Source organism: Collinsella sp. AF36-3AT (genome assembly GCF_003475205.1).
GTDB lineage: Bacteria > Actinomycetota > Coriobacteriia > Coriobacteriales > Coriobacteriaceae > Collinsella > Collinsella aerofaciens_AF.
Genome location: NZ_QROZ01000012.1, coordinates 1 through 44,227, shown reverse-complemented (window position 1 = coordinate 44,227; position 44,227 = coordinate 1). Strand labels below are relative to the sequence as shown.

Annotated in this window: 35 protein-coding genes and 2 tRNA genes; 26 read left to right on the top strand and 11 right to left on the bottom strand. The window is 57.7% G+C overall.

What is annotated here, in order from left to right; translation table 11 throughout:
• Nucleotides 1-162: 162 nt before the first annotated feature.
• The 7 genes from gyrA to DW003_RS09245 form a co-directional block, all read right to left on the bottom strand.
• Entirely contained in the window at nucleotides 163-2,871 is a 2,709-nt protein-coding gene (gyrA, locus tag DW003_RS09275) for a DNA gyrase subunit A (protein ID WP_118388790.1), read from the bottom strand.
• 185 nt (nucleotides 2,872-3,056) lie between these two features.
• Entirely contained in the window at nucleotides 3,057-5,087 is a 2,031-nt protein-coding gene (gene gyrB / locus DW003_RS09270) for a DNA topoisomerase (ATP-hydrolyzing) subunit B (RefSeq protein ID WP_118388788.1), read from the bottom strand.
• 105 nt (nucleotides 5,088-5,192) lie between these two features.
• The gene (locus DW003_RS09265) at nucleotides 5,193-5,756 is read right to left on the bottom strand and encodes a DciA family protein (protein WP_118388786.1); all 564 of its coding nucleotides are present in this window, start codon (nucleotides 5,754-5,756) and stop codon (nucleotides 5,193-5,195) included.
• Nucleotides 5,743-6,849 carry a DNA replication/repair protein RecF gene (locus tag DW003_RS09260; protein WP_118388784.1) on the bottom strand — a complete coding sequence of 369 codons (1,107 nt, stop codon included), beginning with the start codon at nucleotides 6,847-6,849 and terminating at the stop codon, nucleotides 5,743-5,745. Before DW003_RS09260 ends, DW003_RS09265 begins: the two co-directional genes overlap by 14 nt.
• A gap of 9 nt (nucleotides 6,850-6,858) precedes the next feature.
• Nucleotides 6,859-7,962: a DNA polymerase III subunit beta gene (dnaN, locus tag DW003_RS09255; RefSeq protein WP_118388782.1), complete on the bottom strand. Its 1,104-nt coding sequence runs from the start codon at nucleotides 7,960-7,962 to the stop codon at nucleotides 6,859-6,861.
• A gap of 238 nt (nucleotides 7,963-8,200) precedes the next feature.
• A complete protein-coding gene (locus DW003_RS09250; protein WP_118388780.1) occupies nucleotides 8,201-9,907 on the bottom strand; it encodes a DnaA ATPase domain-containing protein in 1,707 nt (568 codons plus the stop codon).
• A 15-nt stretch (nucleotides 9,908-9,922) separates the two neighbouring features.
• Nucleotides 9,923-11,275 carry an ATP-binding protein gene (locus DW003_RS09245; RefSeq protein WP_118256742.1) on the bottom strand — a complete coding sequence of 451 codons (1,353 nt, stop codon included), beginning with the start codon at nucleotides 11,273-11,275 and terminating at the stop codon, nucleotides 9,923-9,925.
• A gap of 345 nt (nucleotides 11,276-11,620) precedes the next feature.
• On the opposite strand from DW003_RS09245, the gene rpmH reads away from it, so the two are divergent.
• The 9 genes from rpmH to DW003_RS09200 all read left to right on the top strand — a co-directional run bounded on the left by rpmH (nucleotide 11,621) and on the right by DW003_RS09200 (nucleotide 16,660).
• Complete coding sequence (gene rpmH, locus DW003_RS09240; RefSeq protein ID WP_019127408.1) at nucleotides 11,621-11,755, top strand: 50S ribosomal protein L34; 135 nt, start codon at nucleotides 11,621-11,623, stop codon at nucleotides 11,753-11,755.
• 20 nt (nucleotides 11,756-11,775) lie between these two features.
• On the top strand, nucleotides 11,776-12,114 hold the full coding sequence (rnpA, locus tag DW003_RS09235) for a ribonuclease P protein component (protein ID WP_082435526.1): 339 nt from the start codon (nucleotides 11,776-11,778) through the stop codon (nucleotides 12,112-12,114).
• Nucleotides 12,111-12,335: a membrane protein insertion efficiency factor YidD gene (gene yidD / locus DW003_RS09230; RefSeq protein WP_022093804.1), complete on the top strand. Its 225-nt coding sequence runs from the start codon at nucleotides 12,111-12,113 to the stop codon at nucleotides 12,333-12,335. The genes rnpA and yidD overlap by 4 nt, the downstream gene beginning before the upstream one ends.
• Nucleotides 12,336-12,364: 29 nt before the next feature.
• The gene (locus tag DW003_RS09225; protein WP_055251326.1) at nucleotides 12,365-13,135 is read left to right on the top strand and encodes a YidC/Oxa1 family membrane protein insertase; all 771 of its coding nucleotides are present in this window, start codon (nucleotides 12,365-12,367) and stop codon (nucleotides 13,133-13,135) included.
• A 44-nt stretch (nucleotides 13,136-13,179) separates the two neighbouring features.
• On the top strand, nucleotides 13,180-13,749 hold the full coding sequence (locus DW003_RS09220) for a R3H domain-containing nucleic acid-binding protein (RefSeq protein WP_022093802.1): 570 nt from the start codon (nucleotides 13,180-13,182) through the stop codon (nucleotides 13,747-13,749).
• 168 nt (nucleotides 13,750-13,917) lie between these two features.
• A complete protein-coding gene (gene rsmG / locus DW003_RS09215; protein WP_233545564.1) occupies nucleotides 13,918-14,583 on the top strand; it encodes a 16S rRNA (guanine(527)-N(7))-methyltransferase RsmG in 666 nt (221 codons plus the stop codon).
• Between the two features lie 134 nt (nucleotides 14,584-14,717).
• Nucleotides 14,718-15,518: a ParA family protein gene (locus DW003_RS09210; protein ID WP_118388776.1), complete on the top strand. Its 801-nt coding sequence runs from the start codon at nucleotides 14,718-14,720 to the stop codon at nucleotides 15,516-15,518.
• Nucleotides 15,511-16,416 (top strand): ParB/RepB/Spo0J family partition protein, encoded by a 906-nt coding sequence (locus DW003_RS09205; protein ID WP_187361924.1) that lies wholly within the window; start codon nucleotides 15,511-15,513, stop codon nucleotides 16,414-16,416. Before DW003_RS09210 ends, DW003_RS09205 begins: the two co-directional genes overlap by 8 nt.
• Nucleotides 16,406-16,660: a hypothetical protein gene (locus DW003_RS09200; RefSeq protein WP_022093798.1), complete on the top strand. Its 255-nt coding sequence runs from the start codon at nucleotides 16,406-16,408 to the stop codon at nucleotides 16,658-16,660. The genes DW003_RS09205 and DW003_RS09200 overlap by 11 nt, the downstream gene beginning before the upstream one ends.
• Nucleotides 16,661-16,859: 199 nt before the next feature.
• Here DW003_RS09200 and rlmN read toward each other — a convergent pair whose 3' ends face one another.
• Nucleotides 16,860-17,912, bottom strand: a complete 1,053-nt coding sequence (gene rlmN, locus DW003_RS09195) for a 23S rRNA (adenine(2503)-C(2))-methyltransferase RlmN (protein WP_118388774.1) — start codon at nucleotides 17,910-17,912, stop codon at nucleotides 16,860-16,862.
• Between the two features lie 85 nt (nucleotides 17,913-17,997).
• Here rlmN and DW003_RS09190 point away from each other — a divergent pair, with 85 nt between their 5' ends.
• The gene (locus tag DW003_RS09190; protein ID WP_118205892.1) at nucleotides 17,998-18,963 is read left to right on the top strand and encodes a D-alanine--D-alanine ligase; all 966 of its coding nucleotides are present in this window, start codon (nucleotides 17,998-18,000) and stop codon (nucleotides 18,961-18,963) included.
• Nucleotides 18,957-21,851, top strand: a complete 2,895-nt coding sequence (locus tag DW003_RS09185; RefSeq protein WP_118388772.1) for a helicase C-terminal domain-containing protein — start codon at nucleotides 18,957-18,959, stop codon at nucleotides 21,849-21,851. The genes DW003_RS09190 and DW003_RS09185 overlap by 7 nt, the downstream gene beginning before the upstream one ends.
• On the opposite strand, the gene DW003_RS09180 is transcribed toward DW003_RS09185, so the two are convergent.
• Nucleotides 21,848-22,765 carry a YafY family protein gene (locus tag DW003_RS09180; protein WP_118388770.1) on the bottom strand — a complete coding sequence of 306 codons (918 nt, stop codon included), beginning with the start codon at nucleotides 22,763-22,765 and terminating at the stop codon, nucleotides 21,848-21,850. The two genes, DW003_RS09185 and DW003_RS09180, sit on opposite strands and share 4 nt — an antisense overlap.
• Complete coding sequence (locus DW003_RS09175; RefSeq protein ID WP_117647825.1) at nucleotides 22,752-23,774, bottom strand: YafY family protein; 1,023 nt, start codon at nucleotides 23,772-23,774, stop codon at nucleotides 22,752-22,754. Before DW003_RS09175 ends, DW003_RS09180 begins: the two co-directional genes overlap by 14 nt.
• 198 nt (nucleotides 23,775-23,972) lie before the next feature.
• On the opposite strand from DW003_RS09175, the gene DW003_RS09170 reads away from it, so the two are divergent.
• Both DW003_RS09170 and DW003_RS09165 read left to right on the top strand, forming a co-directional pair.
• Entirely contained in the window at nucleotides 23,973-27,170 is a 3,198-nt protein-coding gene (locus tag DW003_RS09170; protein WP_118388768.1) for a hypothetical protein, read from the top strand.
• A gap of 21 nt (nucleotides 27,171-27,191) precedes the next feature.
• Complete coding sequence (locus tag DW003_RS09165; RefSeq protein ID WP_022094153.1) at nucleotides 27,192-27,410, top strand: hypothetical protein; 219 nt, start codon at nucleotides 27,192-27,194, stop codon at nucleotides 27,408-27,410.
• 65 nt (nucleotides 27,411-27,475) lie between these two features.
• Here DW003_RS09165 and DW003_RS09160 read toward each other — a convergent pair whose 3' ends face one another.
• On the bottom strand, nucleotides 27,476-30,907 hold the full coding sequence (locus tag DW003_RS09160) for a SpaA isopeptide-forming pilin-related protein (protein WP_118388766.1): 3,432 nt from the start codon (nucleotides 30,905-30,907) through the stop codon (nucleotides 27,476-27,478).
• A gap of 297 nt (nucleotides 30,908-31,204) precedes the next feature.
• Between DW003_RS09160 and DW003_RS09155 the strand changes: the two genes are divergently transcribed.
• The 13 genes from DW003_RS09155 to DW003_RS09095 all read left to right on the top strand — a co-directional run bounded on the left by DW003_RS09155 (nucleotide 31,205) and on the right by DW003_RS09095 (nucleotide 43,751).
• Nucleotides 31,205-31,279 (top strand) — tRNA-Gly (locus tag DW003_RS09155).
• 293 nt (nucleotides 31,280-31,572) lie between these two features.
• Nucleotides 31,573-32,919, top strand: coding sequence for an adenylosuccinate lyase (gene purB / locus DW003_RS09150; protein ID WP_022093797.1), 1,347 nt, complete (start codon nucleotides 31,573-31,575; stop codon nucleotides 32,917-32,919).
• A 141-nt stretch (nucleotides 32,920-33,060) separates the two neighbouring features.
• On the top strand, nucleotides 33,061-33,897 hold the full coding sequence (locus DW003_RS09145) for an ABC transporter substrate-binding protein (RefSeq protein WP_158551316.1): 837 nt from the start codon (nucleotides 33,061-33,063) through the stop codon (nucleotides 33,895-33,897).
• The gene (locus DW003_RS09140) at nucleotides 33,894-35,672 is read left to right on the top strand and encodes a GGDEF domain-containing protein (RefSeq protein WP_118388764.1); all 1,779 of its coding nucleotides are present in this window, start codon (nucleotides 33,894-33,896) and stop codon (nucleotides 35,670-35,672) included. Before DW003_RS09145 ends, DW003_RS09140 begins: the two co-directional genes overlap by 4 nt.
• Nucleotides 35,673-35,785: 113 nt before the next feature.
• A complete protein-coding gene (locus tag DW003_RS09135; RefSeq protein ID WP_089572560.1) occupies nucleotides 35,786-36,049 on the top strand; it encodes a TIGR03905 family TSCPD domain-containing protein in 264 nt (87 codons plus the stop codon).
• Nucleotides 36,049-37,260, top strand: a complete 1,212-nt coding sequence (locus DW003_RS09130; RefSeq protein WP_118388762.1) for a twin-arginine translocation signal domain-containing protein — start codon at nucleotides 36,049-36,051, stop codon at nucleotides 37,258-37,260. Before DW003_RS09135 ends, DW003_RS09130 begins: the two co-directional genes overlap by 1 nt.
• A 153-nt stretch (nucleotides 37,261-37,413) precedes the next feature.
• A complete protein-coding gene (locus DW003_RS09125; RefSeq protein ID WP_118388760.1) occupies nucleotides 37,414-38,136 on the top strand; it encodes a response regulator transcription factor in 723 nt (240 codons plus the stop codon).
• A 131-nt stretch (nucleotides 38,137-38,267) separates the two neighbouring features.
• Nucleotides 38,268-39,713, top strand: coding sequence for a sensor histidine kinase (locus DW003_RS09120; RefSeq protein WP_370448119.1), 1,446 nt, complete (start codon nucleotides 38,268-38,270; stop codon nucleotides 39,711-39,713).
• A gap of 118 nt (nucleotides 39,714-39,831) precedes the next feature.
• On the top strand, nucleotides 39,832-40,710 hold the full coding sequence (locus tag DW003_RS09115; protein WP_117563999.1) for a phosphoribosylaminoimidazolesuccinocarboxamide synthase: 879 nt from the start codon (nucleotides 39,832-39,834) through the stop codon (nucleotides 40,708-40,710).
• Entirely contained in the window at nucleotides 40,711-41,286 is a 576-nt protein-coding gene (locus tag DW003_RS09110) for a hypothetical protein (protein ID WP_118388758.1), read from the top strand.
• Nucleotides 41,287-41,375: 89 nt separating this feature from the next.
• Entirely contained in the window at nucleotides 41,376-42,656 is a 1,281-nt protein-coding gene (locus DW003_RS09105; protein WP_118388756.1) for an aminopeptidase, read from the top strand.
• 28 nt (nucleotides 42,657-42,684) lie between these two features.
• Nucleotides 42,685-42,760: transfer RNA gene (locus tag DW003_RS09100), tRNA-Lys, on the top strand.
• 193 nt (nucleotides 42,761-42,953) lie between these two features.
• Nucleotides 42,954-43,751, top strand: coding sequence for a TraX family protein (locus DW003_RS09095; protein ID WP_117563997.1), 798 nt, complete (start codon nucleotides 42,954-42,956; stop codon nucleotides 43,749-43,751).
• Nucleotides 43,752-44,227: the final 476 nt, after the last annotated feature.

Here is a 44,227-nt window from a genome sequence, read left to right as displayed (position 1 = left end):
ACATTAAGTGCTCTCCGGCTCGTGCGGAACTCGCGATCGACTTCGCATGCCGCCGGGCAGCCGGGGCCGACGTGGGGTTCAAAGATTTTCAAAAAGCGGTCGGCGCGCAGTGCGCCGACCGCCGATATATGGGGCCTGATATTTTCTACCAGCTAGGGCCTCTTACTCGTCCAGGAGATCCTCTGGTATGTCGTTGCCGTCGCCTAGGTCGACTGGGGCCTCTTCGGCGTCGGTTGCGGCCTCGGCGCCTTCGTCTTCGGGCTTCTCCTTGGCGGCCGTCATGCGGGCTACGGCGCAGATGCGGTCGTTGTCGTCGACGGCCATCATCTTGACGCCCTGGGTGGCGCGGCCGGTCTGGCTGATCTCGTCGGTCTTGACACGAATGACCGTCGCGCCCTCTGTCACGATGAACAGCTCGTGCTGCGGGCCCACCGTCTTCATGGCCGCGAGGTTACCCTTACGCTCGGTCATTTGGATGGTGTAGACACCCTGGCCGCCGCGATTCTGCTCCGGGTAGTCCGCAACCGGCGTGCGCTTGCCGTAGCCGCGCTCGGTGATGACGAACAGATCGCCGTTGCCGTTAGTGACTTCCATGCCCAGAACGCTCACGCCGTCCTTCATACCGATACCGCGAACGCCGCTGGTATCGCGGCCGGTGGCGCGCACCTGCTCCTCGGAGAACATGATCGCCTTGCCCGCGGTGGTGGCCAGGATAATCTTGTCGCCCTCGCGCACGCGGCGCACGTTCAGCAGCGCGTCGCCGTCACGCAGGTTGATAGCGATCAGGCCGTCGCGACGGCTGCGGTCATATGCGCTCATCACGGTCTTCTTGACCATGCCGCTCTTGGTGGCAAACATCAGGTACTCGTCAGCAGGGAACTCGCGGCAGCTGATGACGCTCGCGATCTTCTCGCCCTCCTCGAAGGGCAGCAGGTTGACGATCGCGGTACCGCGCGCCTGGCGCGTACCCACCGGCAGCTCGTGCACCTTCAGGCGATAGACCTTGCCCTTGCTCGAGAAGAACAGCACGTACTCGTGCGTGGACGCGATGAACATCTCGTCGATGACATCGTCCTCTTTGAGGTTGACGCCCGACACGCCCTTGCCGCCGCGTTTCTGGGCGCGGTAGGCGGCCACCGGGATGCGCTTGACATAGCCGGTGTGGGTGATGGTCACGACCATGTCCTCGTCGGCAATGAGGTCCTCGACGTCCAGGTCCTTCTCGACCTGGCTGATCTCGGTGCGGCGCTTATCGCCAAACTTCTTGGAGATCTCGCGCATCTCTTCCTTAATGACGCCCAGGATCTTCTCCTCGTGCGCCAGCAGGTCCTCGTAGTAGGCGATGGCGCGGCGCAGGCCGTCCAGCTCTTCCTGGATCTTGTCGCGCTCCAGGCCGGTCAGGCGGCGCAGCTTCATCTCGAGGATGGCCGTGGTCTGCTCGGGTGTAAAGCCAAAGCGCTCGATCAGGCGGCTGCTGGCCTCGGAATCGGTCTGCGAGGAACGGATGATGCTGATGACCTCGTCGATATGGTCAAGGGCCATCAGGTAACCCTCGAGGATATGCGCGCGGGCCTGAGCCTTCTTAAGGTCGAAGCGGGTGCGGCGAGTGACGACGTCGACCTGGTGGTCGATGTAGTGTTGCAGCATCTCGCGCAGGCTCAGGCATTTGGGAACGCCGTTGACGAGCGCCAGGTTGTTGGCGCCGAAGGTCGTCTGCAGCGAGGTGTACTTATACAGGTTGTTGAGCACGACCTGCGGAATGACGCCCTTCTTGAGCTCGATGACCAGACGAATGCCCTTCTGGTTGGACTCATCGCGCATATCCGAGATGCCCTCGATGCGCTTGTCGTTGACGAGCTGGGCGATTTTCTCCTGCAGGGTGCCCTTGTTGACCATGTAGGGAATCTCGGTAAAGACCAGGCGGCTGCGGCCGGTCTTGGTGGACTCCACGTGAGCCTTGGCGCGCACGGTAATGGAGCCGCGGCCGGTCTCGTAGCTCTGCTTAATACCGGCACTGCCCATGATGATGGCGCCGGTGGGGAAGTCCGGACCGGGCATGATCTGCATGAGCTCGTCGACAGTGGCGTCGGGATTATCGATCAGGTAGCAGGTTGCCTCGATCGCCTCGGTGAGGTTGTGCGGGGCGATATTGGTGGCCATGCCGACGGCGATGCCCTGGCTGCCGTTGACCAGCAGGTTGGGGAAGCGCGCAGGCAGTGCCACGGGCTCGGCGAGCGATTCGTCGTAGTTGGGCTGCCAGTCGACGGTATCCTTCTGCAGGTCACGCAGCAGCTCCATGGCGGGCTTTGCCAGGCGGCTCTCGGTGTAACGCATGGCCGCCGCGCCGTCGCCGTCGATGTTGCCGAAGTTGCCGTGGCCGTCGATGAGCGGCGTGCGCATGGAGAACCACTGCGCCAGGCGGACCATGGCCTCATAGACCGCGAAGTCGCCATGCGGGTGGTACTTACCGATAACTTCGCCGACCGTCCAGGCCGACTTCTTATGTGGGCGGTTGGGGTAGATGCCGCTCTCGTTCATCGCATACAGGATACGGCGGTGTACCGGCTTTAAGCCGTCGCGCACGTCCGGCAGGGCACGCGCCGTGATAACCGACATCGAATACTCGATAAACGACTGCTTCATCTCGCGACCGAACTCCGAAATCTGGAGCTGGCCGCCGTTGATATCCTCGCCGGCCGAGGCGCCACGGTCGACTTCGCCAAAGCTCTCCTCGAGCTCGGCGTCGTCTTCTTCTTCCTCATCATCGGCATCGGGGTTATAGGCGTCAGGATCGCCGTCCTCGCCCTGCTCAGCACGGGCAAGCAGGCGTTTCAGATCATCGGGCATACCAGCGTCCCCGGCCTCGTCCATGCCCTCGTTGTTGTTGATATCGTCTGCCACGTTACCTCCTCATGGTTTGCGTGGTCCATTAGTTCCCTGCCACGGAGACGGCTTTTCCAGGTGCCGCAGATTCGCTCGAAAGAGGAGGGAAGCGTACTTGGGTACGCGACCGACGATTGAGGGCGAAGGTGCGGTGGCTGGGAAAGCCGAACAGGTTAGGCGTCTAAGAAGCGCGCGTCGTGCGCGTGCTTCTCGATGTACTCGCGGCGATAGCCGACCTCGGAACCCATGAGCTCGCGCACGGCGCGGTCCGCCACCACGGCGTCCTCGATCGACACGCGCTGCAGAATGCGGGTCTTGGGGTCCATCGTCGTCGAGGCAAGCTGTTTGGGGTCCATCTCGCCCAGGCCCTTGTAGCGCTGAACGGTGTAACCCTTGCGCTTCTTGGTGATCTTGCCGTCCTTGGCCTTGCCGTCCTCGTCGTTGTCATCGGGATTCAGCCCCAGGCTCTGGATGGTATCGCGCAAGATCTCGTCTTCGGGCTGGCGACCATTGGGATACACGTAGTGGATCTTGTTGCGCACTTTGATACCAAAGATGGGCGGGCACGCGACGTACACGTAGCCGGCGTCAATCAGCGGGCGCATGTACTTGTAGAAGAACGTCAGCAGCAGGATACGGATATGCGCGCCGTCGACATCTGCATCGGTCATGATGATGATCTTGTGGTAGCGGGCCTTGGTGATATCAAAGTCGCCGCCGTCACCGGCGCTCGTCGTGACGCCGCAGCCTATCGCGGTAATGAGCGACTGGATGGTGTCACTCGAAAACGCGCGGTGGTCGCCCACGCGCTCGACGTTCAGAATCTTGCCGCGCAGGGGCAGAATCGCCTGGATGTCTCGGCGGCGGCCGTCCTTGGCCGAGCCGCCTGCCGAGTCGCCCTCTACGATGAAGAGCTCGGTCAGCTCGGCATCGCGCACCGAGCAGTCGGCGAGCTTACCGGGCAGGGACGCCGTCTCGAGCAGGCTCTTGCGGCGGGTCGCCTCGCGCGCCTTGCGGGCGGCGTTGCGCGCTTTGCAGGCCTGTTGCGCCTTCTTGACGATCTCACGAGCGGGCTTGGGATGCTCCTCGAGGTAATCGGTAAGGCCGTCGGTCACGATCTTGAGCGTGAGCGCGCGCATATAGGAGCTGCCGAGCTTGGCCTTGGTCTGGCCCTCAAACTGCGGATCGGGCAGCTTGACCGAGATAACGGCCGAAAGGCCCTCGCGCACATCGTCGCCGGTCAGGTTGGCGTCTTTTTCCTTGAGCAGGTTCTGCTTGCGCGCGTAATCGTTGATCACACGGGTGAGCGCGGTGCGGAAGCCCTCAAGGTGCATGCCGCCCTCGGGAGTGTAGATGTCGTTGGCAAACGACATGACGTTCTCGCCGTAGCCGCTATTCCACTGCAGGGAAACCTCGACCTCGCCCATCTTGGCCACAGGCGCGTCCGGGTCCGACTTGCCCTCGATGTAGATGGGCTCCTTAAAGGCCTCGGGGACGTCCTTGCCCTCGTTGAGGAACTTGACGAAGTCGATGATGCCACCCTCGTAGCAAAACTCCTCCACGTGGGGAGTCGCCTCGCGCTCGTCGGTCAGCACGATTTTGAGGTTCTTATTGAGGAACGCCGTCTCCTGCAGACGGTTGTGCAGCGTATCGAAATCGTAGATGCAGGTCTCGAAGATCTCGTCGTCGGGCCAGAAGGTGACGGTGGTGCCCGTCGAATCCGAGGTGCCTACGACCTCCATCTTCTTGACGGTCTTGCCGCGCGAGAACTCCATCTCGTAGGTGTTGCCATCGCGACGAACCTGAACGACCACGCGCTTGGACAGTGCGTTGACGACGGAGATGCCCACGCCGTGCAGGCCGCCCGAGACCTTATAGGCCGAGTTATCGAACTTACCGCCGGCGTGCAGGATCGTCATGACGACCTCGAGCGTCGGGATCTTTTTAACAGGGTGCTCGTCGACGGGGATGCCGCGCCCGTTGTCGACGACCGTGATGGAGTTGTCGGCGTGGACCGTCACCTGGATCTCGGTGCAGAAACCGGCCATGGCCTCGTCGACGGAGTTGTCAACGATCTCCCACACCAGGTGATGCAGACCGCTGGCGCTCGTCGAGCCGATATACATGCCCGGGCGCTTACGAACGGCCTCGAGACCTTCGAGAATCTTAATCTCGCCGCCATCGTAATCGTTTTCGTTTGCCACACGTCCTCCTTCAGTCAAGAAAATGTGTACAGCCTTACTAGTTTATCGTAAAAAAATACCCTCGGGACCGAGGGTATTTGGCTCTACAAGGCCACCAGATGCGATTTAAGGCTCTTTTTTGCTTTGCACGCCCTTGGCCCACTCGGCACTGGCTCTCATGGCATTCTCGAGGGCCTCGCGCAGTTTTTGGTCTTCGATGGGCGCCACCTGGCGCTCGATCTCGGTGCACTCGGCCTCACTTAGTTCGGCGTGCGGGGCCGGCGGGCGCTCGGTCGTCGCCGGGCGCAGGCGCTCCTTGGCGGCGGGCGGCGTGTGACCGGGCGCGGTGGTTTTGAACACCAGGCCGTCCACATGCGCACCGGCGCGCTCCATGCGCACGCGGATGATCTCGCGCAACAACGTCATTTCCTGCGTCCACGAGGGCGAGTCGAGATACACCAGCAGCTCATTGGACTCGGGCAGGTAGCGCAGTCCCGTCACATGCCGCCCCTCGCGCGTGCCCGAGCACACCGCGTTCCATGCGCGATAGACCGTGCGCGACTCCTCGGCGGCCTCCATCTGCGCACGGCGCTTAGGCGTTGCAGCCGCCAGGATGCGCTGGCGCTCTGCGTTCAAAAACCCGCTGAAGGCGACTGTCTCGCTCTCGCGCTCGTAATTAGCACGTCTCACCCATGCTCACCACCTTGGCTCGATCAAGCAGGTCATCGGTAAAGTACCCCAGGTTGGTCGTAGTTATGACCGTCTGGATATCATCGCCGATCAGCCGCAGGAAAGCGCCGCGACGCTCGCCGTCGAGCTCGCTCATCACGTCGTCCAAAAGCAGCAGTGGGGCGGTGCCCAGGACATCGCGAGCCACGGCAACCTCGGCCACCTTCCAGGACAGCACCAGCGTGCGCTGCTGTCCTTGGCTGGCAAATGAACGGGCGGAGCGACCCGCCACGGTAAACTCAATCTCGTCGCGATGCGGTCCCACCAACGTCACGCCGCGGCGAATTTCCTCGTCGGCATGCTCGTCAAGGGCGGCCAGCATGCGCTCGTACGCCCAACCCTTCAGCTCTTCGCGATCCTCGACCTGGGGCAAAGCCCCCAGCGTGGACGCATAGGTCACGTTGGCGGCCTCACCTGACGCTACTTGCCCGTAGGCAGTGTGCACATGGCCCGCCAGCCGGTCGAGCAGAGCCAACCGGTGCACGAGCAGGGCCGAGCCCGCGCGGGCAATCGAATCGTTCCACGCGCCGAGCATCTCGCGGCAGCACCAGGTCTCCTTGAGCAAGGCGTTACGCTGGGTCACGCAGCGCCCATAGGTGCTCGCAAGATCGGCATAGCGTGCGCTCAGTTGCATGCCAAAGTCATCAAGGGCGGCGCGGCGCACACTGGCGCCACGCTTAACCATGTCCAGATGGTCGGGGCAAAACAGCACGCTCGGAAGAACCCCGCGCACACCGGCGGCAGAGCATCTCTTGCCGTTGCGGCTAAACGAGCGCTTACCGTCCTCCGCGCTCAATCCCATATCAAGCACGCGGCCGTCGCCCTCGAGCCTCAGCTCGATCTTGCACGAGCCCACGCCGTCATGGACGAGCTCGGCTGCGGTCGGATGCCTAAACGAGGCGCCGCTCGTCAGCAGCTGCAGCGCCTCTATGAGATTGGTCTTTCCCGCCGCGTTGGGTCCCGCAAGTATCGTCACGCCCTCGTCCAGGGCAAGGCGATAGCTATCGAAGCTGCGGTAGTGCGCGACGGAAAGATCGCGGGCGAACATGGTCATGGCGCAGCGCTAGATGCGGACCGGCATGACCAGGTACAGGTAGTTGATCTTGTCGTAGGACTTAAAGATGCCCGCCTGCGAGTAGCTCTTGAGCTCCAGCGTGATCTCCTTCTCCTTGGACAGGGCATTGAGGCAGCCGAAGATGTAGTGGTAGTTGAAGGCGATGGTACCCGACTCGCCCTCGGCCGCGACATCGATCGTCTCCTGCGCAAGGTCCTGGTCATTGGAAATGGAGGACAGGCCCATCTGCCCGTTCTCGACATCGATCTCGAACTTGACGGCGGGGTTGGCGCTCGCGATAACGGCCACGCGCTTGAGGGCGGCGTTAAAGGCGGCGACGTCGATCTTGACGCTCGTCACGCACGAATCGGGGATGAGCTGCTTGTAGTTGGGGTACACGCCCTCGATGCGACGCGACACGTAGGTGGTGTTGCCGGCCTCGAAGACGACCTGGGTGTCGGTAGCCCCGATCATGATGGTCGCTTGGCTGGCCATGATGTTCAGCGCATCGTTAAAGGCGTCAGCCGGAACGTTGAGCTCAAAGGAGCCCTCGAGGGTCGAGGTCTCGACCTGCGTATCGCACACGGCCAAGCGGAAGGAATCGGTCGCTACCAGGCGTACGGTGTTGTTCTCGACCTTCATGTGCACGCCGCCCAGGATGGGGCGAGCCTTGTCGGTCGAGGTGACGCGCCACACGCGGCCGACCATTTCGGACAAGACATCGGTCGGCAGCTCCACGGCACTCTCGATGGCATAGGCCGGAAACTCGGGGAAGTCATTGGCATCGAGCGTGTTCAGGCGGAAAGAGCTCTTCTCGCAACCAATCAGCACCTGGCGCTCGGACAGCTCAAAGGTAACCGGGGCATCGGGGAGGGTCTTGGTGATATTGGAGAGCATCTTACAGGGGATAACCATCTCGCCCTCTTCTTCGACATGCGCCGCGATGCGATGACGGATCGAGATAGTGTAGTTAGAGGTCTGGAATTCCAAGATGCCGTCTTGGGCCTTAACGAGCACGCCCGACAGGATGGGAAGGGTGGATGCCGAAGCGACACCCTTCATAACGACGCCGATGGCTTGTGTAAGCGAGCTCTGGCTGACGGTGAACTTCATCTTTTAATACCTTTCTATAGATATAAATATCTTAATAATAGTAATAGCACTGACGAAACTGTTGATTACTCCCAAAGACGCAGGTCAGACCAAGAAAGAGAATCGACAGCAACCTGTGTGCAACAGGGGTGGTTTTCCACGTTCAAAACCTGCGCAAAACTTTTCATCACCGCGGGTTGGGTTTTAGACACCTTATGCCCGTGGTTTCGACAAGTTTTCAACAGGTGTCTCTATTTCCCTACGAGCGCAGTGTAATTTTATCGCGCAGCGACTTGAGGTCTTCGGTGACGGTGCGGTCTTCCTGGATCATCTTCTGGACCTTTTTGTAACTCGTGCTGACGGTCGAGTGGTTGCGGTTGCCAAATTCGGCGCCCACCGCCGTGGTCGTCATCTCGCACATCTCGATGGCCAGGTAGATAGCGATATGGCGTGCTTTGGCGATATTGGCGTTGCGACGCGGGCCGATGAGCTCCTCGTGCGTCACGCCGTACTGCTCTTCGATGACGGACTGAACCGTCTGGACGTTGATCTTTTTGGCCGATGTGTCAAAGTACTGGCTGGCGATGGCGTCGATATCGTCAAAGGTGAGCTCCCCGCCCTCGCGCTCGCGGTCGCCCGCCTCGCCGGCGCAGCGCTCGCAAAAGCTCTCGAGTTCGCGGATGTTGGTGCCCGAGACCTCGGCCATGTGTTTAAAGTGCTCGTCGGTTAGGTGCCCGCCGTCGCCCCCATAGGCCGCCAGCAGCGAGTCGTCGCCTGCCTCGGGAGCGGCGACGATGGTGCTCTCGTAATAGCGCTGCAAGATCTTGTATTTCATTTCGTAGCTGGGCTCTGCGACCAGGCAGAGCATGCCGGCGTTGAAGCGGCTGGTTAGACGCTCGTCCATGCTCAGGTCCTTGGGGGCGCGGTCTGCCGCGATGACGACCTTCTTGTTGTTGCGGATGAACTCGTCCATGAGCTGGAAAAAGTAGTCCACGCTCGCGCGCTTGCCGATGATGTTTTGGATGTCGTCGATGATGAGCACGTCCACGCCGTGGTACGCCTGCATGATGGGGGCGTTGCTCTTCTTTTGGCGGTCGAACTCGGTCATCAGGTCGTCCAGATATGCCTGGGAGTTGGCATACTTGACCTTGATCTCGGGCGACTTTTCGGCGAGCTCGTTTTTGATGGCAAGCAGCAGGTGCGTCTTGCCCAGGCCCGATTTGCCGTAGATGAACAGTGATGTGCACGTGCCCCGCTCGTCCGCGAGGGCGGCAAACTTGAGTGCCGAGCGATAGGCATGGCTGTTCTCGGGGCCGTAGACAAAGTTCTCAAAGGTAAATTTTGAGTTCGCGGCGAGTGGGGCTCCATCCGTATTCTGCTCGGCCGGTACGGTCGGTGCTGGCATGGGTGAAGCGGGGGTCGCAGCTTGCGCGGATTTAGTTGGCGCTCCGCCCTTCATCTGGTTCATCATGCGACGAAAATCATCGGCCGAGAGCGTGTTCTTGATTGCAATGCCCGAATCCGCGCCCGTCGTTGCGTCGTGAGCGATGGGCATGTGCGTGACGGGTGCGTTCGTTGACGTCGCCGCCGCGGTCGGCAACGGTGCCATGGTTTCACGGGAAACATCGCTGTGCTGGTGCTCGATTGTCGGCACGTCGCCTGCGGAGGCCGGCGCCGCCGGGGAAGCAGCGGGAGCCGTGGCGGATTCCGTCGCGGCGCCTTGCGGTGCCACGATGTCGAGCGCAATCGGTGCAAAGGCGATTTCTTCCAGATAGGCCTCAATGGTCGGCTGATGCTTTTTGAGCTGCGCGATGGCAAAGCGCGAGGGGGCCTCGATCGTGAGCGTATCTTCGGTCAGGCTTATGGCGCGCGATTGCCCCAGCATGTTGATGAGGCGTGCATCTTGGCCGTCGCGCTGGCAAAAGGCGATGGCATCCCCCAGGATGATGCTTGCTTCCTCGTCCACTATCTCTCCCGTTCTTTAGCTCTGAGCTCGCACGCGAGCGGCGCCGAGTTCGGTCAGATGGTATTTCTGGCCATGCTTGATGACCAAGCCGGCCTGCGCCAAGTCATTGAGCGTGCGTGACCAAGTGGGGGCCGAGTTTCCAAACGCCCTCGCCAGATCGGTAGCACCGCACGCTTGATTTTGCGCCAGATAGCCCAGCGCGGCGTTGCCGCGATCGCTTACGAACACGTCCGGTTGTGGCTGCGCATACTGATTTGCTGCATTAGGATACATCATTTGAGCTGCTGGTTGTTGAGAACTCTGCATCGGCGGCATTTGCTGTTGAAAACTTTGAGGCCACTGTTGGTAAGGCTGCGGAGGCATCTGCTGGGCCCAGGGGTTGTACTGCTGCTGCGGCATCTGCTGGTACGGCTGCTGATATCCCTGCTGGTACTGCTGCGGGAACTGCTGGCCATACCCCAGTGGCTGCATCTGCTGATATGGATATCCCTGTTGGTACGGCTGATAGCCCATTTGCTGGCTACCCGGTGCCCCCGTCGCCTGCTGCATTGCTGCTGTATCCTGATCCGCCAGCGGCATGGCCTGTGGCACGTTTGGCGGCATCGACATCGACGCCGCCTGGGGCTCTTGTGTAGGAAGCATTCCGGGCTGCTGCATCTGTCCCACGCGGGGCTGCATCTGTTGCGTTGCCATGGGCTGCTGCGCAAAAGCTCCCGGCAGGGGATATGCGGGCTGCTCCGTCTCGGGCCGCACGGCAGCACCGCGCCCGCCGGCGCGTTCGATTTCCTGCACGCGTTTAGGGTCCAGGCTTACTGTAACCACGGTGCCGTTGCCCATATTGTCCTCGATGGACACGGCCCCGCCGGCGTTTTCCAAATACTCCTGCACCATGGGAAACCCTGCTCCGGTTCCACGGATATAGCGCTTCATCTTGCTGTTTGCGCTGGTAACGCCAAAGTCGAAAGCGCGCTCCTTGTCGTCGATGCCGGGTCCTTGATCAGCAAAGCGGATGGTGTCTCCGCCGTCCAGAATCGAGATGATGGGCTCGGCAAAGTGTGCGTGGATAAAGTTTTCGACAATCTCGCGGATGACCATGAGCGAGATATGGCCACCTTGTTCTTTCATGCACTGGTAGACGGTGTTGGTCGTCTCTTCCAAATACGTGCGGACATCTTGCGGATCAATGACGATCACACGCGGTGTCGACAGCATGTCGTCATAGACGGCGATGCGCGCGGCGTACATGGCTTTTGGCGCCTGCGTGGTCGTCTGCTCGCCTTCCTCACGCTCTTCGCGCACGCCGGTGATGTGCTCGTTGTCGGGTGCCGGGTCTCCGGAATCGACCATGGTGTAAAAGTCGTCAGACATGCCGCTCGCAATCTTTCAAAAGGTTTCGAACAAATAGTAGCTCACCGTGCAATGTTTCTCATCTTTCGACAACTTTTCAAAACCTGTTGAAAACTTTGGAAAACGGACGAAAAGTTCTCAACATTGCCAACATGAACTGTTGAAAACTCGATGAAATATCGTGAAAAGTTGCCATGCACCGCTAAATCGAGCTCGGCTTATGGGGGAACCGTGTGAACTGCGCAACCTTTTACCTTTGATTTCTTGACATTTGAACATTGATTTCCCTACAATCTTCAAGCTCACGTGTCTATATCTGCGTCCGCGCCCCCGCGGACACTCGAAATGCAGCAGGAGGAACTTAAGATGAAGCGTACGTATCAGCCTAATAAGCGTAAGCGTGCCAAGACCCATGGCTTCCGTGCCCGTATGGCCACTAAGGGTGGTCGTGCCGTGCTCGCCCGTCGTCGCGCCAAGGGCCGCAAGCGTCTCACTGTCTAGCAGCGATACACACATCTCGCATGAAGACTATTAAGTCTCGGCAAGATTTCGAGCATGTGTTCAGTCAGGGGCGTCGTTTCAATCACCCTCTGATTCGAATGACCATATGTGAATCGGTTGGCGAAGGCGACTCCGGAAGGGTCGCCTTCGTTGGTGCTAAACGGCTCGGTTGTGCTGTCGTGCGCAACCGTTCTAAGCGTGTGATGCGCGAGGCCGCCCGCAGCTGTGGATTTCCCGTTGCGGGTTATGACATCATCTTGTTCGCAACTCCCAAGACGAGGGTTTCCTCGCCGCAGGAGATGGACAATGCATTGCGTTCGCTTATGAAACGCGCCGGCGTTGCCGGGGAGGAGCGATGAGCAATCACGTTTTGCGACGTGTTGCCATCGCTCCTATTCGCATATATCAACAGGTTATTTCGCCCTTATTGCCTGACGCCTGCATTTATTACCCAACGTGCTCGCAATACGCCGTCCAGGCGATTGAGAAGTACGGTGTTTTGAGAGGCTGCTGGCTTGCCGTGAGGCGCATCGCTCGCTGCAATCCCCTGCACGTCGGCGGTTATGACCCTGTGCCCTAGCGGGCACTCGCTATCGGAGGAAAACTTACATGTGGGATTGGATCGTTAACATCCTTTTCGAGCTGCTCAAGCTCATCCAGACCTTTGCGGTCGACTGGGGCCTGTCCATTATCATCCTGGTGGTCATCATCCGTCTGCTGCTGACGCCGCTTATGCTCAAGTCGACTAAGTCGACGGCACGCATGCAGGTGCTGCAGCCCAAGATGCTCGAGATCCAGGAGCGCTATGCTGACGATCCCCAGCGTCAGGCCGAGGAAATGCAGAAGTTCTACAGCGAGAACAAGTTCAACCCGATGGCTGGTTGTCTGCCGCTGTTGATTCAGATGCCTGTCCTGTTCGCCCTATTTACGCTGCTGCGTAACCTGCCGGACTACTTTAACGACGGCACGTTCTCGTTCTTTAATATTCTGCCCGACCTGACCACCACGCCGAGTGCCTCCTTTGCCGATGGCTTTATGGTCGCGCTGCCTGCGCTGGTCTGCCTGATCCTGTTCGCTGTCCTGACCCTGATTCCGCAGCTCTATATGTCGCGCAACCAGACCGGCCAGCAGGCTCAGAGCATGCGTATGATGGCCGTTGTCATGACGGTCATGATGCTTTGGATGGGCTGGAGCCTTCCCGTTGGTGTTCTGCTGTACTACGACGTCTCGTCTGCTTGGCAGGTTATCCAGCAGATTTTTGTGACGCAGAAGGTCATCGACAAGGCGAAGGCCGATGAGGAGGAGCGCCTTAAGAACGCGCCGCTGCAGGTTGAGGTCACTCGTCGCGAGAAGAAGCCGCGCCCGCACAAGAAGAAGTAGTGGGATATCAATCTTATTTAGGTACCTAACTTTTGGAGTACGTTATGTCTGAAGAGATCATCGAGGATATGCTTGAGGAGGTTGCCCCGCAGGTCGCGGGCGATTATCCCGAGATTGCACAGCGCTACAAGGCTGGTGAAGAGCTGACCGACGAGGAGCTCGACACCATTGCCGATGTCGCGATTTCCATCCTGCGTTCCATCCTTTCGCACTTCGATGCCGCCAACTCTCCTATTGATGAGTACGAGGGCGACGAGGGCGAGCTGATTTTGGATGTTACCGCTCCTGATCTTGCTGTTCTCATTGGCCGTCATGGTCGCACCCTTGATGCCCTTCAGGTTATGTTCTCTTTGCTAGTGAGCCGCAAGCTTGGCTTTAGGTATCCGGTTGTAGTGGACGTCGAGGGATACAAGAGCCGCCGTCAGGACAAGGTTGCCTCCATGGCTCAGTCTGCAGCCGAGCGTGCCATCCGCACTCATAAGAGTGTTTCGCTTCCGCCCATGAATGCCTATGAGCGTCGACTGGTTCACATTGCACTTCGTGGCAATGATGCCGTCGATACTCATTCTGAGGGTTCTGACCCCGATCGCCATGTGGTGATTGTTGCTCGATAATCTGCTCGAGCTTATGCTAAGGGGACGTGGTTTCCACGTCCCCTTTTTTTGTCAAAAGTTCTCGATACACTGATTTTTGTCAGAAAGGAGCTTTCGTTGTTAGTACTTACTGATCAGCAGGCTGACAAGATGTTGAGTCGTCTAACTTCCTATTGCAAAGAGTATTCCTTGAGCGCAACTGATGTTGAGCTGAGGAAATGTATTCAGCATTTGGATTTGGTTCTGGAATCAAATAAGACAACCAATCTCACCCGTATTCTCAACGTAGAAGATGCTGCAGTACTTCATATCCTCGACTCACTTGTTTTACTCCCCTATATCAATAAGGCTCCTGAGGGAGCTTTGCTCGATATGGGTACAGGTGCGGGCTTCCCTGGTATTCCGTTAACCATAGCCACGCATCGTAAAGCTACTTATATTGACTCTGTTGGCAAGAAGGTTGATGCTGTCAATTCCTTTGTCCATGCTCTTGGATTGAAACATGCTCATGCGGTCCATGATCGTCTTGAAGAATATGCTCGAAACCATAAGAAGCAGTTCTCTGTCGTAACCGCCCGCGCACTGGCCCCTCTACCGATTCTTGTTGAGTATGCGGCTCCGTTCCTCAAGGATGGAGGGCTATTTGTTATCACCAAGGGCAATCCTTCGGATGAGGAGCTTGCTTCCGGCATGTCAGCAGCTAAGATTTGCGGCTTTACTTTGCTTCTGAATGACGCAATCGATTTGCCTGAGGGCTTGGGCCACAGGGAGTTCATTGTTCTTAAGAAGAGTCATCCAGCATCTGTCTCATTGCCTCGTGCAAATGGCATGGCAAAGAAGAATCCGCTTGCCTAGATGTTTCACGTGAAACATAATGGATACTAACAACTTGCAGTGTTTCACGTGAAACATGGCGGTTGATATCGAATCGGAATGTTTCACGTGAAACATCCTCCGTTTGACAGCTTTAATACACACCAGGAGGGACCGTGGGATTTCGCGACGTTAAACGTTCTAAGAGCGCAAAAGACACGCGTATCATTGCAATCATCAATCAAAAAGGCGGCGTTGGTAAGTCAACGACGGCTGTAAACCTTGCAGCAGCACTGGGTGAGCAGGGTCGTAAGACACTGATTGTCGATTTTGATCCGCAGGGAAACAGCACTAGTGGATTCGGAATTGAAAAAGAAGACCTTGATCACTGCATCTATGATGCATTGTTGAATGATGTGCCGGCAGAATCGCTTGTTCTTGATACAAATTGCAAAAAGGTATTCGTAATTCCGGCTACAATTCAGCTTGCAGGCGCGGAAATTGAGCTCGTAAGCGCAATCGCTCGTGAAACCCGCCTCAAAGATTTGCTTGAGCCGATTCAAGACGAGTTCGATTTTATTTTCATTGACTGTCCCCCTTCGCTCGGCCTGCTTACTATCAACGCCTTGACAGCAGCAGAAAGCGTTTTGATTCCGATCCAGTGCGAGTATTATGCACTCGAGGGCGTTACAAAGCTGCTTGAGTCAATGAAAATGGTCAAATCACGTCTGAACAAGGGCTTAGACACCTATGGTGTGCTTATGACCATGTATGACTCGCGTACCTCTCTATCGAATCAGGTTGTTGAGGAGGTTCAATCGTACTTTGGTGATAAGGCGTTTAAGACGCTGATCCCCCGTACAGTTAAAATCTCCGAAGCTCCGTCTTTTGGAGAACCGGTAATTACCTATGCACCTCAAAATAAGGGTGCAAAAGCGTATATGAACCTTGCAAAAGAGGTGATCAAGCGTGCCTAGTGCAAAGAAACGTGGCGGATTAGGACGTGGTCTCAATGCTTTGGTCTCAGAGGCCGAATATGAGACCGGTGGTTCGGCTGCATCTGCTTCAAATGCCGCATCTGAAACAAAACTCCCTATTGAGGATATCGTTCCCAACCCTAATCAGCCGCGAATTCACTTTAACGAAACTGAACTTCGCGAGTTGAGTGAGTCAATCCAAGAGCATGGTGTTTTGCAGCCGCTTTTGGTTCGCAAGCACGGAAACGGCTATGAGATCATTGCTGGTGAACGTCGTTACCAAGCGTCAAAGCTTGCTGGTCTTGAGGAACTGCCTGTCATCATTAAGGAAGTTAATGATGAGGAGATGCTCGCTCTTGCTCTTATCGAGAATCTTCAGCGTTCTGATTTGAATCCCGTCGAAGAGGCGAAGGGTTATCGTCAGCTCATTGATGCTAGCGGTATGACACAAGAGGCGTTATCAAAGGCTGTCAGTAAGTCTCGTTCTGCAATTACAAATTCACTTCGTTTGCTAGATCTTCCCGAAGTCGTACAGCAGATGATTTTCGAGGGCAAGCTTACTGCTGGCCATGCGAGAGCGATTCTTGCAGTTCCATATGAAGATGCAAGGATTCGACTTGCTGAGAAGGTTGTTGCAGAAGGCCTTTCCGTTAGAGCGACAGAAAATCTTGCTCCGTTGTTTTCTGCCGGAGAGACACCTAAGACACCGAGGCCTGCAACGCCTCAGTCTTTTAAAAAGGCTGCCCGCGTGCTTCGTCAGGTTTTTAATACCAACGTGCGTGTGAAGAGCTCGCGTGGAAAGAATAAGATCGAGATTGAGTTTAAAGACGAGGAAGAGCTCTCTCGTATTCTTGGCGAAATGATTCAGTTTGATCAAGGAGGCCAAGATGAGGAATAAGATTTTAACTGCGATTGCATTGGCGACGACTGTCGCGGCTGGTGCCTTCGCTGGCTATAAGATCGCGACGGACGATGAACTTCGAGGTCGTTTGCTTCGTGGCGCGCAAGATATCGTCGATACTTCAAAGAAGAAAATGGATGTTATGACAGAAGATGTTGCCATGCGTACTGCTCAGGTAACGAAGAATCCCAAGATTAATCAAGGTTGGGTTAGCAACCAATGGGAAAATGTGGGCTATTAGGTACCTAATAATTACTCAGTAAATTTTGAGGGGTCCTTGTCTGATTCATGAGACAAGGGCCCTTTATTTTGTCCGTAAAAAATGGGAAAGGTAGCAGCTGCTCCAAAATTGAGGTCAATAAATGAAACGGCCCCGGTTGCATATCCTGCAACCGGGGCCGTTCGATGTTTCACATGAAACGTTTTGGAGTGCGACTCCCCTATGCGTTCTTCTGAACTTTAAAGCGCTGTTTCAGCTGTCCGCAAGCGGCGTCAATATCGTTACCACGGGAGTTACGAATCGTGGTCTCGATGCCACGGGACTCAAGACGACGCTGAAGATCCTCAACCTTATGAATCGGCGACGGCTTGAGCGGGCTGCCCTCGATGTCGTTAAGTTGAATCAGGTTAACGTGGCACAGCGTTCCCTCGCAGAAGTCGCAGAGTGCCTGCATCTCGGGATTCGTATCGTTGACGCCTTCGATCATGGCATACTCATAGGTCGGGCGGCGGCCAGTCTTCTCGGTGTAGAGCTGAAGCGCCTCGTGAAGGCAAAGCAGCGTGTACTTCTTAACACCGGGCATGAGCTTATTGCGCGTCGACTGGATGGCGGAATGCAGGGAAACGGCAAGCGTGAACTGCTCGGGGATATCGGCAAATTTGCGAATACCGGGAATAACGCCGCTGGTAGAGACGGTGAGGTGACGAGCGCCGATACCGATGCCATCGGGGTCGTTGAGGATACGCAATGCCTTGAGAACCTCGTCGTAGTTGGCAAACGGCTCGCCCTGGCCCATGAAGACAACGCTTGTGGCACGCTCGCCAAAGTCGTTGGATACATGAAGCACCTGGTCGACGATCTCTTGAGCAGTCAGAGAGCGCTTGAGGCCGTTGAGACCGGTAGCGCAAAAGGCACAGCCCATGCCGCAGCCTGCCTGAGTGGAAACGCAGACGGAAAGCTTGTTACGACGGGGCATGCCGACAGTCTCGACGGAAATGCCATCGTGGTACTCGAGCAGATACTTGCGCGAGCCATCTTTGGAAACCTGCTTGGTGAGTTCAGTCGGCGTATCAAAGGCAAAAGCCTCTTTAAGCTGCTCACGGAAAGCCTTGGGGAGGTTGGTCATATCGTCAAACGAACAAACGTTCTTCTCGAAGACCCATTCGATGAGCTGCTTCGCGCGGAAGGCAGGCTGGCCAAGTTCGGTCACGAGCTCGCGAATATCGTTTTGGCTCAAGTCGCGAATGTCCTGAGATTTAGTCCTGGGATTCATGGAAGCCTTTCGATTTTGGGGAAACGTAGAGGGTATCGCTACAATATGGTATCAGCTGCAGAAATTATAGAGGAGGAGTCTGCCCATGCCGGGTAAAAGCCTAGAGAACATGCACGTAGCGGTCTTGGCGGGCGGTCATTCCGCTGAGCGCGAGATCTCGCTCAATTCGGGAAAGAACGTCGTGGCTGCCTTGAAGGAGGCCGGCTACACTTCGGTGGAGCTGATCGACACGGCTGCCGATGATTTTATGGTAACCATGGCGACCGGCGGTTTCGATGTGGCATTTATCGCCATGCACGGCGCCGGCGGTGAGGATGGCGCCATGCAGGGTGCCATGGAGACCCTGGGTATCCCCTACACGGCCTCGGGCGTACTTGCCAGCGCCTGCGGTGCCGACAAGGAGGTCTCTAAGCTCCTATACGCCAAGGCGGGCATTCCCATTGCCCCCGGCCTTGCGCTCGAGGTGGGCGATGAAGTCGATATCGATCATATCGTCGAGGTTTGTGGCGAGCGCTGCTTTGTGAAGCCGGCCGTCAACGGTTCCAGCTATGGCATTTCCCTGGTCCATGAGCCCTCCGAGCTGCCCTCGGCAATCGCCAAGGCGTTTGAGTACGGCGACAAAGTGCTGGTCGAGAAGTGCATCGAGGGTACCGAGATCACCGTCGGCGTATACGGCGAAGATGACGTGCGCGCCCTGCCGATTGTCGAGATTCGTAAGCCCGAGGACTGCGAGTTCTACGATCTGGACGTGAAGTATGTCGACCCTACGGATATCCATCGCATTCCGGCGCAGATTTCACCCGAGAATTACGCTCGTGCCCAGGAGCTTGCCTGTGCCGCTCACAAGGCGCTCGGTTGCCTGGGCATCTCGCGCAGCGACTTTATTGTGAGCGAGGACGGCCCCGTTATCCTCGAGACCAATACCATTCCCGGCATGACCGATACGTCGCTGTATCCGGATGAGATCCGCCACACCGATGACATGACGTTCCCGCAGGTCTGTGACAGTCTGATCCGTATGGGCCTTCGTCGAGCGGGCATTGCATGCTAATCGAGGACGCGGTTTCGTCAGGAACGCCGCAGTTTGTCATCGACTCCTATGCCACGCTTGCCGACCGCGCCAAAACGCAGTCCTTCGGCCTTATCGAGGAAGATGTGATTGTCCTCGATACCGAGACCACGGGTCTTTCGGTGCAGGACAACGAGCTGATCGAGATCTCGGCGGCCCGTCTTTCGGGCCGCGAGGTCATCGACCGCTTCGATACCTTCGTGCATCCCAAACAGCTGATTCCCGCCGAGATTACCGAGCTCACGAGCATTACAAATGCCGATGTGGCAGATGCCCCGTCGGCGGTTGAGGCCGTCGCCGCTCTCGCCGATTTTGTCGGTGGCTGCCCGGTGATCGCACACAACGCCACGTTCGACCGCTCGTTTATCGAGTCGGTCAAAGGCGGCGTCAACGTGAGCGATATTTGGATCGATTCGCTGGCGCTGTCGCGCATCGCGCTTCCGCGCCTGGCCTCGCACAAGCTGTCTTTTATGGCCGATCTGTTTGGCTGTGACTCGGTGTCACACCGTGCCAATGCCGACGTCGACGCCCTGTGTGGCGTATGGCGCGTGTTGCTCGTGGCGCTCACCGACTTGCCCCAGGGCCTCATGGCGCGCCTAGCCGACATGCACCCGGATGTGCCTTGGTCCTATCGTCCTATATTCTCATTCTTGGCGGGACAGAACCCTGGTTCTATCTTCTCTCTCAGCGCCGCTCGTGCTGACGTTCTCAAGGCCGATCGCGCCGACGATCGGGTGGACGCCGACGAACTGCCGGTCCTCAAGATGCCGAGTCGTGAGGAGATTGAGGCAGACTATGCGCCGGGTGGCCTGGTCAATCGCATGTATCCCACCTACGAGCCGCGTGATGAGCAGATCGCGATGGCGCTCGAGGTCCGCGATGCGCTGGTCACGGGCACTCATCGTGTAATTGAGGCGGGCACAGGCGTCGGCAAATCGATGGCCTATCTGGTGCCTTTTGCCGAGGCAGCACGCCGTAACAACATCACGGTTGGTATTGCGACCAAATCGAACAATCTTGCCGACCAGCTCATGTACCATGAGCTGCCAAAACTTGCCGAGCAACTGAACGGTGGTCTGTCATTTTGCGCTCTCAAGGGGTATGACCACTATCCGTGCCTGCGCAAGCTCGAGCGCATGAGCCGCGGCCAGGTCGAGATCACCACCAAGCGCGATCCGGCGGACACGCTCACGGCGGTCGCGGTCATTATGGCGTACGTCTGCCAATCAGCCGATGGCGACCTCGACTCGCTCGGCATTCGGTGGCGCAGCGTCAACCGCCCCGACTTTACGACGGCCTCGCGCGAGTGTGCCCGTCGCCTCTGCCCGTTTTTCCCTGATAAATGTTTGGTCCACGGTGCTCGCCGTCGTGCGGCACATGCCGATGTGGTGGTCACCAACCATTCCCTGCTGTTCCGCAATGTCGCGGCCGAGGGCAGGATTTTACCTCCGATTCGTCATTGGGTAATCGACGAGGCCCATTCCATCGAGCGCGAGGCGCGCCGCCAGTGGGCGCGCGTGGTGTCGGCGGACGAATCGCGCGTTCTGTTTGAGCGCCTGGGTGGCTCGAGCACCGGCGCGCTAAGCCAGGTTTCCCGTGATTTGGCAACCTCCGAGGGCTCTACGCTCTATCTGGGCCTTACTGCCAAGGCGACCTCGACGGTTGCGCGTGCGAGCATGGCGATCGCCGACGTGTTCGATGGCGTTCGCGAGCTCGGCCGCCGTGCCCGTGGGGGTTATGACAATGCCAATCTATGGATTGGCCCCGAGCTGCGCGAATCTGACGACTGGCATGATTTCTTACAGTCGGCCTACGCTGCCATCGACGCATTGGAGCAAGCTGACAAGAGCGTCGACGCTCTGGTGCAAGCCGTCGCTGCCGATAAGCCCGAGGTCGTCGTCGACCTGGGCGATATCTCGCGCCGCCTGCACGAGCTGGCCGAGAACCTCAAACTCATCATTGATGGCACCGATGAACACTACGTGTATTCGCTGCAGGTCAATCGCAGGCTGCGTGCCGGCGGAGAGTCGATGACCGCAGAGCGCATCGATATTGGCGAGGCCTTGGCAACCGAGTGGCTGCCCGAGGTTCACACGGCTATCTTTGCCTCGGCGACCATGACGGTGTCCAAAAGCTTTGAACACTTTAACCACGCGGTTGGCCTCGATCGCATCGGTGCTTCAACATCCTCATCGCTGCACTTGGACTCGAGCTACGACTTTGATTCGAACATGGCTGTAGTCGTTGCGGGCGATATCCCCGATCCGCGCGATCGTGAGAGCTATCTTACGGCGCTCGAGCGCGTACTGGTCGACGCCCATCTTGCCATGGGCGGATCGGTGCTCACGTTGTTCACCAATCGGCGCGACATGGAGGACCTATACGCCCGCGTTGAGCCCAAGATGGCCCGTGCGGGTCTGGAGCTCAACTGCCAGCAGCGCAACTCATCTCCTCGTCGCCTGCGCGACCGGTTTATCAACGAACCGACCTCGTCGCTTTTTGCGCTCAAGGCCTTCTGGGAGGGGTTTGATGCCAGCGGCGAGACGCTGCGCTGCGTCATCATTCCCAAGTTGCCGTTCTCGAGCCCCACGGACCCGCTCTCGTGCGAGCGCAACCTGCGCGAAGACCGCGCATGGGCGCGCTATTCGCTGCCCGAGGCGGTGCTCGAGGTTAAGCAGGCCGCGGGGCGTTTGATTCGCTCGTCGACCGATAGCGGCGTGCTGATCTTGGCGGATCCTCGCCTGGTGACGAAGGGCTATGGCAAGAAGTTCTTAACGTCGCTGCCCACGAGCTCCTACCAGCGCATCGAATCGGCGCAGATCGGGCACTATCTACAGCTGTGGCGCGCACGCCACGAGCGGCGGCGCTAAAGCGGACAGACGAGAGTTTTTGCCATATCGCACAGACGCTTTGACAGGGTGGGGTCATCCAAGATGCGGATGGCTCCGCCCGCTGCGATTATCTGGCTCAGTAGCCAACGCTCGGAGCCGTAATGCACGGTTACCGTTGCCATGTCTGCCCCGCTGCGCTCGATGAGGGTGATGCCGGCCCAGTCCAGATGCTCCGCCATATCGAATGGCATCAAGAGCTTTGCGCTACGCTGCGTCCGGGCAAGGGAATCGTGGAGGGATGCGACGTCCGGTGCGTGAGGCACGACGGAGTCTTCCGTCAAGGCGAGTCCCTCGATTTTATCCATGCGATAGGTGCGCTGCTCATCGACCGCGATGTCCCAGGCAATCAGATATGTTTGGTCGCCGTTTGCTGTAATGCGCAAGGGGTCGACCAGACGCTCGCGTGGCCGCGCATCGTCCATCGAGCGATACGAGATACGACAGCGAACGCCGTCCTGAATGGCGCAGCTCAGCTGCTGCCAGTGCGACCCGTGGTTGACGGTGTCAAAGACGTGCTGGTTATAGCCGAGCTCTTCGGGTAGAAGAGCATGTCGAATTCGAGCCGCCGCCTGGGGCTCGATCCCCAACGATTCAAGTTCGTGGTTGAGCACAGCGCCCTCGGCGGCACTCAGGCGCAGCGGTAGTACACGCCCGGCGTCACCGGTGAGGACCACGCGCTCGCCGTGGCATTCGCAGATGATACGCACACCCGATTCTCGGTCCGCGAGCGTCGAGACGATCTCGAGAATCTCGTCGAGCGACGCCCCCGTGATGTCAAAGCGACTGCAAATCTCGGTTCGTGTCATGCCGCTCTCGCCGGCGGCGTAGAGGGCCTCCATGATGTCGATGGCGCGCGAGAGCCTCTGCTCGCTGGTGAGTTTACGCACGGGCATGCTCGTGCACCGTCCTTTCAATGAGGTGGTTCCACGCCTGCTTGAGCGATTTGGGGGCCATGGGCCTCATGCCGTCCATGGCGTGGGCCATGCAAAATGAGGCGGCGGCTTCAAGATCGCGCACGTCAACGGTCCAAGTCCATCCCGAATCGGTGTGTGCGAGCTCACCTCGCCCGCGCGTGAGGCCGTTGATCATATCGATCTGCGTCTGCGGGGCGAACGAGAACGTAGCCGCAACGGGCGGGCGGTCGGCAAAATCGAATTCAAAGAACAGGTAGTCGTTGAGATTGAAGTCTGCAGGGATGGCGTAGGCCTTCGAAGGACGCCAAGCGCGAACGATACGGTCGCAGCGGAATGTCCTGATGTCGTCGGTGGCATTGTCGAGGCCGCAGAAGTACGCAACGCCCTCGCGCTCGAACATGCCGTAGACGCAGACGGTACGCTCTTTCTGCTCACCGCGTCCGTTCTGATATAAAAATCGCAGTGCGCATCGCTCGGCAAAGGCGCTCCATACCGCATCGACGGTGGGAGAGCGGCGGATCGGTGCTTCGTCCGCCGTCGTCCTGCCGGTGAGGTAGGCAATCTTGGAACGAATATCGGCAAGCGGCGCGGCAAAAGTGGATGAGCCGGCCGCTATTGTCTGGTCGATAGCGTTGAGCAGGATATCGGCGTCGTCTGCGGTGATGAGGCCGCCTGCCGCAAACGTGTGCTCGCGGTCGATTGTCCATGAGCTTTCCTCGGTCTCCTGCGCGCCGGCGGGGCGAACCTCCTTGATTAAGATGCCGCGTTCGAGCAGTTTGTCACGATCGCGCCGAAACTTGCGCTTATCCGAGTCGATATTGCCCGAGCCATATCCCAGGTCAGAATCCAAGACGATCTGCTCGGTCGTCAGCGGTTCGGGGGAGCTGTTGAGCACAAAGAAAAGATTGAGGATGCGCTGAGCCGTTTTATCGAAACTGGGCTCCGAATTCCCCTTTTTAATTGTCGCGGTCGCGTCGCTTGCCGTCATAGAGTCCTCGCATGAGAAGGTGGTTTGCTGCCATGATTTTAGTCCGATATGGAGATTAGGCTATATCCTTGTCCGCTCGGGGCGTTAAGATGGCCCGAATTCGGTCGTTTGCGCTCGCTCGGGGTATACTTTCGACTATATACGGTTCTAATGTGCATGCATTGGGCCTATTTGTCGGATTATGGATGTGGAGCGCACATGGCGAACACCCAGAACTATATTAACCACCTGCTGCAGAACACCGGCATTACGCCGGCATGCAGCGAAGAAGAGCGCTTGGCTGCCGAGGATATCGCTCAGATCTTCCGCAACCACGGCTTTGATCCCGAGGTTCAGGAGTTCAATGCCCCGGCGCCCAGCAGGTTGGCATTTGCCGTTACCGGTATTCTTGCGTTTGCCGGCGCCCTGCTGATGGGCATCGGCGGCGGCATCGGCTTGGTCGGCACCTTGCTGGCCATTGTCGGTGCCGTTCTTTACGTGCTCGAGCGCACGGGCCATCCCGTGGTTTCGCGCCTGGGCAAGACGGGCGTGAGCCAAAATGTCATCGCCTACCACAAGGCCTCGGGCCCGCTCGCGTCTCCGCGCAACCGCCCGGTGGTCGTTGTCGCACACTACGACTCTCCCCGTGCTGAGCTGCTCGCCCGCGAGCCCTATGCTTCGTATCGTGCGCTCATCGCCAAGCTGTTGCCCGTTGCCACGGTTGCCCCTGCTGCCGTTGCCATCTTGCGTATCCTGCCGCTCCCCGGCGCGCTCAAGGTTCTGCTGTGGATTGTCGCGATCCTCGCTTCCCTCGTTGCGCTCGCCAACGCGGCAAACATCATTTCTAACCGTTTTGTGCTTCCCTATACGTCCGGCGCAGTGTGCAACAAGTCTTCTGTCGCCGCTATGCTCGGCGTTATGGACAACGTTGCTCCCTTCCAGGGCGAAAACGAGTTTCCCGACGATGTTCCGTTCGATACCTATTTTGGGGAGCAGAAGCGTCGTGCCGAGGAGATGGCGCGCGCAGCAGCGGAGTATGCCGCGGCCCAACAGCAAAACGACTACGGCAACACCATCGAGTATGAAGAGCCTACCTACGCCGAGGACGAGTTCGGTCAGCCGATTGCTCCCGACGCTCAGACCGAGCCCGAACAGGGCGAGGCTTTCGACGAGCAGATCGAGGGCTTTGAGGGTGCGTCTGCCGACGAGACGCTGATTGGCGCCATCGTGCCCGAGGATCAGAATCAGGCTGTCCAGGCCGAAGAGTTCAATGACGAGGTTTCCGCTGCCGAGCCGGCGGAGGAGCCTGTCGCGGCCGAGCCCGAGCCCAAGCTCTATCGCAATGCCGCCGGCAACATCCGCTTTGGTTCGGATGCCATCCGTGCGCTCGGGATGCTTCCCGAGTCCTGCACGCTCGATTACGAGGAGGGCGAGGAGCCGACGTTTGAGCCCGAGCCTGCCCCCGTCGTGACTGCACCTGCGCCCGCCGTCACCGTGGATGATGAGTCTGCCGCGGTTACCGCTGCCGTTGCCGAGCCCGAGGCGGTGTCCGCGATCGATCCCGCGGCAGGACTGGACATTTTGGCCCCCGCCGCGCCGGCGCAAGACGTTGCGGACGAGCCTGACGACGATTACGTTGAACAGCCGAGGCGCGTGTCTTACGAGAGCGATACTGATTTTTCGGCCGAGATTCCCGCGGCAACGCCCCATGCCGATATTGCATCCGCGTTCTCTTCGATTGGCGCCAGTGCTTCCAACTTCTTTAAGGGTGCGCTTGCAAAGGGCAAGAAATTTGTCGACGATTTCGAGGAGAAGCGCGCTGCCGCACGCGAGGCTGCCGAGCAGGAGGCTATCGCTCAGCAGCAGGCAGCCGAGGCGGCACGTGAGCGCGCGGCGCAAGAGCTCGAGCAGAACGAGGCTATGCAGTCCGTGCCCGTCGACGCTGCCGAAGCCACAACGTCCTTTGAGTCCCAGCAACCGGCGTCCGCGGATGTTGTTGAGGCGACGACGTCTTTCGAGGCTCAGCAGCACGTCGATAGCACCATGTCGTTTGATGCCGCGCAGTTCGATTCCACGATAACGTTTGAAAAGCAAGGCACCGCGATTGCCGAGCCCCTTCCTGTTTCCGATGAGCAGGGCGACGCGGCAGACGATGACGAGCCCATTGATGCTGCCGAAATTCAGGATGCTGCCGAGGACGAGTCCGTCGAGGCCAACTCTGACGAAGAGCAATACGCGGCAGCCGATCAAGGTGATTCGGCCGAGGTCGAGCAGGAGGAAGTGCCTGCGGTTTCCGAGACTCCCGAGACGGATGAGTCGAGGCCTTACTCCACGCAGATTTTCACCATGCCGACCCCGAGTGGTTCCGGTGCCACGGTTGCCGATGTTGCTCCCACCCAGGACGAAACGGTCGATTCCCTTATGGCCCAGATTTCCTCCCAGGCATCACCGCGTCCGCAGGTGAATGTTCCCGATCCGGCGTCGGCTCCGTCGCCTGCACCTTCCTCGTCTCCGCTGGCTTCGGTCCCCGATCCGTCGCTGCCGTCGATGAAGCAGGCAAACGTTGCGTCTCGCACGTCGCTGTTCGACCTTCCCGACCCCTCCGCACAGGTCAACGACCCCTTTGCTACCGCTCAGGGTTCCGAACCAACATCGGCACCCGTTGCGCCTCCTAGGCCCGTTGCGTCGGGCGCTCAGCCGATCGAGACCATTTCGGCTCCCGCCCCGGCGGCGCCCAAGTCTCGCAAGCGCGGCCTGGGCGGCCTGTTCGGTCGTAAAAAGAAAAACGAACAGGACAGCATGAGTGATTGGCTGGGCGTCGAAGACGATTACGATGCCAAGAAGTCCGGTCGCGGCATCGGTTCGTGGGATAATTTCGAGGACGATAACGATGGCTGGAAGGGCGGCGCTACGTCTTCCGACGGCGCTTCTTCCGAAGATATGCTCTCGGCTGTCGCCTCTATGGGCGACGATGAGCTGCTCGGTCACGATATCTGGTTGGTGGCAACGGGCGCCTCGGATTGTGATGGCGCCGGTATGAAGGCCTTCTTGGCTTCGCATCGCGATAAGCTCCGCGGCGTCTTCTTCATCAATCTTGAATCCGTCGGCGCCGGTAGGCTTTCGGTGGTGACGGTTGAGGGCGAACAGCAGCTGCTCAAGGGCGATCGCCGCATCATGAACCTGGTCAGCAAGGTGTGCAAGTCGTTCCATGTCGATTGTGGCGCGCTCGAGATGCCCTATGCCAAGACCGATGCCTACGCCGCCCTCGAGGCGAGCCGCCGAGCCCTCACCATCGCCGGCGTGGACGGCACGCGTCTGGCTTGCGCTCGTACCGAGGACGACCTGCCCCACAATGTCAACCCGACGAACATTGCCACGGTATCCGAGGTCGTGACCGAGGTTATCCGCCGTTCGTAGACGGAGCTCTAAGGAGTCAACGTGTTTTCGTATATTAAGCGCCATTGGCCTGTCTACGTGATTTTGACCTTGATTGCCATTGCGTTAGGGTTTGGAGCTGCCTACATCGTGGGCGCGAAGGGCTCGACCCCCGCCTCCGCAATCAGCGAAGAGGTGGAGCAAGAACAGAGCACGGGTGCCGATGGGATTCCTGAGTCCGAGCAAGCAATCGTTGATGGTGGATCTTCGTCTGCAGAGTAGATGCGGCGATTTAAATGATTGAAAGCGGGCGAGCCGGGGACTGGCTCGCCCGCTTTTTCATCGCGCTAGCGCTTCTTTGGGATTGACCTAAGGCGAGCGAACCATAGGGCTGCGGCACCCGAGGTCAGGAGCGCGGTGATGCAAGCGGCGATGGGAGCTGATCCTGTTGCCGGTAGGTCCTGCGGTAGGGTACAGCGTTGAATGACACTGTCCTCGTCATGTGACTCAAGTTTATCGCCGCCGCCGTTGCGGCAAAGATCGACGCGTGCGCTGTTGGTGAGTGCAGTTTGGGGTGTGTAAGCCGACGTTGCCTGCATGTGCACGACTGCGCCCCGAGCATCTGTGCCAAGGATTGCTTTGGCATCGTCAAGGTCGTCGTGCTCATCTTTGAGATCATCACGGGTCCAAGAATCCGTATCGCTTCGAGTCGTAAAGTCGGCGGCTACCGCACCGTATTCAATGCGAATGCCCGTCACGACGGTATTGGATGCAAGGTCGAGTTCTTTCGCCTCGAGTGTGGCGGATTCCGTGGTCGAGACATCCGCCTTCCAGAGGTGCCAGCCGTCGTAATCGACGAGGCGGCAATCTTCACCCAGACTCTCTTTTACTTCGTCGGACTCAAGCCAAGGATTTTCGTGCCCATCGTCAAGCGTCGCGTTTGCCGGCTCATCGACGTCTGTCGAGTCCAACGGCGTCGTGCGATACCACACGTTGCACAGACCGTTGAGGTCGCCGATGGCGACGGGGGTTTCGATTGAGACGAATCTCGCCGTGCCGTCTTTGGCGCACTCAAGATCATCGGTAATCGTAAACTCATCAACCCAAGTAGCGGAATCGTTTCGAGCATCGATGGTATAGGAGAAAAGCCCATCCGTATTGGTTTGCATCGCGGCGCGGTTTTTTCCATCGCCGTTAGCCAACAGACCCTTCCCGATAGGTTGGACAAGTTCCTGACGCTTGTCGACCTGTCCTTTGATCTCGATGGGCGCATCCTTCATCGCGACGGATTGGACTTCTCCCGTATCCTTTATTTCAAACGTTATCTCCTCGGCAAGGTCATAGGTCCGCGGAGACATCGTTTCGCGCAACGAGTAGGTGCCGGGTGCAAGATGTTCGATGCGGTGCGGCTTGTCGGATGAGGTCCAGGAGTCTATTTCGGTTTTATCGGGACCATATAAGGTGAGCTGTGCGCCTTTCACTTCCTGCTCTCCGCTTGCATCGACCTTGGAGATATCAACCTTGGTGTAATCGTCGGATACGTTAAGCCGTGCTTCCACAACGGGTGTTTTCTGGTCGGCATAGGTAAGGTCGATGATATGATGCGTCCGGTCGAGTAAGAAGCCGGTCGGCGCTTGAGTCTCGACAACCTCGTAGCGTGCGGTGCCAGATCCCAGCGGGAGGTCGTCCGCGCGTGCTTCTCCAGTTTCATCCGTCGTGACGGTAGCGACAGCCTCGCCGTCGAGCGCGGCAATGCTACCGTCGGGGCGCACGATATCACCGGAGGCACGGATCTCAAAGATGGCGCCCGCGAGGCTGCTGCCGTCTACGGCATCGGTTTTAACGATCCTGATGTTTCCGGTCGCGGCGTGGTCATAATACGAGACGATTGCAACGGGCGTTAGGTTTATATCGGCGGGTATGTTTACCTCGGTCTCTCCGCCGACAAGATAGGGCTCTTTGGCCGAGGTTTCGCATACATAATAGGTGCCCGGCACGAGCGATTCGGGCAGTGTGACGGTGCCGGTCGCGTCAGTCGTAAAGGTGTCCATTACGTTATGTGCTGGATACCAGCATGTTTGTGAGACAGGTTTGTGATTGCTGTCGAGGAGTTGGAAGGTGAATCCGGCTAGGGAAACAGAAGCGCCTGTTTGGGCATCGCGTTTTACAATCTGGAGATGCGTCGACAGAGCGTGGTTGTCCACGATATATTGAAGCTCGGCGCCGTCGGAAATCTGATTGGCCTCGACGGTCCATTCCCCCGCACGTTTAAAACCCTCGGGGACGGTTTCCGGAACCTCACGAACCGTGTAGCCGGCGCGGTCGTATGGGACGGCTCCGTGGACACCGGCTGGTCGCTTGCCTGTGCCGAACCATGCTTCGGGCTGGTCTTTGGTGGAGGCAAAGCCATAGATGTTTGTAGTCAGTGTGCCAACAACCTGCTGAGAGCTGTTACTGACAACCTCAAAGACAACATCTCCTGCCGGCTGCTCCAGGCCGGATTGATCGCTATTGCCGTAGTCCTTGAATTTGGAAATCTCAAGGTCAAACGCAATGGGGATATTGGAAACGCGAGATTCGATCTCGACCACGCCTGAATCGCCGAGTTGGTCGGCTCCAACGGTGTAAGACCAACTGTCACCGGAGGGCAAATAGCCCTCGGGCGCCTTCGATTCATAGATGGTAAAGGTTCCCAGGGGGACATCGGTGAGGGTAGCTCGACCGCTTTCATCGGTCCTGAGAGTTTGTGTCCATCCAGGGGTTGATTGCGATACGCACACGAATTCTGCTCCTGCGAGCGAAGCTCCAACTTGGGGGCCTGCATTCGTTGCGGCATCGAGCTTTGCGATGCGCAGGGTAATGGTGCCAGGTTGTTCATCAATGGCGACCCGCCCGCCGTCATTCCCCGTGGTAAAGGCAATACGATCGTGGCGGGGGGCATAGCCGGCCGGCGCCTTCGTTTCAACTAGGTAGTATGCCGTGTTGGGCAGAAGTGTTGCTTGCGCTTGACCGTTGCTGTCCATCTGGATGGTGCCGACACGCGCGCCGCTGGCGCTCTCAAAAATATCGAATGTTGCCCCGGTAAACTGATAGGTATTGTTTCCGCTGGTAATAACGGTGTTAGCAGACTGCTTTTGGAAGGAAACAGAGACCGCCGGCAGTACATAGAGCATGTCTTGACGTTTGCTGCCGCCCGATACGGCCCCTAGATAGCGTCGCGCGCGGTGCGGAGCGGCTTTGATGCTTCCTGATTTTGCGCTGTCGTGGAGCCATCGCGCAGCCGCCACGACTTCATTGTCGGCGGTAAAGTGCCCACTCTTGGTTTTGCCCTGAGCGGTCGTGTAGGAGTAGGTGCCGTCGACATGGGTAGTGCCGTTGAGCATCCATACGGCAAGCTGGGTGGCGGCGCGGGCGCGATCGGGTGAAAGATGGTAACCGCCAAACGACGTGGCGGTAGGATATCCGCGACAAACGATTGCCGCGAACTCGTCGTCGAGCCACACCCAGCCTTGATCAAAGTTGAGCCATGGGCCGCCCGGTTTGGTGGGTCCGGGGCGTTCCTGGTTCATGCAGTAGGCAATCGAGGCGTCTTGAGCTTCATATTTGCCGATGAAGAAGGGCCCACAATCATCGCTAATAGTACGGAAGCCGAGCTGGTCATAGCCATCGACGGCAAATGCGGCTCCCGGTGCCAGGCAGCCGAACAGCAGGAAGAGGAGCAGGAGCAGCGGACCTGTTGCGATTGCGCTGTGGACAGAGTGCGTGGGTGCGTTGGACATGGCTGCTCCTTATCCCTCGTGCGCCGCACGGGGAGGCCGCGGCGCTTGGGATGAGGCTACCCCCGAGGTTCATGCGGGTAAGTACCGGAGCCTGACCAAAAGCTTGCCCAATTCCTGACAAATTGAGCTCAAATACAACAATCAAGCAAAAGCGCAGGTAGAAGATAGGGAGAACAGGAGGTCAAAGGTCCTCATCTCCACAATTGACGCGATTTTCAAACGAATCTCCACAGCTAAAACAAGCATCACCACCCTTGTATCGAACAAGACAACCGCGTTATACTAGCCAACACACAAGCGGGCATCGCCAAGTGGTAAGGCATCAGCTTCCCAAGCTGACACTCGCGGGTTCGAGTCCCGTTGCCCGCTCCATTCGAATTTCAGGCACGGTAACGTTTCGTTACTGTGCCTTTTTCAATAAAGTGCCGGGACTCGAACCCGACAGGGTGCGAGCGTTAAATAAACGCGAAGCGTTTATAGCGAGCAGGCAAGGTCGCCGATAGGCGACCGCAGCCGGTGCGGATTTGCGAAGCAAATACGCGGATGTCCCCATGCCCGCTCCAATTCCAAAATGTTAGGTTAATGCCTGCTGCCCATACTCGCACCCGCGCACGGTACAATGGTTGGGTTACGACCAACGTGCCAATAACCAAAAAGGAGCCGCTATGATCGATCGCTATACCCGCCCGGAGATGGGACACATCTTCTCCCTCGAGAACAAGTACGCCATTTGGCAGGAGATCGAGGTCCTGGCCTGCGAGGCCCAGGCGGAGCTCGGTAAGATCGGCATTTCTAAAGACGAAGCCCAGTGGATCCGCGACCACGCCAACTTTGAGAAGGCAAAGGTCGACGAGATCGAGGAAGTCACGCGCCACGACGTCATTGCCTTCCTGACCAACATGAAGGAGTACATCGACGCCGATGTGCCCGAGGGCGACCCCAAGCCCAGCCGCTGGGTTCACTATGGCATGACCAGCTCCGACTTGGGCGATACGGCCCTGTGCTACCAGCTCACCCAGGCCTGCGATTTGATCATCGAGGACGTCAAGAAGCTCGGCGAGATCTGCAAGCGCCGCGCTTTCGAGGAGCGCAACACGCTGTGCGCCGGCCGCACTCATGGCATCCACGCCGAACCGATGACCTTCGGCATGAAGTTTGGCTCTTGGGCCTGGGAACTCAAGCGCGACCTCGATCGTCTTGAGGATGCTCGCAAGAACGTTGCCTTCGGTGCCATCTCGGGCGCTGTCGGCACGTACAGCTCCATCGAGCCGTTTGTCGAGGAGTATGTCTGTGAGCACTTGGGTCTGGTTCACGACCCGCTATCTACGCAGGTCATCAGCCGCGATCATCACGCCTACCTTGCCGGCGTGCTCGCCACCACGGCAGCCACCTGCGAGCGCATCGCTACCGAGGTCCGCAATCTGCAGAAGACCGATACGCTCGAGGCCGAGGAGCCGTTCCGTAAGGGCCAAAAGGGCAGCTCCGCCATGCCGCACAAGCGCAACCCCATCACCATGGAGAAGGTCTGCGGCCTGTCGCGCGTCGTGAAGGCCAACGCGCAGGTTGCCTTCGACAACGTCGCCCTGTGGCACGAGCGTGACATTTCGCACTCCTCTGCCGAGCGCGTTGCCCAGGCCGACAGCTTCATCGCCCTCGACCACATGTTCCAGTGCCTCATCCGCGTTATCGACGGCCTGCAGCTGTACCCTGCCCGCATGATGGCCAACCTCAATAAGACCCGCGGGCTCATCTTCTCCTCCAAAGTGCTGCTCGCCCTCGTCGATACGGGCATCACCCGCGAAGATGCCTATGCGATCGTGCAGGAAAACGCCATGGCTACCTGGCACGAGGTGCAGGATTGCGTCTCCGGTCCCACCTTTAAGGAGCGTCTCGAGGCTGATCCGCGCTGCACCGTCAGCCAGGAGAAGCTCGACGAGATCTTTGATCCGTGGGACTTCCTCACCCGCATCGATACGGTCTTCGATCGCCTGGAGCAGCTGAGCTTCGAGTAGGGTTAACCTAATTCGACCGCTTGCGGATGCATTTCAACCTTTGGCGCCTTGCCCGTCTTGGGCGAGGCGCTTTTTTTACTGTCGCATATGCGCCCGGGTAATAAAATGAACTCCGACTGCTGTTTCGATGAAAGGGGGCACGTGCCCAGACGCATCAAGCGGGCCACCATCGTCTCGTTTACGCTCATACTCCTTGTTGCCGTCTGTGCGGGCGCCCTGACGTATACCGTTCGAAGCAGTTCTTCCTCCTCGAATGAAGCCGATAGAGATCTCCCGGTGCTCAAAATCGGCGTTACGGATAACGACCCCTATGTGTATGTCGATACCACGGGCGATTACGCCGGTATCGATATCGACATCGCCCGCGAGGCCTGCAAGCGTGCGGGGCTCAAGCCACAGTTTGTCGATATTGACTGGAACGATCGCGACCGGCTGCTCAAAAACGGTGATATCGATTGCCTGTGGTGTGACTATTCTCCCTGTTATCGCGAGGATAAGTATTACTGGACCGAGCCGTATCTAACCGTGACGGTCTCGGTTGCCGCCAAGAAAACGAGTGGCATCAAGTCCTTGGCACATCTCGATGGAAGTAAGACCATTGCGGTGATTGCGGGTTCGGTGAGTGAACGCCGATTGCTTGCGGGGGATTTGGGGGTCTCGTCGGACGTTCAAATCAAATCATATGGCTCTGCCGAACTCTGCAAAGCCGCTCTAGTCAAAGGGTACGTTGACTGCTGGATGGCGGATGTCCAGTCGCTTGACCGACTCGTTGCTCAGTATCCCGGCGTTTACCGTGTGTTTGCCGACAATGTTATGACGGTTGACCTGGGCGTCGCGTTTGATGACAGCTATGAAGGATCGGTCGTAAAGGATCTCAATACCGCGCTGTTCGACATGGATCGAGATGGCACGATTGACCGTATTGTGGGCAATTACAAGACAGGAGCGACGACGGGCGGGCAAGGAGGAAATTCATGACAACTGATGAGCACCGCTTGAGTCGAAAGACTCTGAACGTCATAGCTGCCAGCGTTATTGTCAGCGCCGTCTTGTTAGGCCTGTTGTATACGGTTGGAACCCATCGCTGCCTCGAAAAAACGCTTGGGTTTGGCCAAGAAACCATGGTGTTTTTGGAGAACGCTTGCGAAAAATATGACCGCTACGAACAGGGGAGAAAAACCGAGGCGACGCACGATTTGCTCGCCGCGGTCGAATCGTTTGTGACGTTCCTGTCCTCTGATCGCGTTGAGGTTAACGACGATCTTATCGAGCAATTTGTCCATGCCGAGAACCTTTCGGGGCTGATGGTCATGGACTCCGATGGCCATATGGCTGCCCACTACGACATCGATGGTCGCGATCCGCTCATGTTGTGGCGAGATGAGTTGGCCTGTTCGCCGGTCGCATCGATGTATCAAGGTTCCAAAGTGACCTACTCAACTGTCGATGAGCGCCGTGGTGTCGTTTTTGCCGTCTGTGCTGTTCCGTATGGCGACGGCGTTGCCCTGGCATACCGCTCACTTGTTTCCGATACGGCGGACGACTATTCATATGCCATAGCCGACGTGCTTTCGAACAGTACCTTCCACCAGGGTCCCACGGTGCTTGTTATGGAGGATGCGGAGATTGTCTCATCCAACAGTGCCGATGCTGACGTGTCGCTCGCCCGACTCCTCACCAGCGTAGGAGTTGAGTGGAAAGACGACGGCCTGACGCGCATCGAATATCGAGGAGACGAATGGTGTGCCGTGCGTGCGGCATATAAGGACTACCGCCTGTTTGCGCTATATCCCAAATCTGAGGTCATGTCTGACAGGATTTCATTTGTCGCCGTCGGCGTCTTGGTGTGTCTTGCGTTTTGGGTCGTGGTGCTGTTGGCTCGAAATATCGTTGACCACCGCAATTTGGTCGAAAAGGATAAACAGCTCGGCATTATCAATGCCATAAGCGCCATCTACGATTCGACCTTCCTTTTGCATCTCGACACCCTCGAGATCGAGGGGATCAATATGTCGCCGGCGATAGCGAAGATATTTGCCGAGCACAGCGAGGCATATGACTTTATGGACACGGTCTGCCGGGATATCGTGAGCCCCGAAAGCCGCGAAGCGGTTGTGGGACTCGTAGATATAAGTTCGATTCGTGAACGTATGGAGGGCGTACCGTACTTGGCTGCCGAGGTGCGAGATTGTCGAGGCGCTTGGTACTCGCTACAGGTTGTCCCCCAGCATCGCGATGAGCAAGGCCGGCTGGAGTCGGTCGTCGTGGCGACGCACAACATATCGATGGTCAAGCATGCCGAGGAGCTGTCATATCAAGACAAACTGACGGGGCTTCGCAACCGCAACTATCTTGAATCGCGCGGAGATAGCCTGGTAAACGAGGACTTGCCCGTGAGCGTGATTATGTTGGACTGCAATTATCTCAAGCGGACCAACGACATCTATGGTCACGAGATGGGGGATGAACTGCTGCGGCGGGTGGCTGGTGCGGATTATCTGCCGATGCGCCTTGGCGGCGACGAGTTTTTGCTGGTTTGCCCCCATACTGACAACGAGTCTGCGCTCGGGCTGGAACAGGATCTTCGTCTCGGTCTTGCCGCGGTAAGCGATGAGGCCCTGACGGTCAGCGCATCGATTGGCGTGGCGACCGTCGAGACGGCTGGAAATACGCTGGCCGATGTATATCGTGTCGCCGACCACAATATGTATCGGGAGAAGCGCACGGTCCACGCGCAGGGTGCGGACTGCTAATCTTGCCCCCGCGAGTCCATGCATCGTAGGATGTTGAATCGGTGCTTGCGATAATAAGTCGGCCCAGGCGGGGATAATAGACGTCTGAAATTTCTTTCTGAGAGGGGATCTCAATGATTAGTTTTGACTACAAGCCGCAGGGTGTATGCTCTCGCAATATTCACCTCAATCTCTCTGACGATGGCAGCAAGGTGCTGGGCGTTGAGTTTACCGGCGGCTGTGACGGCAATCTCAAGGCAATCTCCAAGTTAGTCGAGGGTGCTCCTGCCGATCGCGTAATCGAGGTTCTCGCCGGTAATACCTGCGGTATGAAAAAGACCTCTTGCGCCGATCAGCTCACGCGCGCTATCGAGGCCGCTCGCGCCGAGATCGCCTAATGAGTATCGCCGACCAGATCAAGAACGGAATATCGCGCCGCGGCTTTGTGCTCGGAGGGGCTGCCGCGGGCGCTGCCACGGTGCTTGCCGGATGCTCAAAGAAAACGGGTACCAGCGACGACGCCGCCGGCGAGCCGCAGGTTATCAAAGACGACTCAAAGATTGTCTCGATCACGGATGAGTATGAGGCCGTCGATATCGATCTTGAGCCCATGGCGACATGGACATTGCCCTTGGGTACGCTGCTGTACTACTGCGACGGCGATTACGCCGCGGCGATGATGGCCCCGGCGTCTGCGTTACATGCCAACACGCTTGGCGTGCTCAACTTGGGCGACGGCTCGCTTACCACATTAATCGAGGATCCTATCGAGGGCACGGGATATGCATTTTACGATGTCCGTGCCGGCGATGGCGTGTTTGCGTGGGTTGAGATGAACTTTGCCAATTCATCGTGGAAGCTCTACGCTCAAAATCTGTCGGGCGCTTCGCTCTCTGGCGACGTGGTTGAGCTCGATCGGGGTGGCAAGGACTATGATCCGCCGCTCTTCACAGCGTATGGGTCGTCGGTCATCTGGTATAAGATGCCCTCGTCCGGCGGCAGCAAGACGAGTAACGATTCGTACTGCTACCGTCAGTCGCCCAGCGAGTCCAAGCCTGAGACTATTTGGAAGTCGACGGGGCGCTTCGCATCCGCCCCGCGTGTGAGCGACGGCATCCTGACCATCTCGCCCCGCGTGCACAATGATGAGGGCGTCTATTACGGTATGACGGCGATCGACCTGACTGACGGCAACAACACGAAGCGAGCTCAGCTGGTGCTTCCTTCGTCGGTTTCGCCTTTCGAGGCCGTGTATATGGGCGACACCTTCGTGTTCTCCATTGAGGCGACGTATAGTGGCGTGGGCAGCTTGGGCAACATGGGCACGTATATCGGTAATGAGGGAGGGCCGTACCTCTTCCTGTCACGCGAGCCGCTCGCATGTGCGGCTGGCAAGAAGAATAAATACCTTGTTAAGGTGCAGGCATCGCATTTCCTGATCGACACCTCTGCCAAGACCTATGGCTCGCTGCTGTCGCCCGACCGCGCTTTGGAGTATGGCGATTATCCAGCTACGGCGGGAAAATCGGACTCATTCCTTACGTACGCCACGGTGCGCAACAGCCAGGGTATACCAGAGACGGTCACGGCACGCCTATTCTCTCTTTAAGCTTAGAGGGGTTAAAAAGGCGCCAACAGGGGAATAAACGCGTTGTAATTGTGAGTACCGCCCGCCGAGCTGCCGCGTCATAGCGGCATCCGGCGGGCTCAGGTGCGTTAAAATGGGCTTGTTCTTAGCTAATTGAGACAGGGGGGCCGTGTTATGGCTTCAGATGCAAAAAAGATTCTGCTGGTCGAGGATGAGAAGGCAATCCGTGACGCCGTCGCTGCCTATCTCGAGCGCGAAAGCTACTGGGTTGTGGGTGTCGGCGACGGCCAGTCCGCGATCGAGGAGTTCGAGAAGCATCAGTTTGACCTGGTCGTGCTCGACCTTATGCTCCCCAAGATCCCCGGCGAGCGCGTTTGCCGCACCATTCGCGATACCTCGGATGTCCCCATCATCATGCTGACTGCCAAGGGCGAGATCGAGGACCGTATTATCGGTCTTGAGCTCGGCGCCGACGACTATCTGATTAAGCCGTTCTCGCCGCGCGAGCTTGTCGCGCGCGTTCGCGCTCTGTTCCGCCGTGCCCATCAGGCCGACGAGCCAGCCGTCGAGGTACTCGACTTCGGCGATCTGGTCATCGATATCTCGGGCCACAAGATTTTGGTCGAGGGCAAGGAAGTCGACCTGACGGCTTCCGAGTTTAAGCTGCTCACCACGCTTGCCCGTCACCCCGGTCGCGTCTACAACCGCATGGAGCTGGTCGAGAAGGTGCTCGGCTACGACTTTGAGGGCTATGAGCGCACCATCGATAGCCACGTGAAGAACCTTCGCGCCAAGCTGGGCGATGATCCCAAGAAGCCCAAGTGGCTCTACACCGTCCACGGTGTCGGCTATCGCTTCGAGGCTCCGGCCAAGACCGATAAGTCGGACGAGAAATAGGGAAATCACATATGACACCTGCGCGCTTTGAAATCGGACAAAAGCACAAGCAGGAGAGCGAGGCGTGTTCCAAGGCTAGTTGGAACACGCCTCGCTCCGATTCACGGCCAACGATGAGCTATCCCTCGCGCATGGCACTTGCTTTTGCTCTGACATCGCTCATGACGGTATTGGTGCTGGTGGGCGTGGTCTCTGTTGTGTGGGGCACGGTCTTTTCGGATTACACGCGCTCCAATATCGTCGAAATCGCAAATTCCGCTGCCGAAAAGCTTGCGACGTCGTATGAGGAAAACGGCAATTGGACTGCGGGCGAGCTACGTACGGTCGCGACATCGAGTTTGGTGTCCGACGATTTGGGTATGCAGGTCGTCAACAAGAAAGGCGTTGTCGTTTATGACGACTCATGGCCTTCGGCAAGCGCGACCGCCGATGTGCGCGAGAACGAATCGCCGTCGAGCAGCTCGAGCGGGAAAAAAGCATCGCATAGTCCGGTCTCGTCGGCTCCCACCGGCTCCGATAGCGTTGCAAACGTCGAAATCATAACGTCTTCCGGCGAGCATGTCGGACAAGTAAAGCTGTGGGCCATCGGCTCCGATGCCTTGCTCACCAAGGCAGATTCTGCGTTTAGGGAGAAGACCTTTAACGCCATGGCCCTTGCTGCGGTTGTTGCAGTTTGCATTTCGGTCGTTATCGGATCACTCGTGTCGCGCATGCTCACCAAGCCGATTCACCGTATTACCAGCACGGCCAAGCAAATTCGCGATGGCGATCTGTCTGCTCGTACGGGCTTGCGCGGCGATGACGAGATCGATCAACTGGGCGAGACGTTCGATGAGATGGCCACTTCGCTCGAGAAGGATATGAAACACGAGAAACGTTTGACCTCGGACGTGGCTCACGAACTTCGTACTCCGCTTATGGCCATGCTCGCAACGGTCGAGGCCATGCAGGATGGCGTATATCCTACCGACGATGAGCACTTGGAGACTGTTGCTTCCGAGACGCGTCGCCTGGCTCGTCTGGTGCAGCAGATGCTCGACCTGTCGCGCATGGAAAACAGCACGGCTCCGCTCAACCTTGAGCCGGTGGACATGGTTCCTTTCGTGCGTTCCATCGTCAATGCCCAGGAGCGCCTGTTTGTCGACCGCGATCTGCGCTTGCGCTTTGCTGACGAGACCCAAGGTCACGACGATGTCGTCGAAGCCGATCCCGACATGATCACACAATGCGTCATCAATCTCATGAGCAACGCCATGCGCTACACCCCCGAGGGCGGTTGGGTCGTGGTGTCGGTGCTCAGTGACCGCAAACACGTCAGCATTGCCGTTTCTGATACCGGCATCGGTATTGCCAAGGATGACTTGTCGCGCATCTTCGGCCGTTTTTGGCGCGCCGATGCCAGCCGTGCCCGTGAGGCGGGCGGTCTGGGCGTGGGCCTCGCCGTGACTAAACAGATCGTCGAGCGCCATCACGGCTACATATCCGTGGAGTCGGAGCTTGGAAAGGGTACGACTTTTACGATTCATCTGCCTCGCGAGCACACGGCGGACGCGGCATCTACTACAATGGAGCACTAGCTTTTCGCTATTCGGTGAAGGAGGGGTTTCGTCCCTGCCGCTCCGAGTTTGCGAAAACGTGCGGGAAAGAACCCGCATTACTGTCGTATTTTGGTAAGGAGTGACTCACGTGACAACGATGGAGCGTCGTCCGGATTCCCGTGGCAAGGTTCGTGATATCTACGATGCCGGTGAAAACCTGCTGATGGTCGCCACCGACCGCATTTCTGCGTTCGACTTCATTCTTCCCGACGAGATTCCGTTTAAGGGAGAGGTGCTCAACCGCATCTCGGCATTCTGGTTCGATAAGTTTGCCGGCATCGTTCCCAACCACCTCGTTTCCATCGACCCGGCGGATTTCCCCGAGGAGTTTGCCGAGTATCGTGACTACCTCGCAGGCCGCGCCATGCTGGTCAAGAAGGCCCAGACGATTCCTATCGAGTGCATCGTCCGCGGCTATCTGACCGGTTCGGGCAAGAAGACCTATGACGAGAACGGCACCGTCTGCGGCATCCAGCTGCCTGAGGGTCTAACCGAGGCCTCCAAGCTCCCCGAGCCGCTGTTCACGCCGTCCACGAAGGCCGAGATCGGTGACCACGACGAGAACATCTCGTTCGAGCGTTGCTGCGAGATCGTGGGCGAGGACATCGCCACGCAGATTCGCGACCTTTCCCTCAAGATCTACAAGGCTGCCGCCGAGTATGCAGCGACCCGTGGCATCATCATCGCCGACACTAAGTTTGAGTTTGGTGTCATCGATGGCAAGGTCACGCTGATCGACGAGTGCCTCACGCCCGACTCCAGCCGTTTCTGGCCTGCCGCCAGCTACGAGGAGGGCAAGATTCAGCCCAGCTACGACAAACAATTCGTCCGCAATTGGCTCAAAGCCAACTGGGATATGACGGGGGAGACCCCGCACCTGCCCGCCGAGGTCATCGATGGCACGTCCGAGCGCTATCGCGAGGCCTTCCAGATTATCACGGGCTCCCAGTTCACAAGTATGAAGGAGAACGCATAAGTGAGTACCCGTAGCGCCACGAACAAGCGCACGCAATCCCACGAAGTTACCGGGGTTGCGCGCAAGTCCGCCGCATCTGCTAAGCCCGCCCGTCAGGCAGCGAGCTCTGTCCGCGTCGTGCCAGCTTCGTCTAAAGCTCGCCGCAAAGAGCTCGAGAAGGGCGAGAACCTCGAGGGCCTCTCTAAAGAGGAGAAGCGCGCCCGCAAGGCCAAGCAGCGCGCCCGCGAGGATCGCATCTACACGGTGTCGAATATCCTTCTCAAGCAGGATGAGGACTACACCAAGCGCCGCCGTATTTGGTGGGCCGTGCTCGCTATCGGCATGGTGTTCATCGTGGCAATTTGGGTTTCGTTCTACTTCGTTCCCGGCGGCACGGTGTCCAGTCCTGTTCAGATGGTTGGCATCGTTGTGTCCTATGTCATCATCCTGGGTGACTTTATCTATGACTTCGCTCGTATTCGTCCCTTGCGCAACATGTACCGCGCGCAGGCCGAAGGCATGTCCGAGAATAAGCTCACCGCTCTTATCGAGCGCGCAGCTGCCGAGGAGGACAAAAAGGACTCCAAGAAGAAGTAGCGTTTGCATGCATACTTATCGCTAAGATATAAGGCGCGTCGTTTTTGCGGCGCGCCTTTTTACTGTTCTATAGATAGATGGAGTGGCACATGATTCGAGCTGCCCTGACGGTCGAAGAAGCCCTGGAGGGCATGAAGGCCCTGGAGCCCAAGATTAAAAACTATGCGCGTCTGGTTGTCCGCAAGGGCGTAAACGTCAAGCCCGGCCAGGAGGTTGTCGTTCAGTCTCCGGTCGAGTGCGCGCCTTTTGCCCGCGTGGTGGTCGCGGAGGCTTATGCCGCCGGCGCTGGCCACGTGACAGTCATTTGGGCCGATGACGCCGTGACAAGGCTTACGTACGAGCATGTCGATAAAAGCTATTTTGAGCAGACGCCCGAGTGGAAGCGCCTGCAGTTGGATTCCCTGGCCCAGGATGGCGCCTGCTTTATCTTTATTGAGGGTGCGGATCCTGCAGCCCTCAAGGGCATCGATCCAGCCAAGCCGGCCGCGGCATCCAAGGCGAGGAATACGCAGTGCAAAGTTTTCCGCCGTGGACTGGATTACAACATCAATCCGTGGTGCATCGCCGGCGCTCCGGTCGTTGCCTGGGCGCGCGAGGTGTTCCCGGGAGACGCCGATGAGGTTGCAATCTATAAGCTGTGGAATGCGATTCTGCATACCGCTCGCGCCGATGGCCAGGACCCGGAGAGCGACTGGGAACTCCATGACGCCGCATTCGAAAAGAACCTGCGTTTCCTGAACGACAATCGTTTCGACTACCTGCATTACACCTCGGCAAATGGAACCGATCTGACGATTGGCATGACGAAAGGTCACGAGTGGGCCGGCGGCAAGGGCAAGACGCCCGATGGGCACCCCTTCTTCCCCAACATTCCCACCGAGGAAGTCTTCACCTCGCCTGATCGTATGCGTGCCGACGGTATCGTGTATTCGGCTATGCCGCTCATTCACCACGGTAACAAGGTTGACGATTTTTGGATTAAGTTCGAGGCGGGCCGCGTAGTGGACTACGATGCCCGCGTGGGTAAGGCGACGCTTGCGAGCATTATTGACACCGATGAAGGTGCCGCTCATCTGGGTGAGGTCGCGCTTATCTCCAAGAACACGCCGATCCGTGAAAGTGGCGTTCTATTCTATGACACGCTCTATGATGAGAACGCTAGCTGCCATCTCGCGCTGGGTGTCGGTTTCCCCGAATGCATCGAGGGTGGGTATGACATGTCCAAGGAGGAGCTCCTGGAGCATGGCGTTAACGTCTCGAGCACGCACGTCGATTTTATGATCGGCACGGACGATATCGATATTACGGGCATTACGCCTGATGGACGTGAAGTTGTGATTTTCCAGAACGGCCAATGGAGTTGGGAATAGCCCCAGACCGTGGTACAATGCCACCCGCGGGCCGTTAGCTCAGCTGGCAGAGCAGGGGACTTTTAATCCCAAGGTCCAGGGTTCGAACCCCTGACGGCCCACCATAGAATAGAAAAGCGACTGGCGGATGCCGGCCGCTTTTTTGTTGCCGCGACATGGGTTCGAACCCGAAAGGGCGCGGAGCTGAGTAAACGCGTGAGCGTTTGCCAGCGCAGCGCGCAAGGCGCGAAGCGCCGCAGCGGCCGTCTGCAGAGCAGGCCGAACCTCTGACGGCCCACCCAAAGAAAGGAAAACGAAATGAAAACAGATAGATACGGAATTAGCGGCAGCACATTAAAGATAATAGCGGCCATTTCGATGGTTCTCGATCATGTAAGCAGGATCGTCCTGACCAATGGAATCATGACTCACGCATCGTACAATCAGATATCAGACGAACAGTGGGCGATTCTAAGCGAGGCTTCGGATGTGCTTCATGTTCTTGGCAGAATTGCATTTCCCTTATTTTGCTTTTTGATAGTTGAGGGATTTTTGCATACTCATGACATAAAGAGGTACCTGCGAAATATGCTTGTCTTCGCAATCATTGCGGAGCCCATATACGATTTCGTTCAAACCGGGCAACTATTTGACCTTCGGCAACAAAATGTTATGTGTGAGCTCCTGCTTTGCTTGGTCTTCTTGATAATTCTGGAAAAGATACAAAGCCTTTCAAAATGGAAGAGGTACATCGCAGAAACTGCTCTGATTGTTTTGACAGCACTGGCAGCTGAATACACTAAACTAGATGGCGGTGTGTATGGCATTCTGCTTGTGGCTGCATTCTATTTATTCCACGACAGCAAGGCCAAGATGTTCTTTGCTGCAGTATGCGCAGTGCTCCTTTCGTCATGCCATATAGTTGGCGGCGGATTTGAGTTTGCTACAGCTAATATATTTAATCCTGATGTTGCTGCCGCGGTCGTTTCGTTGCTGCTTATCAATCTTTATAATGGCAAGCGAGGGCTGAAGCTCAAATATTTCTTCTACATTTTCTATCCGGCTCATCTTGCTCTGCTTTATGGTGTCTCACTTATTGTTTTGAACTGTCTTTAAAAACTCTCAAACAAGTCTCTGAAAGCAGAACTAAATTGACCCTAAGACTGCTTGTGAATTTCCGGAAGACCTGTGAGATACGAGGATAGACAACGAGGGCTGTAGAAAGATGCTTCGAAAGCATGAATGGCAGCGAGAAAATGAGTTCGGAAGAACCCCTCTGGATGCTCCAGCATAGAATAGAAAGCGATCGGCTCCGGCTGGTCGCTTTTTTGTTACCGATGCACGGTTCGAACCCGAACTTCTATATATAGGAACGCTTGGCGAACAAAACCTGCCTTTTACCGACGGGAAACAAATAACCGATGCTTTTGGAGTAAAGTGGCGCTCCAGAGATGACCGATGCCTCAACATCTATAAACCAGCTGGTCACCGCCAATATCAGAAGCTGATGCTTCAGTTATAACCTCAGTGACGTGACTGAGGGACCTATTCATTTGTGAACAAAATATGGAGTGCGCGATTCCCGCCCCCGG

What these genes read in the sequence shown, in the direction of transcription:
- DW003_RS09220 (WP_022093802.1), top strand. Translation starts at nt 13,180, where the DNA reads ATGTCTGAAGAGATCATCGAGGATATGCTTGAGGAGGTTGCCCCGCAG.
- DW003_RS09125 (WP_118388760.1), top strand. Translation starts at nt 37,414, where the DNA reads ATGGCTTCAGATGCAAAAAAGATTCTGCTGGTCGAGGATGAGAAGGCA.
- rnpA (WP_082435526.1), top strand. Translation starts at nt 11,776, where the DNA reads ATGAAGACTATTAAGTCTCGGCAAGATTTCGAGCATGTGTTCAGTCAG.
- DW003_RS09140 (WP_118388764.1), top strand. Translation starts at nt 33,894, where the DNA reads ATGACAACTGATGAGCACCGCTTGAGTCGAAAGACTCTGAACGTCATA.
- DW003_RS09190 (WP_118205892.1), top strand. Translation starts at nt 17,998, where the DNA reads ATGCCGGGTAAAAGCCTAGAGAACATGCACGTAGCGGTCTTGGCGGGC.
- DW003_RS09175 (WP_117647825.1), bottom strand. Translation starts at nt 23,774, where the DNA reads ATGACGGCAAGCGACGCGACCGCGACAATTAAAAAGGGGAATTCGGAG.
- DW003_RS09115 (WP_117563999.1), top strand. Translation starts at nt 39,832, where the DNA reads ATGGAGCGTCGTCCGGATTCCCGTGGCAAGGTTCGTGATATCTACGAT.
- DW003_RS09260 (WP_118388784.1), bottom strand. Translation starts at nt 6,849, where the DNA reads ATGACCATGTTCGCCCGCGATCTTTCCGTCGCGCACTACCGCAGCTTC.
- DW003_RS09170 (WP_118388768.1), top strand. Translation starts at nt 23,973, where the DNA reads ATGGCGAACACCCAGAACTATATTAACCACCTGCTGCAGAACACCGGC.
- DW003_RS09245 (WP_118256742.1), bottom strand. Translation starts at nt 11,275, where the DNA reads ATGTCTGACGACTTTTACACCATGGTCGATTCCGGAGACCCGGCACCC.
- gyrA (WP_118388790.1), bottom strand. Translation starts at nt 2,871, where the DNA reads ATGGACGAGGCCGGGGACGCTGGTATGCCCGATGATCTGAAACGCCTG.
- DW003_RS09160 (WP_118388766.1), bottom strand. Translation starts at nt 30,907, where the DNA reads ATGTCCAACGCACCCACGCACTCTGTCCACAGCGCAATCGCAACAGGT.
- yidD (WP_022093804.1), top strand. Translation starts at nt 12,111, where the DNA reads ATGAGCAATCACGTTTTGCGACGTGTTGCCATCGCTCCTATTCGCATA.
- rpmH (WP_019127408.1), top strand. Translation starts at nt 11,621, where the DNA reads ATGAAGCGTACGTATCAGCCTAATAAGCGTAAGCGTGCCAAGACCCAT.
- purB (WP_022093797.1), top strand. Translation starts at nt 31,573, where the DNA reads ATGATCGATCGCTATACCCGCCCGGAGATGGGACACATCTTCTCCCTC.
- dnaN (WP_118388782.1), bottom strand. Translation starts at nt 7,962, where the DNA reads ATGAAGTTCACCGTCAGCCAGAGCTCGCTTACACAAGCCATCGGCGTC.
- DW003_RS09095 (WP_117563997.1), top strand. Translation starts at nt 42,954, where the DNA reads ATGAAAACAGATAGATACGGAATTAGCGGCAGCACATTAAAGATAATA.
- DW003_RS09180 (WP_118388770.1), bottom strand. Translation starts at nt 22,765, where the DNA reads ATGCCCGTGCGTAAACTCACCAGCGAGCAGAGGCTCTCGCGCGCCATC.
- rlmN (WP_118388774.1), bottom strand. Translation starts at nt 17,912, where the DNA reads ATGAATCCCAGGACTAAATCTCAGGACATTCGCGACTTGAGCCAAAAC.
- DW003_RS09185 (WP_118388772.1), top strand. Translation starts at nt 18,957, where the DNA reads ATGCTAATCGAGGACGCGGTTTCGTCAGGAACGCCGCAGTTTGTCATC.
- DW003_RS09225 (WP_055251326.1), top strand. Translation starts at nt 12,365, where the DNA reads ATGTGGGATTGGATCGTTAACATCCTTTTCGAGCTGCTCAAGCTCATC.
- DW003_RS09120 (WP_370448119.1), top strand. Translation starts at nt 38,268, where the DNA reads ATGGCACTTGCTTTTGCTCTGACATCGCTCATGACGGTATTGGTGCTG.
- DW003_RS09135 (WP_089572560.1), top strand. Translation starts at nt 35,786, where the DNA reads ATGATTAGTTTTGACTACAAGCCGCAGGGTGTATGCTCTCGCAATATT.
- DW003_RS09130 (WP_118388762.1), top strand. Translation starts at nt 36,049, where the DNA reads ATGAGTATCGCCGACCAGATCAAGAACGGAATATCGCGCCGCGGCTTT.
- DW003_RS09200 (WP_022093798.1), top strand. Translation starts at nt 16,406, where the DNA reads ATGAGGAATAAGATTTTAACTGCGATTGCATTGGCGACGACTGTCGCG.
- DW003_RS09105 (WP_118388756.1), top strand. Translation starts at nt 41,376, where the DNA reads ATGATTCGAGCTGCCCTGACGGTCGAAGAAGCCCTGGAGGGCATGAAG.